We start from the raw sequence: 57472 nt of genomic DNA, 5'->3' as shown, positions 1-57472 counted from the left end.
TTGCTTGTCTCGCACGATAGCGTCGCGCATTTCGACTACAGGTTGGTCGACGAGGCGCTGGTGATCATCCCGGTCGACAATCCGGCATTTGCGGACGCGGCCGCGGATCTGTACCTCAAAACGGCGGGCTTCGAGGTCACCCCGGATTACGGAAACGTCCAGACACTGAACATTCCCGAGGTGGTTTCGGGCGGTGGCCTGAACACCGCGGTCAACTATGGCGTGAATGATCTGGTCGACAAGATCGAGAGCGAATACACCGCGGGTGATTTCAGCGAGACCAATCCGCTGTATGTCTTCGGATACTCGCAAAGCTCTGTCGTCATGGGCATGGCAGAACAGCAACTGGCGGACTACGGCATCAAACCCGAAGACCTGAACTTTGTCATGGTTGGCGACAGCGCGTCCGCCGAGGGCGGTTTTTTGAACACGTTCCTCGACGAATTCCCAACGTCGTGGCAGCCCTACATTGTCGACCTGTTCAAGGATTTCGGCGCAGACGAGGTGCTGGGGCAGGTCACACCCACCGGCCTCTTCCCCACCGAGGTCTACAGCCTGTCGGGCGATGGCTGGGCGATTTACCACGATGGCCTCAACAATGCGGGCCTGTTCTCCGACCACCTGGAATATCTCGGCCTGACACCCCAGGAAATCGCCACCGCAGGCCAACCCGTCATCGACGGCGCGGGTCCCTATGCGACCGAATACTTCACCATCCAGGACTCCATGGTCAACAGCCTCGAAGCGCTCCTGACCCAACTCCAGATCGCCGACAGCGTCCTGTTCTGACGACGTCGCCGAGGCTAAGCTGCCGATGACTCAGGAGGCAGCGATGGCAGCTCGGTTGGCGGGCAAGGTGGCGATCGTCAGCGGTGGGGCCCGAGGCATGGGCGCCTCGCATGTGAAGGTTCTCGTCGAGGAGGGCGCCAAGGTGGTGTTCTACCTGGCCAGCGACGAGTCCAGCTACTCGACCGGTTCGGAGTTCGTCGTCGACGGCGGCTGCACGGCTGGTCTTGGGCACAAGGACTTCTCCGCGGTCGACACCGATCAGCAGCCCGAGTGGGTCACGTAGATCGCGACTGCTGCAAATAGGTTGCCAGCGCATTGGTTAGCCCTTGGCGGGCTTCGTCGAGGTCGGCGTACGAGCCGAGCTGACGTTCGGACACCAGGCCGCGCATCGCGCCGGGGATCAGGGCCGCCACCGCACGGACGCGTTGCGGATTGACTCCTAGCCCCGCGAACGCGCGCTGGCACGTTTCCTGCCAGCTCTTGCCCCACGAGAACAGCTCGGCCGCGGTCCGCGGAAACAGCCGCTCCAACTCGTCGGGCTTGCGGGGAAGCGCTGCGCGCAAGTTCTCGATCGCCCGCGAATCCTGGGACGCGAGCTCGTGATACAGGGTGTCGATGATCGGCGAAGTTCTGCAGTGTCCGTTCCATGGATGGCGTGGAGCCATGGAGCCAGCAGGGTCGCAACGTCTGCATCCCCTATCAAGACCCCATCGGCATGACGGTCACGGGTATGCCCGCGCTGGCCGCGATCGCCGGCGTGGTCGCGGCTCCTCCGGGACTGATGACCAGCGCTGACCTGCCGCTGCGCGGATTCGCCGGCCGCTTCAAGCGATAGCTCCCGCTGGTGGCGCGAGCGGGCTCGGTCAGTGTGGAATGTTAACGCCACAACGGGAGAGCGTGACAGCGACGTAACATTCCCGGAACCGATCGCCCTTAACGTCAGCCGCACACCAAGCGGATCAATCTGGCGATAGGGACTCCATTGAGCGGCAATGCTGTGCGCCTCCAGGCAATCACCAACGTCGAGGCGTATGTGCCTCCCGCGATCAGTTTCGATCCGGGCGAGGAGCCGGGGGAGATCTTCGGGTCGAACGTTTTCACCAAGGCCGAAATGCAGTCCCGGCTGCCCAAGGCGATCTACAAATCCATCGTCGCGACCATCGACAAAGGCACCAAGCTCGACCCCGCGGTCGCCGACGCGGTCGCGGTGGCCATGAAGGACTGGGCCCTGGAGAAGGGCGCCACCCATTACGCGCACGTGTTTTACCCGATGACCGGTCTGACCGCCGAGAAACACGACAGCTTCCTGGATCCGGTCGGCGACGGGACCACGCTTGCTGAGTTTGCCGGCAAGACGCTCATCCAGGGCGAACCTGATGCCTCCAGCTTCCCGTCGGGCGGTCTGCGGAGCACCTTCGAGGCCCGCGGCTACACCGGCTGGGACGCCACCAGCCCGGCCTACATCCTGGAAAACCCGAACGGCAACACGCTGTGCATCCCGACGGTCTTCGTCTCGATGACCGGTGAGGCGCTGGACTACAAGACGCCGCTGCTGCGCAGCCAGCAGGCTATGGGCGTGCACGCCGAGCGCGTTCTGAAGCTGTTCGGTCACAAGGATCTCAACCACGTCGTCTCATTCTGCGGTCCCGAGCAGGAGTACTTCCTGGTCGATCGGCATTTTTTCCTGGCGCGACCCGACCTCATCAACGCCGGGCGCACCTTGTTCGGCGCCAAGCCGCCCAAGGGCCAGGAGTTCGACGACCACTACTTCGGTGCAGTGCCCGAGCGTGTCCTCGGCTTCATGATGGACACCGAACGCGAACTGTTCAAACTCGGTATTCCCGCCAAGACCCGGCATAACGAGGTCGCCCCCGGCCAGTTCGAGTTGGCGCCGATGTTCGAGCGGGCCAACATTGCTTCCGACCACCAGCAGCTGACGATGACGATCTTCAAGACGCTGGCCAAAAAGCACGGCATGGAATGCTTGTTCCACGAGAAGCCGTTCGCCGGCGTCAACGGCTCCGGCAAGCACGTCAACTTCTCCCTGGGCAACTCCGAGCTGGGCTCGCTGCTGGTCCCCGGTGACACCCCGCACGAGAACGCGCAGTTCCTGGTGTTCTGCGCCGCGGTGATCCGCGCCGTGCACAAGTTCGCCGGACTGCTTCGGGTCTCGGTCGCCTCGGCCACCAACGACCACCGCCTGGGCGCCAACGAGGCGCCACCGGCGATCATCTCGATCTTCCTCGGCGAACAGCTCGCCGACGTCTTCGAGCAGATCGCCAAGGGCGCAGCCACATCCTCAAAGGGCAAGGGCACCATGATCATTGGTGTCGACACGCTGCCCGCGCTGCCGACTGATCCGGGTGACCGCAACCGCACCAGCCCGTTCGCGTTCACCGGTAACCGGTTCGAGTTCCGGGCGCCTGGCTCCGGGCAGACGGTTGCGGTGCCGTTGATCATCATCAACACGATCATGGCGGACTCGCTGGACTACTTGGCCACGAAGCTGGAGAAGGCCGTCGGCGATGGCGAGGATTTTGATCATGCAGTGCAGACACTGCTCACCGAGGTCATCACCGAACACGGCGATGTGGTGTACAACGGCGACGGCTACTCGGAGAAGTGGCAGATCGAGGCGGCCGAACGAGGCCTGCCGAACCTGAAAACCACGCTGGACGCCGTCGGGGAGCTGATCACGCCAGAAGCGGTCGAACTCTTCGAGAAGTACTCGGTGTTCAATGAGCGTGAGCTACATAGCCGCTACGAGGTCCAGCTAGAGCAGTACGCGCTGACCGTTGCGGTGGAGGCGAAGCTATCGGTGGAGCTCGGGACGACGGTCATCCTGCCCGCCGCACTGCGCTACCAGACTGAGCTCGCGCAGAACGTTGCCGCGTTGAAGGCCGCCGGTATCGCGGCGAGCACCGCTGTGCTTGAGGCGGTTTCGGCGCCGATCGCCGACCTCGAGGCCGGGCTGGCGACGCTGAAGTCGGCGTTGGCGGGCCACTCGGCGGAATCGGCATTCGACGAGGCCAAATACGCGCAGGAAGAGTTGCTGCCCGCGATGACGGCGATCCGGACGGCCGCCGACGCGCTGGAAGCCGTTGTGGCCGACGATCTGTGGCCACTGCCCACTTATCAGGAGATGCTGTACATCCTCTGACGCGCCGATTGGACGCGACGCACCTGTAGGCTGGCCCAGAGGTTTGTGGCCCTGGTTGAGTCCGCAGCCGATGGCGTATTGCGCAGTGTTTCGCGGGACACCGGTCGACGGCGGCCCCTTGTCTCGGCGCGCAGTTGTTGCGACAACGAAAGGGCGGTGCCAATCATGCCCTCCTGGCAGGACGATGACGGTAGCGGAGCGACGGCGACGACTCTGGCCAATCGCGAGGTCGGCGCGCAGATCGACGTCGAGGTCGCCGCTCCGAGCAGGTTGGAGTTTCAGGTTGCCGTCGCTCGGCTACCCGGCCTCGATATTCGGGAAGAGTTGGCAATTACGGTCAACGGCAAGCTACTTCAGCCCCGCGAGATCATCGGACAGCACGACACCCGGATCCATTCGATCGAGGTCGGCGAGGGCGTGGTCAGCCTGTCCTATCAGGCAACAGTTTCCGGTCACGCCAAACCCGCACCGGTCCGCGATATCGACGTGATCACCTACCTACGGCCGAGCCGTTACGCCGAGGCCGACAAGTTTTTCGGTTTCGCGGCCACCGAGTTCGGGCATTGCTCAGACTCGGCGACACTCCTGGAGAATGTTGCCGCGTGGGTTGGGGCGCGACTGTACTACGTTCCAGGATCGAGTGATCCGATCGACGGCGCCGCCGACACGCTGCTGGCGGGTGCCGGAGTGTGCCGTGACTACGCCCACCTGGTGGTCGCGTTGCTGCGTGCGGTGAATGTACCTGCTCGACTGGTGGCGGTCTACGCGCCAGGCTGCGACCCGATGGACTTTCATGCGGTAGCCGAAGCGCTCGTCGAGGGTGAGTGGCGGGTGGTCGATGCGACGTGCCTGGCTCCGCGGCAATCGATGGTGCGCATCGCGACAGGACGCGATGCCGCCGACACTGCTTTCCTGGATAACCACGCCGGGTCAATCACGTTGACCGGCATGACCGTAACCGCTTACGTCGACGGTGAGTTGCCGTTCGACTCGATCGACCACCTGGTCAGCTTGGCCTAACCCAGGTGTAGCCGCTCGCGGAGCGAGTCGGCGAGGAATCGCTTGATGGACACCGGCCGGAAGTTGCGGGCCGCGTCGGTCAACGTCGCGTGGGATTCGGCGCTGAGCTCGATATCGGCTGCGGCGACGTTGAATTCGAGCTGCTCGACGCTGGATGCCCCAGGGATGGCGACCACTCCGGGCAGGTTGATCAGCCAGGCCAGCGCGACCTGCGCCGGCTTGGCGTCGACGTCCTTGGCGACGTCGCGCAGCGTCTGCAACAGTGGTTCGATGCGTCGCAGATTCTCGGTGCCGAATAGTGAGTTGATCGCGCGTACACCGCCGGGCCGGTTGTCCACCCCGTACTTGCCGCCGAGCAGTCCCTGGGCCAGCGGGCTGTAGGCGATCACCACGCGGTTCTGCTGCTCGGCGAACGGCACCAAACCCTCGAGCGCTTGCGGATGCGCGAGCGAGAAATGCACCTGGTTGCTGATCACCGGTCGGCCGAGCGCGGCGTCGGCCTGCTTCCACCGCGACAGCGAGTAATTCGAGACGCCGGCCGCCCCGATCGCGCCGCTGTCCAACAGGTCGCGCATGCCGGGCATGATCACCGAGTCGGGGACCACTGGATTGGGCTGGTGGATTTGATACAGCGGAATGCGCTCCAACCCTAGTCGGCGCGCACTGGCGCGCTCGCGATGTTTGACCACCGCGGGAAACGGCGCGACCGGAAAGATCTTGCTGGCGACCGCAACCTGATCGCGCTCGTCGCCGAGCGCATCGCCGAGGATCCGCTCGCTTTTCCCGAGCCCGTACACCTCGGCGGTGTCGAAGAAGGTGACGCCCAACGCGCGTGCGCGACGAACGATGTCGCGGGCGGGACCGGCGGCATAACTGTCGCCATAGCCCCATTCGCGGGATCCGAACTGCCAGGTGCCCAGCCCGATCCGGCTGACACTGCCGATACCGTCGACGTTCAGATACTTCATCTAGCTCACGGTACTGACCGCGGCGGCGGTGTGCTCGGGTGGCCGGGCCATAACTCTCGAGCACTTCGCTGACCTTGCGCTCCGGACCACGTCGTCGTGTTCTGGGGTGGGGATTCCTGGGGTGGGCACGAGTATGGCAGCGCGGAGCGGCTGCGATTACGCTGAGCCTGCACCGGGGGGCGTTACAAGAGAGGGCAAAAATGTCACGGACAGTGGTCGTCGGAGCCTCCAGCGGGCTCGGGCGTTGTATCGGTGTCGGTCTCGCGCAGCGGGGTGGGCAGACCGCGCTGCTGGCGCGGCGACGCGCGCGGATCGAGGCCGCGGCCGAGGAAGCCGGCCCGGGCGCAATCGCCGTCGAATGCGATGTCACCGACGAGCAGTCGTGCCGGTCGGCGTTCGACCAGGCGGCCGAGTCGATGGGCGGCATCGACAACCTGATCTACACGCCCGCGATCAGCCCGCTGGTGCGGATGGTCGATACCGGCGCCGACACGTGGCGACGCATCTTCGACACCAATGTCATCGGCGCGTCGCTGGCGACGGCGGCGGCGATCCCGCACCTGACAGCGTCCGCGGGTAAGGCGGTCTACCTTTCCTCCGACGCCGGCAGTTTCGGGCCGCCGTGGCCCGGCCTCGGCGCATACGGCGTCAGCAAGGCCGCGTTGGAGCGCCTCGTCGAAGCCTGGCGGGCCGAGCATCCCGACGTCGGCTTCACCTCTCTCATCGTCGGGGAGTGCGCCGGCGGCGAGGGAGACGCGGCAACCGGGATGAACGCCGGTTGGGACAGTGACTTGGCGATGCAGGCCTATCCGCTGTGGGTGTCCGGTGGCTGCATGCCCGGCAAGTTGATGCCGGTCGAAGATCTCATCGAAGTGGTGCAGACCATCCTGGCGACCAACTCCTCGACGTCGATGCCGGTGGTGGTGGCGCGGGGTGCGCCGGCGGCTCAGGTCGCCTTCCCGGACACCAATTAGCCGAAGCCGCAATGCCGATCGGCGATGCCGCTATTGCGCGTCCTCTACAGTTGCGCTGACACTCACGAGCGAAGGAGACGCGGATGGCGTGGTTCATGGCCCTCCAAGGCCCACACCACACACCCCAGCAGTCGATGGTCTACGAACTCCAGGACGGGGTGGACGTCGACAAGATCGCCCAGGAGCTGGTCAGTTCCGCCACCTTGGACCGGGTCGTTGCTGTTCCGGCAGTGCTGTCGGCGAACAAGCGCCGGCACCAGAAGGTGACGATCTACGTCCGGCCCGCCGCGTGGGGGCTGTGGTCTTTCTACGAGTTGTCCGAAGAAGACCGCCGCGAAATGGCCAAGAACAACCCGGTCATCAATGCGCTCGCCGCGGCGCAGCAGCGTGCGGCGGCGGCCCAGGGCAAGCACGGGCCCGGCGGCCCGATGACCGTCCAGGTCAACCCGCTGACCGGTCAGGTCGGTCCGGCCAACACCGGTTAGCGGCTAAGCGGTGTGCTGAGTGTAGCCGGGGCCGTCGTCCAGCGCGGCGGCCCCGAGCGTGCCCAGCATGCCGACCGCGGCCCGTTGCCAGCTGAACATCTCGGCGCGCTGCCGGGCGCAGGCGCGGCGCTGCTCTTCGGGGCGGCTGACGACGCCTGTGACCGCCTCGGCGATGGCCTGCGGGTGGTTGTCGGCCAGCGCACCGCTGTCGGCCGTGATGATCTCGCCCAGCGCCGATGTGCGCGACACCACCGCCGGTGTGCCGCAGGCCAATGACTCCAGCGCGGCCAACCCGAAGGTTTCGTGCGGTCCGGGCGCGAGCGCGACATCGGCGGTGGCCAGTAGTTCGGCGACGCGGTGTCGATCGGAGATGAACCCGGTGAAGTCGATGGGCAGTCGGGCGGCCTGGCGCTGCAATTTCGCGCGCAGCGGTCCGTCGCCCACGACGATCAGTCGGACCTCGACGCCGGCGTCGCACAGCGCGGCCACCGCGTCGATGCTGCGGTCGGCCCGTTTCTCCACCGACAGCCGGCCGCAGTGCACCAGCAGGATCTGGCCGGGTTTCGCCCACCGCTGACGCGCCTGCAGGCAGCGGCGCGACGGGTGGAAAGTCTCCAGGTCCACGCCGAGCGGAATGGTGACGGTGTTGGTCGCGCCGATGCGGTCGAATTCTTCGCGCGCAAAGCCGGTCGTGCAGACCACGGTGTCGTAGTCGGCGGCGGTACGCCGGTTGGCGAAGTCGGCGAACCGGCGTGCGGTGCCGCGCGGAAGTACCTGGCCGGCAAGGCGATCGAGACGCTCGTGGGAGATCATCACGGTGGTCGCGCCGTGGTCGCGACCCCAGCGGCCCAGCGAGCGCAGCGTGAGCCGGTCGGACACTTCGAGGGTGTCGGGTTGTAACGACGTCAGCAAGGTGCGCACCGGCCCGGGCAGGACGGCTCGATATCCGCCGGTGAACGGAATCAGCTTGGCGGGCAGGGTGATTCGGTCGACGCCGGTCGAAAGGTGCGCGTGCTCGCCGTGACGCCCCGGGACGATCAGGAACACCTCGTGGCCCGCTGCGCAGTACTCCGCGCCCAACCGATCGACGGCTGTGCGAAGGCCGCCGGAACGAGGCCCGTAGAAGTTGGCGACTTGAACGACGCGCATACTCTCCAGCACAACCGGCGCTCGTGTGCAGTCAACGATCTGGCACTGACTTTTCGCTGAACTTGGCGTGAACACCGCAGATCGCGCATCGATGCGGGCGGCGTCACAACCGTATCCCGCAAACATCGCTGCGGCAGTTCGTGCTCGCTCACGACTCAGATATCGGTACGCTACCCTGCGATGGTCGTCCGCGACACCCGTTAGAATTAACCGTCCGGCTTCTGACCGGCAACGCAGAAGGTGTCACACCGCGACCGGTCGGGACGACGACGGGATGGGAAAGAGGAGATGCGCCATTTCGCGGCCACATCTGTCGTGGCCGGTGTAGGGATTCTCGTCGCAGGGTGTGGCGACGGCAGTCAGACCAGCCATCCGTCGACGACGACCATCACCTCACTGATCCCGCGTCCGGTGGTCGAACGTGAGCTGGAGTCGTTGTTGTTGACCCCGGCCCAAATCAACCCGCTGATCGGCGCGACCGGAATGGCGGTGGTCCGCAAGCACGACGCGATGTCCGACGACAGTGCCACGATGAAGCCGGCGGAGTGCCTGGCCATCGACGGTTCGGCGCAGGCCCGGGTCTACGCCGACAGTGGCTTCACCGGCGTCCGCGATCAGGAACTCAACGACGGAGACAATTTCACCCATTACGCTGAGCAGGCGGTGGTGCTGTTCCCGACGGTCAAGCAGGCCCACGTTTTCCTCGTCGCCTCGGCGCTGCGCTGGCCGCAATGCCATCACTACATCCACACTCAGTCCCGGACGCAATGGGACGTCGGGCCGATATCGGACGACAATGACGACCTGAGCACGATTTCGACGCAGCAGGAAGCGCAAGCCGGAGGGTGGGCTTGCGGTCGCGCGCTGGCCGTCAAAAACAACGTCGTTGTCGACGTCAACACCTGCAGCGCCAACCCGGCGAGCTCCGCCGTCGATATCGCCAATCAGATCGTCGCGAAAGTTGCTTTGCGGTAAGAGATCCGGTTAGTCCGGACCCGAGGGCCCCAGCAGCGGCGGCAACCAGCGGCAGCGCGTCGAGCGCAGCTTGCGCCGGCGAAACGAGCCGGTATCAGCGCGGCGGCGTCCACGAGATCGGCAGCGTCTTGATGCCGTGGATGAACGGTGACAGCAACCGCGACGGCTCAGCGGTCGCGACGATGTCGGGTATTTCGCGGTGCAACTCCTGGAACATCACCCGGATTTCGCGGCGGGCCAGGTTCGCGCCCAGGCAGAAGTGCGCGCCGCCGCCGCCGAAGCCGACATGCGGATTCGGGTCGCGGGTCACGTCGAACTTCCACGGGTCGGCGAACTTCGACTCATCGCGGTTGGCCGAGCAATACCACAGTGTGGCCTTGTCGCCGGCGGCCATCTTCGTCCCGTGCATCTGGAAATCGCGGGTGAGCGTGCGTCGCATGTAGACCACCGGCGAGGCCCATCGCACGACCTCTTCGACGGCCGTGTGGGACAGCGCGTCGAAGTCAGACCACCACGTCTGGCGTTGCTCGGGGTAGCGGGTCAGCGCGAGCAGTCCGTGGCTGATCGCGTTGCGCGTCGTCTCGTTGCCGGCGACGGCGAGCAGGATGAAGAACGACGCCACCTCGGCCGACGTGAGTCGCTCGCCGTCGACCTCGGCGCCCACCAGGCTGGTGGTCAGGTCGTCGTGGTGGTTCACGCGGCGGTCCTCGGCCAGCGCGTTGGCGTAGCCGCCGATGTCCATCGACACCTTCAGGAACTCGTCGAAGTCGGTCGTCAGATCGGGGTCGCCGAAGCCGAGAATGACGTTGGTCCAATGGAATATCTGCTGATGGTCCTCCTCGGGGATGCCCATCATGTCGCAGATGACTTGCAGTGGCAGCGGGCCGGCCAGCTCGGCGACAGCCTCGCCGTTGCCGTCGGGATGGTTGGCGACCATGTCGGCGACCAGCCGGCGGGCCCGCTCGCGCACGGATGTCTCGATGCGGGCCACCACTTTCGGGGTGAACGCTCGGCTGACGATCGACCGCAGCCGTTGGTGCCGCGGGTCATCGAGCACGATCATCGAGCCGAAGTACTCCGACACTTCCGGCGTCTGGTCGTTGATCGTGATGTTGGGACTGGAGCTGAAGATGTCGGGGTGACGGCTGGCGAAGTGGACGTCGTCCAGTCCGGTCAGCGCCCAATGTCCGTCGCCCTGCTGGAAGCCTTCCTGGACCGGTTCGGCCCAGAACGAGATCGGTGCCTCGCGCCGAAGCGTGGCGAATGCGCCGTCACGCTGATCGTCGTCGAGGCCCCAGAACTTCCAATCCCCGAGATCGATGTCGTCGAGCGCGATGTCAGGCGGCGCGGTGCCGTTCACTCGGGTCGCAAGGCTCATGTCGGCCGTCCTCGTCGTTGAGCGGGCAGTAGGCGCGAGCCTAAACGCCCGCGGTCGATCCGACTGTATTAGCCATCCGTTGCCGTGAAAGTGCGACTACCGACGGCGCCACTCGAGAAATGCGTCGGCAATTGCACCCTCGCGCCGCTCCGGGCGATGTCGGGTAGAGCATCGCCTGCGCGGGCGCCGGTCCGGTTGTCCTCAGAGCCGCGACGAAGATCGACTTGCTGGTCATGGTCATACATCGTGTCCTGTCGGCCAGCCGCGTGGGACGGTTTTCGGCTTCCGGGCGGGCCCGCTATGGCGGACGCCGATGCTGCGCTGCCGACTGATCGAACGGATGACGGGTTTCCGATTTCGGACGAAGGGCGGCCGCAGCCGCGCCTAGGGTGATCTGGGGTTCCTCGATCGAAAGGTGGCGCATGGCTAAACGGATCGTGGTGTGGGGTACCGGCTTTGTCGGCAAGATGGTGATCGCCGAAATCGTCAAACATCCGGAGTTCGAGCTTGTCGGCGTCGGCGTCAGTAAGCCGGCGAAAGTCGGCCACGACGTCGGCGAAATCTGCGGGCTCTCGGGGCCCATCGGCGTGACCGCCACCGACGATGTCGAGGCGCTGATCGCGCTGCAGCCCGATGCGTTGGTGCATTACGGGCCGACCGCCGCGCACGCTGAGGCGAACATCGCGCTGATGACGCGCTTTCTGCGCGCCGGCATCGACGTCTGCTCGACGGCGATGACGCCGTGGGTATGGCCGACCATGCATCTGAACCCGCCGAACTGGATCCAGCCCATCACCGAGGCGTGCCAGCTCGGTGAGTCGTCCTGCTTCACCACCGGCATCGACCCCGGATTCGCCAACGACCTGTTCCCGATGACGCTGATGGGCCTGTGTTCGGAGGTGCGCACGGTTCGCGCCTCCGAGTTACTGGACTACACCAACTACGAGGGCGACTACGAAATCGAGATGGGCATCGGGCGCGAGCCCGAATTCCGGCCGATGCTGGAAAATCAGGAGGTGCTGATCTTCGCCTGGGGCGGCACCGTCCCGATGATCGCCCATGCCGCCGGCATCATCCTCGACGAGATCACCACCACATGGGACAAATGGATCACCCCCAACGAACGCAAGACCGCCAAGGGCGTCATCCCGGCCGGACACGTCGCCGCAGTTCGTTTCACCATCAACGGTGTTTACAAGGGCCAGAACAGGATTGCGCTCGAGCATGTCAACCGCATCGGGCTGGACGCCGCACCGGGCTGGCCGGCCGGCACCAGGGACGACGTCTATCGCGTCGATATCGAAGGCACGCCGAGTATCTCGCAAGAGACCGCATTCCGGTTCACCGACGGATCCGGACGTGATGCGGCCGCCGCGGGCTGCCTGGCCACCGGACTGCGCGCACTGAACGCGGTTCCGGCCGTCAACGACCTGCCACCGGGGTGGGTCACCGCCCTGGACTTGCCGCTGATCGCCGGCGTCGGCACGATCCGCTAGCTGGCGTGGCCGTCGGGCCGAACCGGGGCAGCCGATAAATTGTTGCCTGATGCGCGCGATGAGACGACATGGCTGACGGCGAACGGTCGGCGTTAGGCCTTTCAATCGGGGCGACCAACCTGGCCGCGGTCACCGCCGATCGAGCGGCGACCCGTAAGCCGGTGCTGACGTTGTATCGGCAGCGCCCGCCCGAGGTCGGCGTGCCGTCGGAGAATCCGGAGCTCAACGAGCCCGGACTGGTGATCACCGATTTCGTGGGCCGGGTCGGGGATCCGGGCGGCATCGCGGCCGCCGACAACACCACGCATCGCAGCGAGACGCTGGTAGCCGACGCCCTTCGGGCATTGGCGTACACCGTCACCGAGGGCGGTGCATTGCCCGAGGCGGTCGCCGTCACCCATCCCGCGCACTGGAACTCGGCGGCAGTGAACTCGGTACGGGCGGCACTGGGACGGGTGTCGGAATGGTCGCACGGTCGACTGGTCCTGCTGCCGGACTCGGCGGCGGCGCTGTCGGCGTTACGGGCCAACCCTGGTGTGCCGGGCAGCGGGATCGTCGCAGTGTGCGACTTCGGCGGGTCCGGCGCCACCCTCAGCCTGGTCGACGCTGCGAACGGTTATCCGTCCATCACGCAACCCGTACGGCACCCGGAGTTCTCCGGTAGCCGGATCGACCAGGCGCTGCTGAACCACGTCCTCGGGAATCTCTGCGCCGACGGGTCGTTCGACACGTCGGCGACGTCGGCGATCGGGTCGCTGAGTCAATTACGTGCCGCGTGCCGCTACGCCAAGGAAAAGCTTTCGTCAGCGAACGAGACCGAGCTGACCGCCGAGGTACCGGGCTATCGCGGCAAAATTCAGCTGACGCGAAGCGATCTCGACGACGCGATCCGACAGCCGCTGGACACTTTCATCGGCTTCTTCCACGACGTATTGCAGCGCAACGGAGTTCGCCTCGGCGACTTGGCGGCGGTCGCGTCGGTAGGCGGCGGCGCAAGCATCCCGTTCGTGACCAGGACTCTGTCGGAGCAGTCGGGCGCACTCGTCATTACCGCGCCGCGGCCGCATCTGACCGCTGCAGTGGGTGCGGCGTTGCGCGCCGCGCGTGGGCCGGGTGACGGCGACACCGCGGCTGCACTGACGGCACTCGGATCGGTGAGCGACGCGACGAACACGTCCGAGCTGCCGGCCGAACCCGCGGTCGCGCCGGCGCTGGCCTGGTCGGAGGTAGCCGACGAACCGGACGTAGTCGGCGAGACCGGCGACGCCTGGTATCGCCGTCCCCCGGTGGTGGCGGTCGGCACGGCGCTGGCCCTGCTTGCGATCGGTGTCGGAGTCCTGATCACGCTGCGTCACACATCCGGCAACGCACCGTCGGCCAGCGAGCGTACGACGTCCCCACCGTCGGTGTCCAGATCGGCCGAAACCACTGCAAGCCGGCAACCGACGACGAACCCGTCCTCGTCCAGCGAAACAGCAACAGCAACAACAAAAACCGCAGCTCCGACCACGACGACGATTACCGAGGTGCCCACCAGCACGGACCGGCCGGGGCGGCCACGATCCCCGCAGCCGTCCGGGGATCGGCTGTTCCCTGGGCAGAGCGGGAGCTAGCCCGCGTCTTTACCAGCCTGTCGTCATCCTGACCGGGGAGTCAAGATCGAGCGCCTGAAAAGCCTTGTGGCACTGTGGGATTGCGGAGCGCTGACCGACACGGAGTCCCAGGTCGAAAAGCGCAGAGCGCTCGATGGCGGTCAGTGGCCCGTTAATGCCCCCGGGCGGCCCATTCGTCGTAATGGACCATTTCCTCGCCGATACGGGTGGTGTCGCCGTGGCCGGTGTAGACCACGGTGTCGGCGGGCAGGCTGCCGAGCCGGCCCGAAATCGACTGCAGAATCGTCGGGAAGTCCGAGAACGACCGACCGGTGGCCCCCGGTCCGCCGCAGAACAGGGTGTCGCCGCTGAACACCGCGCCCAACTCGGGGGCATACCAGCACACCGATCCAGGGGAGTGCCCGGGAGTGTGCAGCGCGTGCAGTTCGAGTCCGGCGACGGTGATTTTCTCGTCGTCGGAGACGGCGCGGAAGTTCCTGTCGGGGTGGGTCATCCGCCACAGCATGTCGTCGCCCGCGTGCAGCAGCACCGGTGCGTCGAGCGTGTCGCCGAGTTCGGGGGCGACGGTCACATGGTCGTTGTGGCCGTGCGTGCAGACCACCGCGACCACGTTGCGCCCGTTGACGGCGTCGATGATCGGTGCCGCGGTGTGCGCGGCGTCGAACACCACGACGTCGGTGTCGTCGCCGACCAGCCAGATGTTGTTGTCGACGTCCCAACTGCCGCCGTCGAGTTCGAAGGTGCCGTGGGTGACGATGCGTTCGATGGTGGCCATCTACAGGATCACCACCGAGCGCAGCACCTGGCCGCCGTGCATCTTGTGGAACGCCTCCTCGACGCCGCCCAGGTCGATGCGTTCGGAGACGAATTTCTCCAACGGCAACCTGCCCTGCAGGTACAGGTCGATCAGGGTGGGGAAGTCGCGCTCGGGCAGGCAGTCGCCGTACCAGGACGACTTCAGCGCCCCGCCGTGCGAGAAGAAGTCGATCAGCGGCATGTCGAGTTGCATGTCCGGTGTCGGAACACCCACCAGCACAACGGTTCCCGCGAGGTCGCGGGCGTAGAAGGCCTGCTTCCAAGTTTCTGGCCGGCCCACGGCGTCGATGACCACGTCGGCGCCGAAGCCGTCGGTGAGGTCCTGGACGGTCTCGACCACATCGAACTCGCGGGCGTTGACGGTGTGGGTGGCGCCAAAGCCGCGGGCCCACTCCAGCTTGGTGGTGTCGGTGTCGATCGCGATGATCCGGCGAGCGCCGACCAGGGCCGCGCCGGCGATCGCCGCGTCACCGACCCCGCCGCAGCCGATCACCGCGACGGTGTCGTCCCGGGTGATCGCGCCGGTGTTGATCGCCGCACCCAGGCCGGCCATCACCCCGCAGCCCAGCAGACCCGCGACCGCCGGGTCGGCGTCGGGGTTGACCAAGGTGGCCTGGCCCTGGTGCACCAACGTCTTGTCGGCGAAGGCCCCGATGCCCAGCGCGGGGGTGAGTTCGGTGCCGTCGGACAGCGTCATCTTCTGCGCGGCGTTGAAGGTGTCGAAGCACAGCTGCGGGCGTCCGCGCTTGCAGGCCCGGCACTGACCGCAGACTGCGCGCCAGTTCAGCACCACGAAATCGCCTGGCGCGACCGCGGTTACGCCGTCGCCGATTGCTTCGACGGTGCCCGCGGCCTCATGGCCGAGTAAAAAGGGGAAGTCATCGTTGATGCCGCCCTCGCGGTAGGTCAGGTCGGTGTGGCACACCCCGCACGCGGTGATGTCGACGACGACCTCGCCCGGGCCGGGATCGGGGATGACGATGTCGACCACCTCGACGGGGTCGCCCTTTTTCCGTGAAATCACGCCGCGCACTGTCTGGCTCATGGGCTTCAACTTAGCTAGCGCTTGGGCGTAGCGCTCGGTGGGGCTGACTCGATTGGCCGACTCCTTCCCATCGCGCTACGCGCTCTGCATCGTTGTCGGTAGTCTTCTGCGCGATGACTGCACTGCACGGACTCGACGACTGGCCGGTGCCCAATGTGGCCGCCGCAGTGGTCGGGCGGGAGGGTGTGCTGGCCACCCACGGCGACACCGGGCGGCAGTTTGTGCTGGCGTCGGTGACCAAGCCTCTGGTGGCGCGGGCCGCACAGGTCGCCGTCGAAGAGGGTGCCGTGGAACTCGACACCCCGGCCGGTCCGCCCGGATCGACCGTGCGCCATCTGCTCTCCCACGCCTCGGGTTTGGCGATGCTCGACGGCAAGACGTTCGCCAGGCCCGGCACTCGCCGGGTGTATTCGAACTACGGCTTCGCGGTCTTGGCCGAGACGGTGCAAGAGGCATCCGGCATCGAGTTCAGCCGGTACCTCACCGAAGCCGTGCTGGAACCGCTGGGCATGACCGCCACTCGCCTCGACGGCGGGGCGCAGGTCGCCGGTTACGGGGCGACCTCAACCGTCGCAGACCTGGCCGCGTTCGCCGCGGATCTGCTGTCGCCCGCAACGGTGTCACCCGACATGCACGCCGACGCGACCAGCGTGCAATTTCCCGGTCTCGATGGCGTCCTGCCTGGCTATGGGGTGCAGCGACCCAACGATTGGGGGCTGGGCTTCGAGATCCGGGACTCCAAGACGCCGCACTGGACGGGGACGCACAACTCGCCGGGCAGCTTCGGCCATTTCGGCCAGTCAGGCACGATGATCTGGGCAGATCCGGTCGCGAAACTCGCCTTCGTAGTGCTCACCGACCGGGATTTCGGCGACTGGGCGCTGCCGCTGTGGCCGGCCCTTTCTGACAGTGTCCTGAGGGAATTCAACTCGGACTAGCGCAACATTGGCCTCACAAGGCACAATAGACACGCAAGGCACACAAATCGTTACATCATCTGCTGCTTGTCGGATCTACCAGGTCGTTGGGGAAGACGTCTCTCGTGGAGCCGAAGGAGCATCAGATGCGCGCGTCGAACCAGTTCGCCGATGTGACGACAGGTGTGGTCTACGTCCATGCCTCGCCCGCCGCGGTATGCCCGCATGTCGAGTGGGCGTTGTCGTCGACTCTGGCATCCAAGGCCAACCTCAAGTGGACCCCGCAACCGGCGATGCCCGGACAATTGCGTGCTGTCACCAATTGGGTCGGTCCGGTGGGCACCGGCGCCCGGCTGGCCGACGCCCTGCGCTCCTGGTCGGTGCTGCGGTTCGAGGTCACCGAGGACCCCAGCGCCGGCGTCGACGGGCACCGGTTCTGCCACACCCCGCAGTTGGGCCTGTGGAACGGACCGATGAGCGCCAACGGCGACGTGATGATCGGCGAGATGCGGTTACGCTCGATGATGGCCGCCGGCGCCGACGCGCTGGCCGCCGAGCTGGATTCGGCACTGGGTACGGCGTGGGACGAGGCGCTGGAGGCTTACCGTGACGGTGGCGAGGGCGCCGAGGTGTCCTGGCTCAACCGCGGGGTTGGTTAATCGGCCGCCGCAGGACGTGCAGTGCGCCTGGCACCGCGGAGATCTGAGCGGGTAACGCACAGGCGAAATCGCCGTCGGCGTAGGCGTTGATACCCGGTGACTCCACGTCGACCGAGTTGACTCGTGCGGTGGTCACCTCGTCGAGGTCGACGTGGGTGCCTTTGTAGACGGTGGGGAAGAGGCGGATCAGCCGGGTCCGCGATGCGGAGTGCACCATGGTGATGTCGAGGAGTCCGTCGGTTGGATCGGCGTTGGGGCACACCAGCATTCCGCCGCCGTAGCTGCGGGTGTTGCCGAAGGCCGCGAGCGTGAGGTCGGTGACGACCTCGTCGCGGCCATCGAGCACCAACCGGAAGGGCAACAGCCGCAACTGGGAGAGTTCGGCGAGCATGGCCAGGTTGTAGCGCATCCGGCCGCGCGGCCATCGCATCCGGTTGGCCCGGTCGGTGACCAGCGAGTCGAATCCCGCGGCGGCGACGGTGCCGAACCATTTGGTGGCGCCGCCGCGGTCGCGAATCCGGCCCAGGTCGATGGTCTGCGTCCAGCCGTCGGCGATGATGTCGGCGGCAGCGACGGGATCTTTTGTCGGCAAACCAAATTCGCGGGCATGGTCGTTGCCGGTGCCGGCCGGGACGATGCCCAGCGGGATGTCCGTTTCGGCGAGGGCTTGCAGCGCGTCGGCGATCACCCCGTCGCCGCCGACGACAACCAGGGCGTCGGTGCCGCTGCCGACCGCGGTGTGCAGCAGGCGGCGGGCGTGTTCGGCGTCGCTGCCGACGATCGCGACCACGTCGATGCCGCGCTGTTGAAGTCGCGTGACCGCCTTCTCGGCGGCACGTGGCGCGTTGCCATGTCCCGACGCCGGATTGGTCAGTACGGTCACTCGGCCAATCTGGCGGGGCTGATGGCGCCGCTCCTCCTGCCCGCCGGGGATCGCACTGTTCTGGCTATCGTCGCGGCCCGCGGTCATGGGATCAGCTTGCCGGGGTTGAGAATTCCCGCGGGGTCCAGCGTCGACTTGACCGCCCGCAACACCTGCACACCCAGGTCGCCGACCTCGTCGGCCATCCAGGGCCGATGGTCGGCGCCGACGGCGTGGTGGTGGGTGATGGTCGCTCCGGCGGCGACGATCGCCTCGCCGGCGGCGGTTTTGGCGGCGCGCCACTGCTCGATCGGGTTACCGCGTTGCCCGGCGACGACGGTGAAGTAGAGCGAGGCCCCGGTGGCATACACGTGCGAAATGTGGCACAGAACGAGCGCCGGCGTGCCGGATTCGGCCAGCGAGCTGGTCAGCGCCTCGGTGACAGCAGCTTTCAGCGCGGGGATGTTCAACCAGTCGGTGGCTGTTTCGAGGGTCTCGCACAATGCGCCGTTGGCCAGCAGAGCGTCGCGCAGGTAGGGCGCGCCGAAGCGCCCGCGCTCCCAGGCTCGTGCCGGCGCCTCGCCCAGCGACGTGCCGCCCGCGGCGGTCATCAGCGCCCGGGTTTCGGCATGTCTGCTCTCGGCGTGCGCCTCGGTACCTTCGAACACCGTGATGGCCAGGCAGCCGCCGGTGCTGTGGGTTTCGCCGATGGGGTTGTCGCCGATCGACTCGGTGGTGGCCAGGTTGACCCCGGTCTCGGCCTCATCGGACAGCCGGATCACGGTCGGGCCGGCGCCTGTCTGGGTGACGGTACGCAATGCTGCTGTGCCGGTGGCGAAGTCAGGGAACGACCATGCCTCGTAGCGGCTGGCCTGCGGCGCGGCGTGGACCGCTACCCGCACTCGGGTGATGACGCCGAACACACCCTCCGAGCCGATGACCAGTTGCCGCAGATCTGGGCCGGCCGCCGACTGCGGAGCCCGGCCGAGATCCAGCACCCCGGCCGGTGTGATCACCCGCAGGCCGCGAACCATGTCGTCGAACCGGCCATAGCCCGCCGAATTCTGCCCTGACGAGCGGGTTGCGGCATAGCCGCCGAGGCTGGCGAATTCGAAGCTCTGCGGAAAATGTCCGAGTGAAAACCCTCGCGCGCCAAGCATGCCCTCGGCCTGCGGCCCGGTGACGCCGGCGCCGAATTCGGCCTCGCCGGACACCTCGTCGAAGTCCAGCAGTTGGTCGAAGCGGCGCAGGTCCAGCGACACGGCGGCGTCGAAGTCGCCGCGGACGGGATCGAGTCCGCCGACCACGCTGGTACCGCCGCCGAACGGGACGACGGCGATGCCGTGCTGCGAGCAGTACCGCAGGATCGCGGCGACGTCGTCGTCACAGCCGGGCAGCAGGACCGCATCGGGCGCGTCCTGAACACCGGAATCCTTGCGCCGTAACAGGTCCAGCGTGGACTTGCCGCCCGCGCGCAACAGCCGGTCGCGGTCGTCGACGCGGCAGTGGTCCGGGCCGACGATCGCGGTCAGCGCCTCGCGGTCGGCGGTCGACAACGCCGACGGGCGCAACTGCACCTGGTCGGCGTCGAGTTCGGCATCGGGTGACCCGGTCACGCCCAGGGCCTGGCTCAGCAGCGAGCGGATTCCTTCCGAGAGTGGTTTGGCTTCGTCCGGATCGCCCCAGGCGTTCCACTTCATCGGGGGGAGCAAGTCGGCAGCCATGCGTTACAGTATTACATATGCTGTCAATCAGTAACCTGCCTGTGCAGGACCGCATCCTCGCGGCCGCCGCGAGCTGCGTGGTCGATTTCGGCGTCGAGCGCGTGACGCTGGCCGAGATTGCGCGCCGCGCCGGCGTGAGCCGACCCACCGTGTATCGCCGCTGGCCGGACACCCGTTCGGTGCTGGCCGCGCTGTTGACCAGCCACATCACCGAGGCGGTGGCCGAGGCGCCGGTGCGCGGCAGCGGGCGTGCGGCGTTGGTCGATCGCGTGGTCGCGGTGGCCGAACGCCTGCGCGGCGACGAGCTGGTGATGGCGGTGCTGCGCTCGGAGTTGGCGCTGGTCTACATCGCCCAGCGGCTGGGCCGCAGCCAGCAGATGTTGATCGAGGCGTTGGCCAAGGACCTGCGGGCGGCCCAATACGACGGCAGCGTGCGGGCCGGCGATCCCCGTCAAATGGCCGCGATGGTGCTGCTGATCACCCAGTCGACCATCCAGTCGGCCCAGATCGTCCGCCCGATCCTGGACGCCGATGCCCTGGCAGCAGAACTCGCCCATTCGCTGAACGGATACCTCGCGTGATGTCAACCGCACTCAACGGCGCCCGCCGAACCGCTGACCTGACGGCACTGGCCGACGGCGCGCCCTCCGATGTCGTGGTGATCGGCGGCGGTATCACCGGTGTCGGCATAGCACTGGACGCGGCATCGCGGGGGCTGCGAGTGACGCTGGTCGAGAAGCACGACCTTGCCTTCGGGACCAGTCGATGGAGCTCCAAGCTGGTGCACGGCGGGCTGCGCTACCTGGCGACCGGCAACATCGGGATCGCCCGGCGCAGTGCCGTCGAACGGGGAATCTTGATGACCCGCAACGCCCCTCATCTGGTTCGGGCTATGCCACAGCTGGTCCCGCTGCTGCCGTCGATGGGCCGCATCGAGCGGGCCTTGGTGCGGACCGGGTTCCTGGCGGGCGACGTGCTGCGCATGACGGCGGGCACACCTGGATCCGTTTTGCCCGTTTCGCAACGTATTTCGGCGCAGCGCACCCTGGACATGACGCCGGCCGTTCGGCGCGACGGCCTCGACGGTGGTCTGTTGGCCTATGACGGGCAACTGATCGACGACGCCCGACTCGTCGCCGCCGTCGCGCGAACCGCGGCCCAGCGGGGTGCCCGGATCTTGACCTATACCGCGGCATCGCAGGCCACCGGGAACTCGCTGCGGTTGACCGACCAGCGCAGCGGCGAATCGTTCGACATCGCGACCCGCGCCGTCATCAACGCCACCGGGGTGTGGGCGGGGGAGATCGACCCGTCGGTGAAACTGCGCCCCAGTCGCGGTACCCACCTCGTCTTCGACGCCACGACATTCGGTAATCCCACCGCGGCGCTGACGATTCCGATCCCCGGTGCGCTCAACCGCTTCGTCTTCGCCATGCCCCAGCAACTGGGACGGATCTACCTGGGGCTGACCGACGAGGAGGCGCCCGGGCCGATTCCCGATGTGCCGCAACCGACGTCGGGGGAGATCACGTTCCTGCTGGACGTGGTCAACACCGCGTTGGGTATTTCGCTGGACCACGCCGACATCATCGGCTGCTATGCCGGGCTGCGGCCGCTGATCGACACCGGTGCCGGCCACACCGCCGACGTGTCCCGCGACCATGCCGTCGTCGAGTCGTCTTTGGGAGTGATCAGCGTGATCGGCGGCAAGCTCACCGAATACCGGCACATGGCCGAAGATGTGCTTGATCGCGCCATCGCGTTGCGGAAGCTCGACGCGGCTGCGTGCCAGACCCGAAACCTGCCGTTGGTCGGTGCACCGACCAACCCCGGGTCGACGGTGGCGCCGATGGCCGGCCTGCCCGAATCGCTGGTGCAGCGTTACGGAGCCGAGGCGGCCAACGTCATGGCCGCGGCCACCTGCGAGCGACCCGCCGATCCGGTTGCCGACGGGATCGACGTGACGCGTGCAGAGTTCGAGTACGCCATCACCCACGAGGGCGCGCTGACCGTTGACGACATCGTCGACCGACGCACCCGGATCGGTCTGGTGGCTGCCGATCGTGAACGAGTCATCGGCGTCGCCGAAGAGCTGCTGGATCTCAGCAGCTAGCGTTGGCTCACCACGCGCGAAAAACCGGTCACCACGCGCTGGGTTTTACAGCGGGATGTTCTTGTGCCGTCCGCGTCGCGTCGGCGCCTCGGCCAGCGCCTGGGTGATCTTGCCGCGGGTGTGGGCGGGATCGATCTTCTCGTCGACGACGCCGATCTCGATGGCGTTGTCCACACCGCCGGCGATCCGCTCGTGCTCGGCGGCCAGCTCCTCGTGCAGCGCGTCGCGCTCGTGGTCGGGAACTGCGGCCAGCTTCTTCTTGTGCAGAATGCCGACGGCCGCCTTGGCGCCCATCACCGCGACCTCGGCGTCCGGCCAGGCGAACACCTTGGTCGCGCCCAGCGAACGTGAGTTCATCGCAATGTAGGCCCCGCCGTAAATCTTTCGGGTGACCAAGGTGACGCGCGGAACGGTGGCCTCACCGAACGCGTGCAGCAGCTTGGCCCCGCGGCGCACCACGCCACCCCATTCCTGGTCCACGCCGGGCAGGTAGCCGGGCACGTCGACGATCACGATCAGCGGGATGCCGAACGCGTCGCACAGCCGCACGAAACGTGCTGCCTTCTCCGCGCTTTCGGAGTTCAGGCAGCCGCCCAGTCGCAGCGGGTTGTTGGCCAGCACTCCCACCGAGCGTCCGGACAACCGGCCCAGACCGACCACCATCGACGGCGCCCACTTGGCCTGAAACTCCTCGAACGGTGCGTCATCATCGAGTAGCGCGGTGACCAGCGGGTGCACGTCGTAGGCCCGTCGCGGCGATTCCGGCAGCAGCGCGTGCAGGTCGGTTTCGTGCGCCTCGGCCTTGCTGCGGTCGAAATGCCCTTGCTGGCAGAACAATCCGACCAACCGACGACCGCGCTCGTAGGCGTCGTCCTCGTCGTCGGCGACGATGTGGCACACACCGGACTTTTTGTGGTGGGTGTCCGGGCCGCCCAGCGACGCCATGTCGACGTCCTCGCCGGTGACGCTGCGGACGACGTCGGGTCCGGTGACGAACACCCGGCCCTCCGGCGCCATGATGACCACGTCGGTCAGCGCCGGCCCGTAGGCGGCGCCGCCGGCGGCGAAACCCACCACGACCGAGATCTGCGGGACGTAGCCCGACGCCCGGATCATCGCCTCGAACACCAAACCGACGGCGTGCAGGGCCTTGACGCCCTCGGCCAGCCGCGCGCCGCCGGAGTGCCAGATACCCACGATCGGGCTTTGCTCCTCGATGGCGGTGTCGTAGGCGTTGACAATGTGCGTGCAGCCCTCGAGCCCCATGGCGCCACCCATCACGGTGCCGTCGGTGGCAAAGGCGATGGTGCGCACGCCGTTTACGGTTCCGCCCGCGGCGAGCACTCCGGAGCGGTCACGCTCGTGCAGCAACTCGATGCTGCCGTTGTCGAAGAACCTGCTCAGGCGCAGCAACGGGTCACGCGGGTCGAGCGACTCGTCGATTGCCTCAGGGGCCAGGGTCGTCATCGCAAGTCTCCTCGTCTGAAATGCTGTTCGGTCAGTACCGGCCGAAGGTGAGTGCCACGTTGTGCCCGCCGAAGCCGAACGAATTGTTGACGGCGTACTTGAAGTCGCCGGTGCGCGGCGCGCCGGCCACCACGTCGAGGTCGATGTCCGGGTCGAGGTTCTTCAGGTTCAGGGTGGGCGGGATGACCTGGTCGCGCAGTGCTAGCACGGTCAGGATCGACTCCACCGCGCCGACCGCGCCGACGGAGTGGCCGAGCGCACCCTTGGGGGCGTACACCGCCGCGTTGCCGCCGCCTGCACCGAGGGCCCGGTTGATGGCCTTGCCTTCGGCCACGTCACCGACCGAGGTCCCGGTGGCGTGCGCATTGATGTGGTCGATGTCGGACGGCTGGAGCCCGGCCAGCTGGACTGAGCGGGTGATCGCATGACCGGCGCGCTCGCCGTTGGGATCCGGCGCCACCATGTGGAAGCCGTCGGAGGTGACGCTGGCGCCCATCAGCCGGGCCAAAATGTTTGCGCCGCGGGCCTTGGCGTGCTCTTCGGTCTCGATCACAATCAGCGCGCCGGCCTCACCGAACACGAAGCCGTTACGGTCCTTGTCGAACGGGCGGCAGGCGCCGGCCGGGTCGTCGTTGCTGGTGGACAACACGATGCGCATCTGGGCGAAGCCCGCGATCGGCACCGCCTCGATCCTGGTCTCGACACCACCGCAGATCGCGATGTCGGCTTCGCCGAGCGCGAGCTGCTGCCAAGCGCGGGCGATTCCCTCCGATCCGGACGCACATGCCGAGATCGAGGTCATCACACCGGCCTTGGCGTGCCGTTCGAGCCCCACCGCCGCGGCCGCGCCATTGGGCATGTACATCTGCACGACCAGCGGGGAGACCGCCTTCAAGCCTCTTTCGCGCATGGCGTCGTAGGCGAAGATCAACTCTTCGCTGGACCCGATGCCGGTGCCGATGGACACCGCCAACCGATTGGTGTCGACCTCGGGCGAACCGGCGTTCTCCCACACCCGCCGGTTCAGCACCGTGGCCATCTTTTGCAGGTAACCCATTCGGCGGGCCTCGACGCGGTTCAACTGGCTGTCGAACTCCTCGAGCAGATGCCCCCCGATACGAACCGGCAGGTTGAACTCCTCAACAAAGGGATCGTCGAGGGTGCGGATCCCGCTTTGCCCGTCCAGCAGCATCTTCCACGTGGTCTCGGCATCGGTTGCGACAGCGGTCGTCATCGCGACGCCGGTGACAACGATGTCGGGGAAACCGTTCCCCGTAGTCAACTTTGACGATCTGGTCATGGGCCCTACGACTGTGCCTTTCGTGCCGGTCCGGCTCCTGCGCGGGCCGTTCACGGCCCGCATCGTCGCCGGACGTCGAGTTTTTCAGTACCGCCCGAAGGCCAACGCGACGTTGTGGCCGCCGAAGCCGAACGAGTTGTTGATGGCGTATTGGTAATCGCCGTTACGCGGTTCGCCCGCTACAACATCGAGATTGATCTCGGGATCAGGCGTCTCATAGTTAAGTGTCGGTGGAATAACGCCATCACGCAGCGCGAGCACCGTCAGGATCGACTCCAACGCGCCCACCGAGCCGATGGAGTGACCCAGCGCGCCCTTGGGCGCGTAGACCGCGGCTTCCTGACATCCGGCGGCCCGGATCGCGTTGGCCTCGGCGGTGTCGCCGATCGGCGTCGCTGTCGCGTGCGCGTTGATGTGGTCGACGTCCTTGGGGGACAAGCCCGCCAACTCCAGCGAGCGGGTCATCGCGCGTCCGGCGCGCACCCCGTCGGCGGCCGGGGCCACCATGTGGAACGCGTCCGACGTGATGCCGGCACCCATCAACCGGGCCAGCGGCTTGGCGCCACGAGCCTTGGCGTGTTCTTCGGTTTCGATGATCATCAGCGCGCCGGCTTCGCCGAACACGAAGCCGTCGCGGTTCTTGTCGAACGGCCGAGACGCACCTTCGGGATCCTCGTTGCGGGTCGACATCGCGCGCATCATCGAGAACGCTGCGATCGGCAGGGCTTCGATGTTGCCCTCGACGCCGCCGCAGACCGCGAAGTCCGCGTCGCCCATGACGATTTGGCGCCACGCGTGCGCGATGGCTTCCGAGCCCGACGAACAGGCCGACACCGGCGTCATCACTCCGGCGCGAGCGCCGAGTTGCAGACCGACCACGGCGGCGGCCCCGTTCGGCATGATCATCTGAACGGCGAGCGGGGACACCTTGCGTGGCCCGCCCTCGTTCATCAGGTCGTAGCTCTCGACGATCTTCTCGGCGCCACCCAGCCCGGTGCCGACCACGACCGAGAACCGGTCCGGGTCGACCTCGGGACTGCCGGCGTTCTCCCATAACCGGCCGCTGAGGTGCTTGGCCAACCGCTGGACATAGGACATCCGGCGCAGGTCCAGCCGGCCCATGTGGTCGTCGACGGATTCCTTGAGGTGCCCGCCGATTTTCACCGGCAGGTCCCACTTCGTGACGAATTCATCCTCGAGCACGCGGATGCCGGACTCTCCGGCGAGCAAACCCTTCCACGTGCCTTCGATGTCTGGCGCGATTGAAGTCGTCGCCTCGACGGCGGTTACCACGACACTGGGGTAACCGCCGTTAGCAGTGGAAGGTTTTTTCACTTGCTGTCGGCTTCCTGCTTCGAACCTTCGGTCTCGAACTTGGCGCGCAGCGCCTGGGCGGCCTCAGGGTTCTCTTCTTCGAGCTTCTGGATGTAGTTGACGACGTCACCGACGGTGCGCAGACCGGCGAGGTCCTCGTCGGGGATCTTGACGCCGTACTTGTCTTCGGTCTGCACGGCGATCTCCACCATCGACAGCGAGTCGATGTCCAGGTCGTCGACGAACGACTTCTCCGGGGTGATCTCCGAGGGCTCGATGCCGGTGACCTCTTCGATGATCTCGGCGATACCGGCGATGATTTCTTCCTGGCTGACGGACACTTGTGTTTCCCTTCGTAATGTGTTGTGTACTGCTGATTTACCTGCGGTATGCGGTTGTGATAGCGAACGGTTCAGCTAATTGGCTTGACGGCCAGAGGTTTACCGATCGGCCAAACCGTCCAGGTCTGCGGGGGTCTTGACGGCGTGCGTCGGTGTCCCACGAAGTTCACGTTTGGCGATGCCGGACAGCGCCCCCGCCGGTGGGAACTCGACAATCGCGGTCACACTGCGCTGACGCAGCGTCTGTGAGCACAGGTCCCAGCGCACCGGCCGGGTCAGCTGTGCGACGAGCTTTTCCATCGCATCGGCGGCCGAGGTCACCGGCTGGCCGTCGCGGTTGGACAGCAGAACGGCGACGGGCTCGGCGGTCGCGACGTGCTGAGCTGCCGTGGCGTAGCCGTCGAGGGCCGAAGCCATGAACTCGGTGTGGAAGGCGCCGGCCACACCCAACGCGCGAACGCGGGCCTTCTCCGGCGGGTCTTCGGCGAGCTTGTCCAGCGCGCTCAGCCGACCGGCGGCCACGATCTGGCCGGCGGCGTTGCGGTTGGCGGCGACCAGGTCGAGTTGTTCGAGACGGGCGAGCACCACGGTCTCGTCGCCGCCGAGCACCGCTGACATGCCGGTCGGCTCGTTGGCGCAGGCTTTGGCCATCTCGGCGCCGCGGGTGGCGGCCAGTGCGACGGCGTCGTCGGCGGAGAGCACCCCGGCGATGGCGTAGGCGGCGATCTCACCGACCGAGTGGCCCGCCACGATGATCTCGCTGGCGTCTGAGCCGGCGAGCAGACCGCGCGACGTCAGCTCCTGATGCGCGAGCAGGGTGGCCGCGACAATCAGCGGCTGGGCGATCGCGGTGTCGGTGATCTCCTCGGTGGAAGCAGTGCTGCCGAGCCGCGCGAGATCCAGCCCGCTGGCGGCCGACCACGACGACAGCCGATCCGCGGCGCCGGGCAGTTCCAGCCACGGCGACAGCATCCCCTCGGTCTGCGACCCTTGTCCGGGCGCGAGCAATGCAATCACGTTATTAAGGAAACACTGTGAAGACGTCTTTGCGCCGTGTAAAGGATTATGAACCTTGTCTTATGTTTTTGTGGAAACTCCACAAAAACGGCACGCGATGCGACGTGTTCGATATCTTGCCGCAATCTGTCATCGGGTGTCGGCGGTCCCGGACGGCGCGATCAGGCCCTTTTCGATCGGCGGCGTGACGGGTGTCACGATGTTGCCGGCAGCACTGGACTGCTGGGCCTGGTATGTGAGGTGGCCGACCGTCGCGGCGACCCGAAGGACGTAAGCGTCGCGTGGCACGGTCGGATCGCGACCGGTGAAGTCGGCGATGCGCCGCAGCCGATAGCGCACCGTATTTGGATGAACGAACAACTTGCGGGCACAGGCTTCGATGGCTCCGCCGCAGTCCAGATAGGCGTCCAGAGTTTCGGTGAGGGTCGGGCCCGCGTCGGCGAGCGGCCGCATCACGTCGGTGTGCAACGCCGCGATGGCCGCCGCGTCGGCCATCAGCGCCCGCTCGGGCAGCAGTTCGCGCGCCAGCACGGGCCGGGGTGCGCCCCGCCAGCCGGCGACCGCGTTCATTCCGGAAATGGCCTCGCTGGCGCTGTGGTAGGCCGCCGTCAGCATCGGTGCTGTCGGACCGATCACCACCGGGCCATCGGAGAAGGCGTCCAGCAGCGCGCTGTAGACCTTCTCGGTCTGCGTCAGCTGCCCGGACACGATCGCCACCAGATAGGTGCCGTGCACATCGGTGAGTGCGGCACGCCCATGGCGCGCGGCGATATCCCGCACATCCTGGCTGGCCTGGTATTCCCGACCCGGCGGCGGCGTGCCCACCACCACGGTCGCCGGAGCGTTGGTGTCCCAGTTCAGCGCTGCGGCGCGGGACAACAGCGCAGGGCCGGTATCCCCGCGCACCACCGCATCCACGACGGTGGCTTCCATCCGGCTGTCCCAGGTTCCGCGCGCCTCAGCCGCGTCCGCGTAGGCCGTTGCGGCACTGAAGGCCAAGTCGCGGCTGTACTTGAGGATCCCGACCGTCAGTGCGGTCAATTGCTCATCGGACCGGGCCAGCAGCGGCGCGACTTCCTCGAAGAACTCCAGCGTGACCCGGATCATGTCGACCGAGTGACGCAACGGCATCCGTTGGGTCAGGTCCTGGGGCATCAGTTCGAACGCCCGAGCGGTGTAGTCGATGTTGCTGCTCGGGTCGGTCATCCACTCGACGAAGTTAGCGACGGCGGTCTGCACCACCAGCGCCAAGCTGGCTCGCTGGGACGCTTCCAGTTCGGCGAAGAATGGCAGGCGGTCCTGCATGACACTCACCGCTTCGGTGGAAAACCGCCCGGAGTACTGCTTCAACCGGCGCAAGAGCGACTCCGGGACGCTGCCCAGCAGATCCAGCGTCGGCCGAGGCGTCGGGAACTGCTTGTCAACCATCCCTAAAAACTACGCCGAGTTTCTGGATGTTTCCGCCAATTGCGCGGACAGCGCTTCGCCGAACGTGAGACTACTTTCGCGTTCGGCGCCCAACGTGAAGCTTGCTTCACGTTGGCGAGAGGTTGGCGAGACGAAAAGTGTCAGGCCCCCGGGCCGGGATCGGAGGTCTGCGCGGGCGCGGCCTGCACGTCGTCGATGCGGTACTGGCGGGCCGCCGCCACCGGCACTGACGGGTCGATCTCCCCGTCGCGGGCCAGCGCCTCGAGCACCGCCACGACTTGAGATTCGGCGTCGGTGTTGAAGAAGCGACGGGCCGCCGGGCGGGTGTCGGAGAAGCCGAACCCGTCGGTGCCCAGCGTGACGTAGCTGCCCGGCACCCACGGCCGGATCTGCTCGGGCACCGCGCGCATCCAGTCCGAGACGGCGACGAACGGGCCCGTCGCCGTGGACAGCGCCTGCGTCACGTACGGCTCGTCAGCGGGCTGGTCGGGGTGCCGCAGCCGCTGTTTCTGGATGGCGACGCCGTCGCGGTTGAGCTCGCTCCAGCTGGTCACCGACCACACGTCGGCGGCGACGTCCCATTCGGTGGCCAGCATGTCGGCGGCCCGCAGCGCCGCGGGCAGCGAAACTCCGGAGGCCAGAATGTTGGCGGCGTTGGTGCGGCTTTCGGTGGCCCGCCGGTAGCGGTAGATGCCCCGCAATACCCCTTCGGGGTCGAAGTTCTCCGGCTCGGCCGGCTGTAGGTACGGCTCGTTGTAGATGGTGAGGTAATAGCAGACGTTTTCGGCGTTCTCGCCGTACATGCGGGCCAGCCCGGCTTCGACGATGTGGGCGATCTCGTAGGCGAACGCGGGGTCATAGGACACCACCGCGGGATTGGTGGCCGCCAGCAGCTGCGACTGACCGTCGGCGTGCTGCAGGCCTTCGCCGGTCAGCGTGGTGCGCCCCGCTGTGGCGCCGAGCAGGAAGCCCCGCGCCATCTGATCCGCGGCGGCCCACAGTCCATCGCCGGTGCGCTGGAACCCGAACATCGAATAGAAGATGTAGATCGGGATCATCGGCTCGTTGTGCGTCGAATACGACGTGCCGGCCGCGGTGAACGAGGCCACCGATCCGGCTTCGTTGATGCCCTCGTGCAGGATCTGCCCGATTTCACTTTCCTTGTAGGCCAGCATCAGATCGGCGTCGACGGCGGTGTAGAGCTGGCCGTTGCGGTTGTAGATCTTCAGCGACGGGAACCACGAGTCCATCCCGAACGTGCGGGCCTCGTCGGGGATGATCGGGACGATGCGCGGCCCGATCTCCTTGTCGCGCAGGAGTTCTTTGAAGGTCCTGACCGTCGCCATGGTGGTGGCGACTTCCTGATGCCCGGACCCCTTCTTCAGGGGAGCGTAGATGTCACGCCCCGGCAGCCGTAGCGTCGTGAATGTGGTGCGCCGCTCGGGCAGGAAGCCGCCCAGTGCGTGGCGCCGCTCGAGCAGATAGCGAATCTCCGGGGCCTCGGCGCCGGGGTGGTAGTACGGCGGCAGGTAGGGATCCTGCTCGAGTTGGGCGTCGCTGATCGGGATCCGGATGGCGTCGCGGAAGTCTTTGAGGTCTTGGGCCGCAAGCTTTTTCATCTGATGCGTCGCGTTGCGGCCCTGGAAGTGCGCGCCCAGCGAGTAGCCCTTGATGGTCTTGGCCAGGATTACCGTCGGCTGGCCCCCGTGGTCGACGGCGGCGCGGTAGGCGGCGTAGACCTTGCGGTAGTCGTGACCGCCGCGTTTGAGGTTCCAGATCTCCGAATCGGTCATCTGCTCGACGAGTGCCTTGGTTCGCGGATCGCGACCGAAGAAGTGGTCGCGTACGTAGGCCCCGTCGTTGGCCTTGTACGTCTGGTAATCACCATCAGGCGTCGTATTCATCAAATTCACCAGTGCGCCGTCGCGGTCGGCGTGCAGCAGCGCGTCCCACTCGCGGCCCCACACCACCTTGATCACGTTCCAGCCGGCGCCGCGGAAGAAGGATTCCAGTTCCTGGATGATCTTGCCGTTGCCGCGCACCGGGCCATCCAGGCGTTGCAGGTTGCAGTTGACGACGAAGGTCAGGTTGTCCAGGCCCTCGTTGGCGGCCACCTGGATGAGGCCCCGGCTCTCCGGCTCGTCCATCTCGCCGTCGCCCAGGAAAGCCCACACGTGCTGGTCGGAGGTGTCTTTGAGGCCGCGATCATGCAGGTAGTGGTTGAACCGGGCCTGATAGATCGCGTTCATCGGGCCCAGGCCCATCGACACCGTCGGGAACTCCCAGAAGTCGGGCATCAGCCGCGGGTGCGGATAGGACGGCAGCCCACCGCCGGGATGGCTGTGCTCCTGCCGGAAACCGTCGAGTTGCTCGGAGCTGAGCCGGCCTTCCAGGAATGCCCGGGCGTAGATGCCGGGGGAGGCGTGGCCCTGAATGAACACCTGATCGCCGCCGCCGGGATGCGACTTGCCGCGGAAGAAGTGGTTGAAGCCGACTTCGTAGAGCGCCGCCGACGATGCGTAGGTCGAAATATGTCCGCCCACGCCGACTCCCGGACGCTGCGCCCGGTGCACCATGATCGCGGCGTTCCAGCGGATCCAGGCCCGGTAGCGACGTTCCACATCCTCGTCGCCCGGGAACCAGGGCTCCATCTCGGTCGGAATCGTGTTCACATAGTCGGTGGACGTCAGCGCCGGCAACGCCACCCGCTGCTCGCCGGCCCGTTCCAGCAGCCGCAACATCAGGTAGCGCGCCCGTGCCGGGCCCGAACGCTCCAGCAGCTGGTCGAAAGATTCCAGCCACTCGCCGGTTTCCTCCGGGTCGATGTCGGGCAGGTAGGACGCCACGCCCTCACGGATCACCCGCACACGCTCGGGTTCGTGTGCGCCGGTTGGGTTTTTCGCCACATCGTGGCGGACGAACTCGGTGGTCAACGCACTACTCCTTGGTGGGCGGCTGACCGGCTTGTGGCTGATCGAGCCGTCGCGGATTGACGTCTTCGGTGCTGTCCTGGTGCTGCGGCCCCGGTGGGGGCTGCTCCTATCGTGCCGCACGGGATCTCGTCGCGGGTAACGTCCGGGCTACCCGGCCCGCAACGCCGCGATCGCGGCGCGCGACGATGCCCGTCTACGGCAACCGGTAACGTCATACGCTGTGCGGATCGGATCACTCGGCTGGCCCGGATGGCCCAGCGCTGCGCGAGCTGCGGGCTGTATCGCCACCGTCCTGATCGCCGTCGTCGGCTGCACCACCGTCGTCGATGGCTCACCGGGCGCCGACGTCGCGATTGCCCCGGCTTACCGCGCGTCGGTCTCCGTATCGGTCTCGGCCTCGGCGGCTACCTCCAGCATCCGGGAGTCGCAACGCCAGCGGTCGATCACCGTCGCGGCCGTGGTGAAGGCCTGCGAAGCGTTCGCCATCAGCAGTAAAGAGGCGGTCGACCGGGTGAACGACTTCGTCGCCGCCTACAACCGGGGCGGCGACACCTCGGGTGCCGAGCAGCCCGCGATCGATGCGCTCACCCGCAGCGCCGACGCGGTCGCGGGCGACAGCAACGGCCCACTCTCGCAGCAGCTTCGCGAGGCGCTGAACGCCTACAACGACGCCGCCCGCGACGTCGCGAACGCGATCCGCTCACACTTTGCGACCGACCAGTTCAATCGGCGGGTCAATCAACTCAACGACGCCAAGACCGAAGCCGTGAAGCGTTGCCGGGCATTCGGCTGAGCCGACCGATGTGCAACGCTGCGAGCTATGCGACGATAAATTGCATCGCACGGCGTCGTTGACGCTTGAGCTGTGAGGAACTGACAAGGAGGTCGCACGGTGGTGGCCGCGGATGACGCCCCGAGCTTTGCCCGCAAACTAGGCATTCAACCAGGGCAGGTTGTCCAGGAGTGGGGTTGGGACGAGGACACCGACGATGACATCCGCGCCGACGTGGAGGATGCGTGCGGTGGCGAGTTGCTCGACGAAGAGACCGATGATGTCGTCGACGTCGTCTTGCTGTGGTGGCGCGACGACGACGGGGACCTGGTGGACACCCTGATGGATGCGATCGCCTCGCTCGCCGACGACGGCGTGATCTGGGTGCTGACACCCAAGACCGGCAAGCCCGGTCATGTGCAGCCCGCTGAGATCGCCGAGGCGGCGCCCACCGCCGGACTGATGCCGACGTCGTCGGTCAACCTCAGCGACTGGAGTGCCAGCCGATTGATGCAACCCAAGTCGCGAGCGGCGCGCCGCTGATGCTTCCGGTCAATAGCGCCGCACCGGACTTCACGCTGCGCGACCAGAACCGACAGCCGGTCACCCTGAGCGATCTTCGCGGCGCCAAAGACGTGCTGCTGGTGTTCTTTCCGCTGGCCTTCACCGGCATCTGCCAAGGCGAACTCGATCATATTCGCGATCATCTGCCCGACTACGAGAACAACGATCGCGCGGTGCTGGCCATCTCGGTCGGGCCGGCGCCCACCCACAAGGTGTGGGCCACCCAAAGCGGGTTCCTGTTCCCGGTGCTTGCGGATTTTTGGCCGCACGGAGCCGTCAGCCAGGCCTACGGCGTGTTCAACGACGACGCCGGCGTCGCCAACCGCGGCACGTTCGTCATCGACCGGTCCGGAATCATCCGGTTCGCCGAGATGAAGCAACCCGGTGAGACCCGTGACCAGCGGCTGTGGGTCGACGCGCTGGCGGCGCTGAACGCCTGACCGTTTTGGGGCCGGTGCCCTCGGACGGTATCTTTGCCCGGCACGGGCGCGTAGCTCAGTGGTAGAGCTCTGGTTTTACACACCAGCGGTCGGCGGTTCGATACCGTCCGCGCCCACCAATGTCGAATGTCGTTGCAGGTCACAACACACGCCTCGATCGTTCCGGCCACCTCGTAGCCGACTACGTTGGGGACTTTAGGTGCGTCGGGGTAGAGGCCGACGCGGGCGAGGGTGGTCGGCGAAGTTCACGCCGGCGGCGCGCACCGCGATACCCACCTGCCCGGCCGCCGGCGGCCCCGGGTCGGGGCGATCCCGCACCTGCAGCACCGACGGCGGACCGTGCTTGGTGATCACGACGGCCCGCATGACTACGCGTGGCTTGCAGGGAAAGCTGCGGCTTGGCCCGCCATCCCGGAGTGCCGGTCGGACGTGGGTACCGACAGGCCCGCATCGGTGCCGCAGGTCGCGATGTCGCGGACGGTGAGCGCGACGTGGTTGAGTGCCGACAAAGCCAACGCTGGTTTTCCCTTCTGACCGGTACCGACCGGGTGGGCGTACCGGCGAGCCTTCCCAGTGTGACCCATGTCTCATAGTTTGCCTCAGGGTGGCGAGCGCCACATTTACTTCGGTTGCCTAATTAGGCAAGCTTGATACATGACTCCGCAGCTGACTTCCCAGCGCACCGACTCCGACGTCCTGCCCAAGGACTTCGACACCGCCACTGGCCCCATCTTCCTGCAGCCGTGGTTCTGGCTGGCCATCGTGGGCGTCATCGGCATGGTGGCGCTCACCATCTTCGGCTAGGCGTACCACCCGCCAGTCGCGGCGGGCGCGAAAGCGGTTAGCCCGTCGGCAGGGCCGATAGCCGAGAATCCACGCTTGGTGCCATTACGAACCGGGTAGCCCGCGTGTGAGAGGCTGCCGGAGTGTTCGGCACCATCCGGCGTACCCGAGTCGTGGGCGTGCTGCTGGGTTACCTGGCCGACCTGGTGCTGGGCGACCCGCGGATCGGCCATCCGGTAGCGGGTTTCGGTGCTGTGGCGGGCTGGTTCGAGCGTGTCATCTACCGCGACGACCGGGCCGTCGGCGCGGTTTACCTAGCCACCCTGGTCGGTGTGGTGGGCCTGGTCGGTGCCGCGTTCGAACGGCAGGCCCGCCGCTGCGGTCCACTCGGGTCGGTCGTGGCGACCGCGGTGGCAACCTGGGTGGCACTCGGCGGAACATCGCTGGCGCGGATCGGATCGGCGATGGGCGAGTTTCTCGGCCGCGACGACTTGGACGGCGCCCGCCGGTTGTTGCCGTCGCTGTGTGGACGTGACCCGGCGACGCTGGACGCCGCGGGGTTGACCCGCGCGACGGTGGAATCGTTGGCCGAGAACACCTCCGACGCGCAGGTGGCTCCGCTGCTGTGGGCCGCCGTCGGCGGCGTGCCCGGTGTTCTGGGATACCGTGCCGTCAATACGCTGGACGCGATGGTCGGACACCGATCGCCACACTATATCCGATTCGGTTGGGCTGCAGCACGATTGGACGATGGGGTCAACTATGTCGCGGCGCGCTTGACGGCGGCGCTGGCAGTTGTGTGCGCACCGATCGTCGGTGGCTCACCGTTACATGCGATGCAAGCGTGGCGTCGCGACGCGGGGCGTCACCCCAGCCCGAATGCCGGCGTCGTCGAAGCGGCATTCGCGGGCGCGTTGGGCGTCCGGCTCGGCGGGCCGACCCAGTATCACTACGAGCTGCAGATCCGCCCGGCCCTCGGCGACGGGCATCCGCCAGCGGTGGCCGATACGCAACGTGCCGTAAGGCTTTCGCGGGCCGTGCAGGCGGCTGCGGTGTTGGTGTGCGTCAGCGTCGCCGTCCGTAGCGGTCGGTGAGCTTGTCTTCGACGGTCGTCGGGGATGGCTTCTGCGCGGCCCGGGTGCCCTGCGCCTTCTCGGCCCGGCGGGCCTGCACCTCGGCATACACGAAGTAGCCCAACAGAATCGGCGCGATGACCCCGAAGGTGATCCACTGGATGCCGTACGACAAGAACGGGCCCGCGTCCAGGTGGGGCAGACCGATCACGCCCAGCCCCCCGGGTTGGTTGTCGTCCAGTTGCAGGTATGAGCCGGTCAGCGGGGTGCCGATCAACGTCGCGATCTGACTTGTGCTGATCGAATACACTTGTCGTACACCATCGTGGGCGAACGATTTCTTGTCCAGCACTGCGGCCTCGGAGTCGCGCAGACGCGCCGTGATGGTCACTGTGTCGTGGGGCAACGGCGGAATCGGTGGCACCCGCGAACCGGGTAGCGGCCTTACCCAGCCGCGGTCGACCAACACCGTCGGGCCGCCGTCGACCACGAACGGCAACAGTACTTCCATCGACGCGTCGCCGTCGGCGACGCGCAGCCGGGCCACCACCTGCTTGTCCGGCAGATAATGCCCGGTCGCCGTCACCCGGCGCCACTGCCCGTCAGGGTCCGACGAATCCTGCTGCGGCAACAATGTGTTCACTGGAACCGGGTCGGATGTCAGCGAACGTTGAATCTGCTGGTTCTCCCGCGACGTCTTGGTGTTCTTCCCGAGTTGCCACGGCGCGAGCACGCTGAAGCACAGGTAGGTGAACGCGATCACCACGATGGCCAGCGCAATCCAGCCCGGCCGCAGCAGCAAGACCAGCCGGCGCATCAGCCCGGCCCGTCCTTCGCCAGCCGCTGGTCGACCCAGCTGTGCAGCCCGGGCAGCGACGCCTCGATCGCGGCGAAGGCGATTTCGAAGTCGTGGTCGTCGCCGTAGTAGGGATCGTCGACGTCGAGAACGAATGCGCCCGAACGGGGGTCGAAGGATCTCAGCATCCGGATCCGGTCGGCGTCGACGCCCAGTCGCTCAAGGAGCGGCATGTGGTTGCGGGCCAGCGCTATCACCAGGTCGGCGTTGATGTGGTCGGCGTCGACCCGCGCGGCGCTGTGGTCGGTGGGGTAGCCGTGGGCGCGCAGCACCCGGTTGGCCCGCTCGTCGGCCGACTTGCCGATGTGCCAGCCCGCGGTTCCCGCACTGGTGACTCGCACGACGTCGCCCAGTCCGCGCTCGGTGATCTGGTGGGCAAATATCTGCTCCGCCATCGGGGATCGACAGATGTTGCCGGTGCACACGAACGTGATGTGCAATGTCGAATCAGACACCCAACGCCTTCCGCAGTTCGGCGACCGTCGCGACGTGCAAGGCGCCGCGAGGCGCATGGCCGTCCGGGTCGTCGTCGAAATCGGACTGTCCGTAACCCCAGCCGACCACCACGGCGTCAATGCCGTGCGCGGCGGCACCTTCGACGTCGTGGCGACGGTCGCCGACCATGAGTACCCGCTCGGGCAGCGGTTGCAGCTGCGCCAGCGCGTGTGCGAGAACGTCGGCCTTGGCCGCGCGGCTGCCGTCGACGCTGGCGCCGGCGATGACGTCGAAGTGCCCGTCGAGGCCGAAGTGGGCCAGGATGCGCTGGGCGGTGGGCTCGGCCTTCGAGGTGGCCACCGCCAGGCGGACCCCGGCGACCCGCAGGTCGGCGAGCAGCGGCCCGATGCCGTCGAAGAGGCTGTTGATGGCCCAGCCGCGGGTGGTGTAGTCGGCGCGGTAGGCGGCGATCGCGGCGTCGGTGTGCTGGCCCAGCCCCATCGCCTCGAAGGTGTGGCGCATCGGCGGTCCGACGATCTGGCCGGCCAGGTCGCCCTCGGGCACCGCTGCGCCGATTTCGCCGAGCGCGTGGCGGAAGCTGGACACGATGCCGGCCGCGGAGTCGGTCAGGGTGCCGTCGAGGTCGAAGATCACCAAGTCTGCCGAGACGGTGCCGGTCACATGCCTATTGTCGCCGATGCCGCCGCCGGCCGGTGACCGTGTCCCGATACCCGGCCGCGAGGCGAGGTCGTTACTGTTTCAGCTGTGGCGAGTCTGGAGTCGAGCAAGTCGTTTCCGCTCGCTGCGGCGCGCTACCACGGCGATCGGGCCGCCGAACCCGGCATGCTCGATTTCGCCGTCAACGTCCGCCACACCCAGCCGCCCACCTGGCTGACGGATCGGCTGGCGTCCCGGCTGTCCGACCTCGGGCGATACCCCGGGGCGGCCGACGAGCGCCGCGCGCTGCAGGCCGTCGCCGCCCGGCACGGCCGCGCCGTCGACGAGATCGCGTTGCTGGCCGGCGCAGCCGAGGGATTCGCCTTGCTGGCCAACCTGCGCCCGACGCTCGCGACGCTGATCGCGCCGTCGTTCACCGAACCGGATGCCGCGCTGCGGTCCGCCGGCGTCGCGGTGCAGCACCTGGTGCTCGACCCGCCGTTCGGACTGGTCGGCGCACGGGTGCCCGACGAGGCCGACCTGGTCGTGGTCGGCAACCCGACCAACCCGACCGCGGTCCTGCACACCCGCGAACAGATCTTGTCGCTGCGGCGCCCCGGCCGCATCGTCGTGGTGGACGAGGCGTTCGCCGATGCGGTGCCGGGCGAACCGGCGACGCTGGCCGGAGAGTCCCTGCCGGATGTGCTGGTATTGCGCAGCCTGACCAAGACGTGGGCGCTGGCCGGACTGCGAGTGGGCTACCTGCTGGGTGCACCGGACGTGCTGGCGCGCTTGACCGCGAGCCGTGCGCATTGGCCGATCGGCACCCTGCAGATGGCCGCCATCGCGGCATGCTGTGCGCCCGCGGCGGTAGCCGAAGCCGAGGCGGGGGCGCGGCAGCTGACGGCGATGCGCGCCGAGATGGTCGCGGGTTTGCGCTCGGTCGGCGTCGAGACCGTCGACGGCGACGCGCCGTTCGTGTTGTTCACCGTCGGCGACGCAGCCTTGCTGCGAAAGCATCTGCACACCCGGGGAATTGCGGTGCGACGCTGCGACACGTTCGTCGGACTGGACGGCCCCTATCTGCGTGCCGCGGTGCGGCCGGAGTGGCCGCTGCTCGTCGAAGCGATCGCGGCCAGCGGGGTGGCGCGATGACGGTTCGGTTGGGCGCGGTCATCGAGGCGCTGGATGCGGCGTACCCGCCGGGGCTAGCCCAGCCCTGGGATTCGGTCGGCCTGGTCTGCGGTGACCCCGACGAGACGCTGAGTTCGGTGACTGTCGCGGTAGACGCCACCGCGGAGGTGGTCGACGCGGTGCCCGACGGCGGCCTACTGCTGGCGCACCATCCCTTGCTGTTGCGCGGAGTGCACACGGTGGCCGCCAGCACCGCGAAGGGCGCGTTGATACACCGCCTGATCCGTTCTGGCCGTTCGTTGTTCACCGCGCACACCAATGCCGACTCGGCGTCACCGGGTGTCTCGGATGCGTTGGCGGACGCGCTCGGGTTGACCGTCGAGGCGGTCCTGGAGCCCGGGCCGGCCCCCCACGAACTCGACAAGTGGGTGATCTTCGTGCCGGTGGCTAACGCGGATGCCGTGCGGGAGGCGATCTTTGCCGCCGGCGCCGGTCAGATCGGTGACTACTCACACTGCGGCTGGAGTGTCACCGGCACCGGACAGTTTCTGCCCCATGACGGCGCGAACCCGGCGATCGGCAGCGTCGGCGCGCTGCAGCGGGTGGTCGAGGACCGGGTCGAGGCCGTCGCGCCCACCCGACTGCGAGGTCAGGTGCTGGCCGCGATGCGCGCAGCGCATCCGTACGAGGAGCCGGCCTTCGACGTCGTCGCGCTGGCGCCGCTGCCCAGTGCTGTCGGGCTGGGCCGGATCGGATCGCTGCCGCAGCCAGAGTCGTTGAGCACGTTCGTGTCTCGGGTCAGAGCGGGTCTAGCGCAAACGTCGTGGGGAGTGCGGGCCGCGGGCGACCCGGACACGAGCGTGTCGCGCGTCGCGGTGTGCGGAGGCGCGGGCGACTCGCTGCTCGGCGCGGCCGCATCCGCCGGGGTGCAGGCCTACGTGACGGCGGACCTGCGACACCATCCGGCCGACGAGCATCGCCGCGCCTCCGACGTGGCCCTGATCGACGTCGCCCACTGGGCCAGCGAATTCCCCTGGTGTGAACAGGCGGCCGACGTGCTGCGGTCGGCATTCGGGTCCGCCTTGTCGGTGGACGTCTGCCCGATTCGCACGGATCCCTGGAACATCGACAATTTCGCCGGGGGAGAGGACACATGAAAGCCGAAGTCGCACAACAGCGGTCGCTGCTCGAAGTTGCCGAGCTGGACGCGGAACTGGCCAAGATGGACCACCGGGCCGGCCACCTGCCCGAGCACGCCGACCGCGAGCGGATCCAAACTGCGCAGGTCGCCGCCAACGACCGGTTGGGCGCGCTGCAGATCGCGTTGGCGGACTTGGATACTCAGGTTTCGCGCTTCGAGTCGGAGATCGACGGCGTACGCCAGCGCGAAGACCGGGACCGCTCGCTGCTGCAGTCGGTGGCAGATTCCAAACAACTCATGGAGCTACAACACGAGTTGGAGACGCTGCAACGACGCCAGTCCAGCCTGGAGGATTCGCTGCTGGAGGTGATGGAGCGGCGCGAGCAGTTGCAGACGCAGCAGGCGGCTCAGGTGGCAGTCGCCGAGGGTTTGCACGCCGATCTGGCCGCCGCGCAGCGGGCGATCGACACCACCCTGGCCGACATCGACCACCATCGCCGGGTGCACTTGTCGCGCCGCGACGAACTCACCGCCGGGCTGGCTCCCGATCTGCTGGCGCTCTACGAGCGGCAGCGTGCCGCCGGCGGCCCCGGGGCGGCTTTGCTGCAAGGCGGCCGCTGCGGGGCGTGCCGTATCGAGATCGACCGTGGTGAGTTGGCCCGGATCTCGGCGGCCCCCGAGGACGAGGTGCTGCGCTGCCCCGAATGTAGTGCAATCATGTTGCGGCTGACGGGTGTAAACCGGTGAAGGTGATCGTCGAGGCCGACGGGGGATCGCGCGGCAACCCGGGACCGGCGGGCTACGGGTCGGTGGTGTGGAGTGCGGACCGCTCGGTCGTGCTGGCCGAAGCCAAGCAGGCCATCGGACAGGCCACCAACAACGTCGCCGAATACCGCGGCCTGATAGCCGGTTTGAAAGAAGCGGCGAAACTGCACGCCACCGCCGTCGCGGTGTCGATGGATTCCAAACTGGTCGTCGAGCAGATGTCCGGCCGCTGGAAGGTCAAGCATCCCGACCTTGTCGAGCTGAACGCTGAAGCCCGCGCGCTGGCGTCGCAATTCGACCGAATCAGCTATGCGTGGATCCCGCGGGCGGAGAACTCGCACGCCGACCGGTTGGCCAACGAGGCCATGGACGCCGCCGCCGACATGTCGACGCAACCCCGCCCAACACCCACTATCAGCGAGACGCAATCGCCGCCGGGGTGGAGCGGCGCACGCGGTGCCGCCACCCGGCTGCTGTTACTGCGGCACGGACAGACCGAATTGTCGGTGCAGCGGCGCTATTCGGGCCGCGGCAATCCACCGCTGACCGCACTGGGCCGCCAGCAGGCCGACGCGGCTGCGAGTTTCCTGGCGGCTCGCGGCGGCGTCGCCGCGGTGATCAGTTCGCCGTTGCAGCGCTGCCACGACACGGCGACGGCGGCCGCCAAGCGACTGGGTCTCGACGTCGCGGTCGACGACGACCTGGTCGAAACCGACTTCGGCGGGTGGGAAGGCCTGACGTTCTCCGAGGCTGCCGAACGCGACCCCGACCTACATCGACGATGGTTGCGCGACACCAGCACCGAGCCGCCCGGCGGGGAAAGCTTCGATCACGTCGACGAGCGGGTCTGCCGGGTGCGGGATCGCATCATCGCCGAGCATGGCGGGAGCACGGTGCTGGTGGTGTCGCACGTGACGCCGATCAAGATGCTGCTGCGCGAGGCGCTCGACGCCGGGCCGGGCATCCTCTACCGGCTGCATCTGGACCTGGCGTCGCTGAGCATCGCGGAGTTCTACCCCGACGGCGAGTCCTCGGTCCGGCTGGTCAATCAGACCGGCTATCTGGGTTAGAGATCGACGACGTTGGGGTAGTGGGCCAACCGTGGAATGGTTAGCATCGCACGCACTTGCCATCGGGGCGGCGCTGCTCGCGGCGTTTTTCGCGGCGGTCGGTATCGTGGTGCGGCAGCGGGCCATCGTGTCCGAAGCCGAGAATCTGGCGGACTCGGGCGCAATCGTGCCGTCGTGGGTGCGCGAGCCGGCGTGGTGGTTCGGAACACTGAGCGCAGTCGGTGGATACGTATTCCAGGCGCTGGCGTTGGCGCACGGGTCTTTGTTGCTCGTGCAGCCGCTGCTGGTGTCGTCGCTGTTGTTTGTCCTGCCACTCGGCGCGCGATTCTCCAATCAGCATGTGCGAGGTCGTGATTGGGTTTGGGCGCTGTTGCTGACGGCGGCGCTGACGATGTTTGTGCTGGTGGGTCAGCCGCGGGAAGGTCACTATCGGGCGCCGGTGCAGGCCTGGAGTGTGGCGTTGAGCACCTCGTTGCCGGTGGTGGTCATCTGCGTGCTGGCCGCGCGTCGATCCGACGGGCGGCGGCGCGCGATGTTGTTGGCCGGCGGCGTCGCGGTGCTTCTCGGCATGGTCGCGGTGTTGACGAAGGTCAGCACGCACCGACTCGTCGCCCACGGCTGGCATGGTTTGCTGACCGTGCCGGCGCCTTACTTGCTGGTGGCGCTCGCGCTCACGGTAACTGTCCTGCAGCAGTATGCATTTCACGCCGGCGCGTTGCAGGCGTCGGTGCCCATCATGCTGGTCGGTGAGCCGGTGGTGGCGGTGCTGCTGGGTGTCGTCATTCTCGGCGAGTACCTGGTGGTGCGGGGCACCGGGGCGGTGATCCTGGTGCTGGCTGTCGCCGCGATGACCGCGGCGACGATCGCATTGGGCCGCGACTCGGCCGTGTCCGGTCTGTTGGCTAAAAAGTCCGCGCAGCCAGAGATGTCGCTATAGCCGAGCATTCGGTGGGCATGCTCTGGCGTCGATGTGCTTCTATGTCCAAACAACGGCGAAGGATGCTGTTGACAAGTACGACCTACGCGCGTGGGCGCCACCGTCCTTCGGCTGTCCGGGGTGCTCAGAATGTGTGGAGCGTTCACGCCGGGATAGCCGCTGGCCGGCCGATTCCATAACGAGTACGGTGTTAGCGCGGACGAGTTGGCTGGGCGGCCGCGGCTCGGGCTCACGGGGCGCCGAGTCGAGGAAAGTCCGGACTTCACAGAGCAGGGTGATTGCTAACGGCAATCCGAGGCGACTCGCGGGAAAGTGCCACAGAAAACAAACCGCCACCTTCGCGGTGGTAAGGGTGAAACGGTGCGGTAAGAGCGCACCAGCATTCCGGGTGACCGGAGTGGCTAGGCAAACCCCACCCGAAGCAAGGTCAAGAAGACCGCACTCCGGTGCGGTCGCGCAGGTGTCTGAGGGTTGCTCGCCCGAGCCTGCGGGTAGACCGCTCGAGGCACCCGGCGACGGTGTGTCCAGATGGATGGTCGCCGCCGCGTCACCTGGTGATGCGGAACAGAATCCGGCTTACAGGCCAACTCGCCCGCCCCGTCAGCTCGACAGCTTGCGCACCGCTGCGACCAGCTTGGTCAGCGTCGGCTCGAGCTGTTGTCGACGTTCGGCCGCCAACTCGGCTTCGCGCTGATAGAGCAGCCCGTAGGTGAAGGTGTCTTCGCCCGCGGCGTGCGCCGCGTCGGCTTGCTGGACCAGATGGGCACGGCTGACCACGCTGTCCTGATGGTCGCCGAGCACCGACTGCAGCTTTTTGGCACGCTTGGACACCTTCTTTGCGCCGGTGGCATCTGCAGTGTAGCGAAGACGCTTGGTGCGCTTGTGGATTCGATGTATTGCCCTGTCACGATCGGCGTCTCCGCCAGCCCGTCGGGCAGCCTTGGCCGCCTGGTGGACCTTCTTTCCGGCGGCGGCGACGACGGTGGTCGGGGCGGGCCGGTCGTCGATCGACGGGGATTCGGCGACCACGGCGTCCAGCCCGTCGAGCAGACGAAAGTATCGGGGTAACCGCATGGCGGCCAACGCATGTCGAAGGCCGACGCGGTAGCGCTGGTCGGCGCCGTCGACCAGCCGCGCCCGGATCGGCCCGCGGACCAGGTGCGGCGGCACGTTGTCCAGCGCGCTGCGGTAGCGGTCGGCCAGCACCTCGGCGTCGCGGGCGACGCCGAGCACGTTGCCCAGCTCCCGAAGTTCGTCGATGATCGGCGCATCGCCGGTGAGCCCGAAGGAATCCGGCGAGGCCTGCAGCAGGCTGCGGATCTTGCGGGCCGTCACCCGCATCTGGTGGACGGCGTCGTCGGCCTCGGCGCGCACCGCGCGATCCCACACCAGTAGCTCGCCGATCTGCTCGGCCATTGCCCGCCGAAACGCCTCGGCCGGCAGGCCCTTCGGCGACGTGCCGAGCACCCGCGCCAGTTTCGAACCGACGCCGGACGGCTTCGCGCCGGCGTCGAACAGCCGATCGGACACCCGATTCATCAGCTCGGCGTCGGCCCCGTCGCCGACGAGTTCGAGTTCCCACTCCCGCCAGCGCTGCTGGGCGGTAGCGCCATCGGCGCCCTGGCCCGCGGCGACCTGGTCGTCGCAGAACTCGGCGACCACGGCGTCACCGGCGCCGTGCAGCAGCTGAACTTTTCGGGTGGTGCTGATCCGTGCCACCGGGCCCACCGGGCGGTCGCGGACGATCGCGAGCACCACGTCCAGTAGTTCGCTCGGCACCTCGTGCCGCTCACCGTCGTCCAGTGCCGCCCGCACCTCGGTGCGCGCGTCCGGGCCCGCCGGCAACTTGAGGTGCCAGCCTGCGTCGGGGCCACCGGTGCGGCGGCGCAACGTGATTCGGTTGGATGCCAGATCGTGATCCGGGGTGTCGAAGTAGACGGCATCCAGCGTCTGGGTCTCGGCGTGCTCCACCCGGGTGACGCCCGCAACGCCATCGAATGCCGGCGGTGGGGTGGCGGCGTCGACGTCGAACTTGCGCTCGACCTCGAGATGGCGCGACGGGCCGGTGGGGGACATGGCAGCTAGCGTGCCACATCCAGGGGACAGCTAAACGGCGATGCTCAGAAGCTGTGCTCGTCGCCAGGAAACGTCCCGGACGCGACTTCGACCGCGTACTGTGTTGCCGCACGGTGCAATTCGCCGCCGACGTCACCGAAGCGCTTGACGAATTTGGCCGTTTTGCCGTCGGTGAGGCCGGCCATGTCCTGCCACACCAGCACCTGGGCGTCGCAGTTGCGGCCGGCGCCGATCCCGACTGTCGGGACCGTCAGCTTGCCGGTGATCTGGGTGGCCAGTTCGGCCGGCACCATCTCCATCACCACGGCGAACGCACCGGCTTCGGCGACCGCGATCGCGTCGTGGATGGTCTGCTCGGCGGCGTCCCCGCGACCCTGCACCCGGAAACCGCCCAAGGTGTTGACGCTCTGCGGGGTGAAGCCGATGTGCGCCATCACCGGGATGCCGGCGGCGGTCAGCGCCGCGATCTGCGGGGCGACCCGCTCGCCGCCTTCCAGCTTGACCGCATGCGCGCCACCTTCCTTCATGAAGCGGATCGCGGCGTCGAGTGCGGCGGCGGGGCCGGCCTCATAGCTGCCGAACGGCAGATCGGCGACCACCAGGGCGTGCGGTGCGCCGCGCACGACGCCGCGTACCAGTGGGATCAGTTCGTCGACGGAGACCGGCACCGTGGTGTCGTAGCCGTAGACGACGTTGGCGGCCGAGTCGCCGACCAGCAGCACGGGGATGCCGGCGTCATCGAAGATCCGGGCGGTGGAGTAGTCGTAGGCGGTGAGCATCGCCCACTTGTCGCCTTCGGCCTTCATTTTCTGCAGGTGGTGGATGCGGGTCTTGGCCCGCGGGCTCGAGGAATGGGCGCCGTAAACAGTCTGATCAGACATCATTGTCCCTAGTTGTGGTCTGGTCGATCCTCGAGGCCTTTTCGGGTCCCCGGGTTCGTCTGACCCGATCAGTGTGCCACTTCAGGCCGACTCTGTGGACTGCTGGCCCCGGTGGACTTCCTCACAGCGAGGCTCATCGTGGGAATTCCGATACCACCCCTTGGCGGCGGACATACCATCGGCGCATGCAGCGCCTCAGCGGACTCGACGCCAGCTTCCTGTATCTGGAAACCCCTGCACAGCCGTTGCATGTCTGCTCGATTCTCGAACTCGACACCTCCACGATGCCGGACGGCTACACCTTTGACCGGCTGCGTGACGAACTGGCGGTGCGGATCAAGGCAATGCCGGAGTTCCGCGAGAAACTGGCCGACAGCGCCTTCAATCTGGACCATCCAGTGTGGGTAGAGGACATCGACTTTGACGTCAATCGGCACCTGCATCGGATTGGTCTGCCGCCCCCGGGCGGGCGTGTCGAGCTCGCCGAGATCGCCGGCCATATCGCCTCGCTGCCGTTGGACCGCACCCGCCCGCTGTGGGAGATGTGGGTGATCGAGGGTGTCGCGGGCACCGACGCCCAGCAGGGCGGTCGGCTGGCCGTGATGACGAAGGTGCACCACGCCGCTGTGGACGGCGTGACGGGCGCCAACCTGATGTCTCAGCTGTGCAGCACCGAGGCCGACGCCCCCGCCCCTGACCCGGTCGACGGCGTCGGCGGCGCCAATGAGCTCGAGATCGCGCTGACCGGTGCGGTGAAATTCGCGGCCAGGCCGCTGCGCTTTGCCAATGCGCTGACCGACACTGCATCGACCGTGGTCAAGACGGTATTGCGGGCACGCAGCGGCCAGACGATGGCACCGCCGTTCGCGGCGCCGCGGACAGCGTTCAACGACACCATCACCTCACATCGCAACATCGCCTACGCGCAGTTGGACCTCAAGGACGTCAAGAGGGTCAAGGACTACTTCGGGGTCAAGGTCAACGACGTGGTGATGGCTCTGGTGTCGGGCGTCCTGCGGCAATTTTTGCTCGACCGCGGCGAGTTGCCGGATTCGTCGCTGGTGGCGATGGTGCCGGTATCGGTGCACGGCAAGTCGGACCGGCCTGGGCGCAACCAGGTTTCGGGCATGTTCGCCAGCCTGCAGACCCACATCGCCGACCCGGTCGAGCGGATCAAGGCCATCGCTGACGGGAACTCGGTTGCCAAACAGCACAGTTCGGCGATCAAGGCAACGCTTTTGCAGGACTGGTCACAGTTCGCCGCGCCCGCGGTGTTCGGGATGGCGATGCGGGCCTACGCTCGGACCAGCCTCACCAAGCGCATGCCGGTGCACAACCTGGTGATCTCCAATGTGCCCGGACCCCAGGTGCCGCTGTATTTCCTGGGTAACGAGGTCAAGGCGATGTATCCGCTCGGGCCGATCTTCCAGGGCTCGGGCCTCAACATCACCGTGATGTCGCTGACCGGCAAACTCGACGTCGGGATCATCGCCTGCCCCGAGCTGCTGCCCGACCTGTGGGAATTGGCCGACGACTTTGCGGTCGGGATGGAAGAACTGCTGCTCGCGACACGGCAGACGTCTAGCGACCCGTAGCCCGCGCTGACGCATGGCACCATGTCTGGCATGGGGATTCCTCGCCGCGGCAAGATTGCGCGCACGATGCTGATCTGGACCGTGATGACGGTCGTCGCGGTGACAGTGGCCGGCTGCACGCAGGTCGTGAAGGGGCACCCGGTGATGTACGGGCCCAAAATCGGCCAGCCGGTGGAGTGGGGCCCGTGCCGCGTCGCCGGTGGTGGTGTCCCGGCGAAGCTGCCGGGTGGCGCCCAATGCGGCAAACTCGCCGTGCCTGTCGACTACCGCCACCGCAATGGCGATGCGATGACCCTGGGACTCGTCCGCTTCCCCGCAACCCGGGACAAGATCGGCTCGCTGGTGATCAACCCCGGTGGCCCGGGGGAGTCCGGCATCGAGGCCGCCGTGGGGCTCGTGCAGTCGTTGCCGCCGCAGATCCGGGAGAGATTCGACCTAGTCGGCTTCGACCCTCGCGGGGTGGCGACTTCGCGGCCCGCGATCTGGTGCAACTCCGATGCCGACAACGACCGGCTGCGCACCGAAACACAGGCGGACTACAGCCCGGCGGGTGTGGCGCACATCGAGGAGGAGACCAAGGAGTACGTCGCCCGCTGCGTCGCCAAGATGGGCAAGAAGTTCTTGGCGAACGTCGGAACCGACAACGTCGCACGCGATCTCGACACCATCCGGGAAGCGTTGGGCGACAACAAGCTGACGTTCCTGGGTTACTCCTACGGTACCCGGATCGGCGCCGCGTACGCGGAAGCCTTCCCGAAGAACATCCGGGCGATGATCCTCGATGGCGCCATCGACCCCAATGCCGACCCGGTCGAGTCAGACTTGCGGCAGGCCAAGGGTTTTCAGGATGCCTTCGACGACTACGCGAAAGACTGCGCCAAATCGCCGACCTGCCCGTTGGGCACCGACCCGGCCAAAGCCGTTGACGTCTACCACGATTTGGTCTACCCGATGGTCGACAAGAACGACCCGATGGTTGGTATACCCATGCCCACCAAAGATCTGCGCGGATTGAGCTACAGCGACGCGATCATCGGCACCATCATGGCGTTGTACTCACCGACGTTCTGGCACCACCTGACGAGCGCGTTGACCGAGATGTCCCATCACCGTGGCGACGTCATGCTCGAATTGGCCGACCTGTATATGCGTCGAGACAAGCGCGGCCATTACAACAACTCCACCGACGCGCGGGTGGCCGTCAACTGTGTGGACCAGCCGCCAGTCAAGGATCGCGCCAAGGTCATCGACGAGGACCGCCGCTCCCGCGAGGTCGCGCCCTTCATGAACTACGGAAAGTTCACCGGCGACGCGCCTCTTGGCACCTGCGCGTTCTGGCCGGTACCACCGACGAGCAAGCCGCACAGCATTTCGGTGCGGGGTCTGACGCCGACGCTGGTGGTGTCCACCACCCACGATCCGGCCACGCCATATCAGGCCGGCGTCGACCTGGCCACCCAGTTGAAGGGTGGGCTGCTCACCTACGACGGCACCCAGCACACGGTGGTGTTCCAGGGCAACAGCTGCATCGATGACTATGCGACGGCCTACCTCGTCAGCGGTACTGTGCCGTCGAAGGGAGCCAAGTGCTAGTTCGCCGACGATGCGGGGCGGAACGCTCTGAGGAGGAGTCGGACCGTTGGACCTAGCACCGCCCGCGATCGGCTTCGGCACGAAACATCACGGCCGCGTGGTCGATAACGAGACAAACGTGTGACCGATACCGATCCGGTCTGTGGCCGACGCATGCCACGATTGATCACCATGTGGCGCATGAGACGGATGAGCTCAGCGCTGCTTTCTTTCATGCTGACGACGTCGGTGGCGGTTTCCGCGGCGCCGCTGTCCGGAGCGACGCCCGGATATGACGCGGGCCCGACACCCAGCCCGGCGGCGCCGCAGCCGGCCTCGGCGCCGCGGCTGAATTGGGGGAATTGCAGCCAGCTGGTCAAAAGCCCCGATGACGTGCCCGGGGCACAGTGCGGGACGGTCGACGTCCCAGTCGACTACGCGAATCCCGCCGGCGCGCAAACGCAACTTGCGGTGATCCGGATTCCGGCGACCGGGCCGCGGATCGGCGCGTTACTGGTCAACCCGGGCGGGCCCGGGGCGTCGGCGGTCGACATGGTGGCCGCCATGGGACCGAACCTGGTGGGTTCCGAAGTCAGCCGCCGTTTCGATCTGGTCGGCTTCGACCCGCGCGGCGTCGGCCATTCCACGCCCAGCGTGCGCTGCCAGACCGACGCCGAGGTCGACGCCTACCGCCGCGATCCGATGGTCGATTACAGCCCGGCGGGTGTGGCGCACATCGAGCAGGTCTACCGGCAGATCGCTGCGCGCTGCGTCGCCCGCAACGGCTCAGTATTCCTGGAGAACGTCGGAACCGCTTCTGCCGCCCGCGACATGGATGCGGTACGCGAGGCGCTCGGTGATGACCAGATCAACTACCTGGGCTACAGCTACGGCACCGAACTGGGCACCGCCTACCTCGAACGCTTTGGTGACCACGTCCGGGCGATGGTGCTCGACGGCGCCATCGACCCGAGCATCGGCCCGATCGACGAGCTGATCAACCAGCAGGCCGGGTTCCAGACCGCGTTCAACGACTACGCCGCCGACTGCGCCCACTCGACCGACTGCCCACTGGGCACCGACCCCAACCAGTGGGTCGTCCGCTACCACCAGTTGATCGACCCGCTGGTGGCTCACCCGGCGCCGACATCCGAAGGCCGTCCCCTGGGCTACTCCGACGCGATCACGGGCACCATCAATGCGCTCTACACCCCGCAGTTCTGGAAATACCTGACCAGTGGGCTGCTCGGTCTGCGACGCGGTACCGATCCCGGGGATCTGCTGGTGTTGGCCGACGAGTATTACGGTCGCGACGCGCACGGGCATTACAACAGCTCGCAGGACGCGTTCAACGCGATCCGCTGTGTCGACGCGCCTGAGCCGACTGACCCGGCGACATGGGCCGACACCGATCAGCGGATTCGTCAGGTCGCGCCGTTCTCGTCGTACGGCCAGTTCACCGGTCACGCACCGCGCGACCTGTGCGCGCTGTGGCCGGTGCCGGCGACATCGGCGCCGCATCCGGTCGCACCGGTGGCCCCCGGCAAAGTCATCGTCGTGTCCACCACGCACGACCCGGCGACCCCCTACCAAGCCGGTGTCAATCTGGCCCACCAACTGGGCGCCGATCTGATCAGTTTCGAGGGCACCCAGCACACCGTGACGTTCAACGGAAACGAGTGTGTGGACAACGCGGTGGTGCGTTACTTGGTCGACGGCATCGAGCCAGGAAACTTACGGTGTTAAGCCGCGCCGGTAACACAAATTTAACGCTGTGTGCATACTGTTCGGAGTATGGATCGTCAAAAGGAATTCGTGCTCCGCACGTTGGAGGAACGGGACATTCGATTCGTCCGGCTGTGGTTCACCGATGTGCTCGGTTTCCTCAAGTCTGTCGCGATCGCACCCGCCGAACTTGAGGGCGCGTTCGAAGAAGGCATCGGCTTCGACGGGTCGTCCATCGAGGGCTTCGCCCGGGTTTCGGAATCCGACACCGTCGCCCATCCCGACCCGTCGACGTTCCAGGTGTTGCCGTGGACCACGCGCTCCGGTCATCACCACTCGGCCCGGATGTTCTGCGATATCAAGATGCCCGACGGCTCGCCGTCGTGGGCGGACCCGCGCCACGTTCTGCGTCGTCAGCTAGGCAAAGCCAACGACCTGGGTTTCTCCTGCTACGTGCATCCCGAGATCGAATTCTTCCTGTTGGAAGCCGGTCCCGAAGACGGAACCGAACCGGTGCCAGCCGACAACGCGGGCTACTTCGATCAGGCCGTCCACTCCGCTTCCAACTTCCGTCGCCACGCGATCGACGCACTGGAATCCATGGGCATCTCGGTCGAGTTCAGCCATCACGAAGGTGCGCCCGGCCAGCAGGAGATCGACCTGCGCTTCGCCGACGCGCTGTCGATGGCCGACAACGTGATGACGTTCCGTTACCTGATCAAAGAGGTCGCGTTGAACGAGGGAGCGCGGGCGACGTTCATGCCCAAGCCTTTCGGCCAATATCCGGGCTCGGCCATGCACACTCACATGAGCTTGTTCGAGGGCGAGGTCAACGCATTCCACAGCCCGGACGACCCGCTACAGCTCTCCGACGTCGCCAAATCGTTCATCGCCGGGATCCTCGAGCACGCCAGCGAGATCAGCGCCGTGACCAACCAGTGGGTCAACTCCTACAAGCGGCTGGTGCTCGGCGGCGAGGCGCCCACCGCGGCGTCGTGGGGCGCGGCGAACCGCTCAGCGTTGGTTCGAATCCCGATGTACAGCCCGCACAAGACCTCATCGCGCCGCATCGAGGTGCGCAGCCCCGACTCCGCCTGCAATCCCTACCTGGCGTTCGCCGTGCTGCTGGCGGCTGGGCTGCGCGGCGTGGAGAAGGGTTACGTCCTGGGCCCGCAGGCCGAGGACAACGTCTGGGACCTCACCCCGACCGAGCGCCGCGCGATGGGTTACCGCGAACTGCCGTCCAGCCTCGACGAGGGGCTGCGGGCCATGGAAGGCTCCGAACTCGTCGCAGAAGCGCTGGGGGAGCACGTGTTCGACTTCTTTCTGCGCAACAAGCGCGCCGAGTGGGCGAACTACCGCCGCCACGTCACGCCTTATGAGCTGAAGACCTACCTCTCGCTGTAGACAAGTGCCGGTGATCAGGACGCATCCAGATCTACACGGCTGCGCTACCGTCAAAGACATGAACCAACCAGTGACAGAACGGCCGAAGGTCCCCAGCCTCGGCCGCCTCGGTTTGGTCGACGAACGCGCGAGCGCCAATGTGGCGCAGCTGGGTTGGAACACCGAAGCGCGCATTGATCTGCTGTGGTCGCTGTCGCGGGCACCCGACGCCGACGCCGCCCTGTGCGCGATGGTCCGGCTCTGCGAGGCGCTCGGCGACATGTGGGCTGAGCTGGACAAAGCATTGTCCACCGACCGCGGCCTGCGTGGCCGGCTGTTCGGTGTCCTCGGGTCGTCGTTGGCGTTGGGGGATCACCTGGTCGCCAATCCACAGGCCTGGCATCTGTTGCGGGGCAACGTGAAGCTGCCGTCACCCGAGAAATTGCGGGCCGATTTTGCCGCATGCGTTGCCGAACCCTCTACCGCTGCGGGGTCGCCTGCGTGGCGGCTGCGCAAGCTGTACCGCAACCGGTTGCTGGTGCTGGCTGCGCTGGATCTGGCGCCGACCGTCGAGAACGAGCCGGTGCTGCCCTTCCAATCGGTGGGCGCCCATCTGGCCGACCTCGCCGACGCCGCGCTCGGGGCGGCGCTGTCTGTCGCCGAGGCTACCGTCTGCGGCGATGCCACTCCGCCGCGGCTGGCGATCATCGCGATGGGCAAATGCGGTGCGCGCGAACTCAATTACGTCAGCGACGTCGACGTCATCTTCGTTGCCGAGCCAGCCGACCAGGTCTCCGCGCGGATCGCCGGCGCGATGATGCGGCTGGCCTCGGAAGCCTTCTTCCAGGTCGATGCCGGGCTGCGCCCGGAGGGCCGGCACGGTGAATTGGTCCGCACCCTCGACTCGCATGTCGCCTACTACCAGCAGTGGGCCAAGACCTGGGAGTTTCAGGCGCTGCTCAAAGCGCGTCCGGCCGCCGGGGACTCCGAGTTGGGCAAGCGGTACATCGATACGCTGCTGCCGATGGTCTGGAACGCCTGCGAGCGTGCGGATTTCGTGCCCGAGGTCCAGGCGATGCGCCGGCGCGTCGAGCAGCTGGTACCCGCCGACGTCCGAACTCGTGAGCTCAAACTCGGCACCGGCGGGCTGCGCGACGTCGAGTTCGCGGTGCAGCTTCTGCAACTCGTGCACGGCCGCAACGACGAGTCGCTGCACGTGTCCTCGACGGTCGACGCGCTGGCCGCACTGGGCGCCGGCGGCTATGTCGGTCGTGACGACACGGCGAACCTGACCGCGTCGTATGAGTTCCTTCGCCTGCTGGAACACCGGCTGCAGTTGCAGCGACTCAAGCGCACCCACATGCTGCCGGCGTCCGACGACGACGAGGCGATGCGCTGGCTGGCCCGGGCGGCGCACGTCCGCCCCGACGGCAGCCATGACAGGCTCGAGGTGCTCCGCGAGGAGCTGAAACGTCACCACCTGCGGGTGTCGCGGCTGCACACGAAGCTGTTCTACCAACCACTGTTGGAATCGCTTGCGCCAGAAGGCCTGGAGTTCTCCGAGGGGATGACACCAGCGGCCGCGGAGCGCCAGCTGGCGGCCCTCGGCTACGACGCTCCGCAGAGCGCGCTGGCCCACCTGTCGGCGCTGATCAACCAGAGCGGCCGCCGGGGCCGGGTGCAGTCGGTGCTGTTGCCCCGACTGTTGGACTGGCTGTCCGGCACCCCTGATCCCGATGCGGGGCTGCTGGCCTACCGCCGGCTGAGCGACGTGATGATCTCGCAGCGCTGGTATCTGTCCACGCTGCGCGACAAGCCTTCGGTGGCCAAGCGATTGATGCACGTGCTGGGCACCTCGACCTACGTGCCGGAGCTGCTGATGCGTGCGCCGGAGGTCGTGCAGAACTACAGCGACGGGCCGGCAGGGCCGAAGTTGCTCGACGTTGACCCCGAGGCGGTGGCCGGTGCGCTGGTGGTCTCGGCCGGCCGGCAGAGCGACCCGGTTCGCGCCATCGCCATTGCCCGTTCGCTGCGCCGCCGCGAATTGGCCCGCGTCGCATCGGCTGATCTGCTCGGCATGCTCGACGTCACCGACGTGTGCGCGGCGCTCACCGCCGTCTGGGTCGCGGTGCTGGAGGCCGCGCTGGGCGCGGTGATCCGGGTGAACCTGCCCGACAGCGGCAACGCCCCGGCGGCGATCGCGGTGATCGGGATGGGCCGCCTCGGCGGCCGCGAACTCGGCTACGGGTCCGACGCCGACGTGCTGTTCGTCTGCGATCCGGCCGATGGTGTTCAGGATTCCGACGCCGTGAAGTGGGCGGTGACGGTGGCTGAGCAGATCCGCGCGCTGCTGGGCACCCCCAGTGCGGACCCACCGCTGGAGGTCGACGCCAATCTGCGGCCCGAGGGTCGTAGCGGTCCGCTGGTCCGCACGTTCGCGTCGTATGCCGCCTACTACGAGCAGTGGGCGCAGCCCTGGGAGATCCAGGCGCTGCTGCGGGCCGATGCGGTCGCCGGTGATGCGGAGCTGGGCCAGCGGTTCCTGCACATGGTCGACAAGACGCGCTACCCCTCCGGTGGGATGTCCGCCGAGGCGGTCCGCGAGATTCGTCGGATCAAGGCACGGGTCGACTCCGAGCGGTTGCCACGCGGCGCCGACCCGAACACCCACACCAAGTTGGGCCGCGGGGGACTGGCCGACATCGAGTGGACGGTGCAGCTACTGCAACTGCGCTATGCCAGCGAGATCGGGGCGCTGCACAACACCTCGACGCTGGAGAGCCTGGACGCCGCCGCCGAGGCCGGCCTGATCGCAGGCGAGGACGCCGACTTGCTGCGGGAGGCGTGGCTGACCGCGACCAGGGCCCGCAACGCGCTGGTGCTGGTTCGAGGTAAGCCCAGCGACCAGCTACCCGGGCCCGGGCGGCTGCTCAACACCGTCGCGGTGGCGGCCGGCTGGGCGAGAAACGGTGACGGTGGCGAATTCCTGGACAACTACCTTAGGGTGACGCGGCGCGCAAAGGCGGTCGTGCACAAGATCTTCGACGAATGAGCCAGCCCCGGGCGCGGTGTAGGGCAGGCCTCGGTGTTAGTAAAGAAGCGTGGAATTCCCTTACCAGGCGATGAGCGCCGACGAACACGATCGGCTCGCGGCGATCTACCGCCCGCTCACCGAGGACGTGCGCGAACTGATCGAGGCGGCGCTGCGGACCGAAGTCGAGTCCGACTCCATCGAGGCCGCCCGCACCGCGATCCGGTCGGCCACGGAAGCGCTGCGAAGCAGGCAGCGTGACGAGGTCGGGGTCGTGCACCACGCGGTCGGGGGACGGCCGGTGGTGTGGGGCAACGCGGTGATCGGCTTGCGCAACGCGATCGCCCCGCCGCTGACCATCCAGCACGGCGACGACGCCACCTCCTGCTGGAGCGAGTTCACCCTCAACTCTGCCTACGAGGGCCCGCCCGGCTGGGCGCACGGCGGGGTCTGTGCCTTGGTCCTCGACCACGTGCTCGGCGAGGCAGCCAGCGCGGGCCTGACCAAGCCACTGTTCACCGGCACCCTCACGCTCCGTTTCGTCCGCGGCACGCCGCTGGGCCGTCTGCGCGCCGAGGCCGCTGTCGAGCGCACCGAAGGTGTCAAATCCTTTGTCTCCGGCCACCTTGCCGACGCCGACGGAATTACCGTCGAGGCCGAGGGGATCTTCTTGACGGTCAAACCGTCCTGGGCGCGGGCCGCCGAATGAAGTTCTCGGCGGGCTCAGCGAGATCGCGCTGCGCCGCGCGGCCCGCCACGACGGCTGGATCGGTGACCTGATCAACACCGACCAGGCGCTCACGGCTGCCAACCGGCTACGCGAGCTGTGGGCCGAAAAGGGTTTGCAGATCCACGATTTCACCATCCTCACCCCGCTGACCGACGCGTTCACCACCGCGCACTACCAGCGGGCGGAGCAGGCCGGGATCTCCGGGATCCTGACCATGCCGTGGATGTTCTACTCCGGGCCGGACGCCACGCTGGCGCAGAAGGTCGACGGCATGAAACGGTTCCGCAAGGACCTCGCCCTCGACGGCTGAGTGCGGGCCTGCATGATGAAGGCCATGTCGGAAATCAAGCCGTACCGCATCGACGTCCCCGCCGCCGTTCTCGACGATCTGGCCGAGCGCCTGGCGCGCACCCGGTGGCCGGAGTCCGAGACCGTCGACGACTGGAGCCAGGGCATCCCGCTGGGCTACACCCGCGAGCTGGCCGACTACTGGGCCAACGGCTACGACTGGCGCACGCGGGAAGCCGCGCTGAACCGCTTCGAGCAGTACGTCACCGAAATCGACGGCCTTGACCTTCATTTCATCCACCAGCGGTCGCCGCACGAGGACGCGCTGCCGCTGCTGATCACGCACGGCTGGCCGGGTTCGGTGGTGGAGTTCCACAAGGTGATCGAGCCGCTGGTCAACCCGCCGTCGGGCCGCGCCGAGGATGCCTTCCACGTGATCTGCCCGTCGCTGCCCGGCTATGGGTTTTCCGGTAAGCCCACCGGCACCGGCTGGGGTGTCGAGAAGATCGCCGAGGCGTGGGAGACGCTGGCCGGCCGGCTCGGCTACGGCCGCTACGGCGCCCAGGGCGGTGACTGGGGCGCGGCGGTGACGACCCAGATCGGCCGCAACGGCGGTCACTGCGTGGGCATCCACCTGAACATGCCGATCGCCAAGCCCGCCAAAGCCGAGGCGGGGTCCGGCGATTTCAGCGAGGACGATCAGCAGGCCCTGGCCGCGTTCACCGAACACCGCAAATGGGGGACCGGCTACTCCAAGCAGCAGTCCACCCGGCCGCAGACGCTGGGTTATGGACTGGTCGATTCACCGGTGGGGCAGCTGGCGTGGGTGGTCGAGAAGTTCTGGGCGTGGGCGGACTGCGACGGGCATCCCGAAAAAGTGTTCAGCCGTGACGAATTGCTCGACAACGTGATGCTGTACTGGGTCACCGCAAGCGGTGCGTCGTCGGCCCGGCTGTACTGGGAAAGCTTCAACCGGTTCGTCAGCGACGGCCGGGTGGAGCTGCCGACCGGAGTCGCGGCCTTCCCGAAGGAAATCCTGCGCATACCGCGCAGCTGGTGCGACGCGGCCTACAACATCACGCACTGGACGACGATGCCACGCGGCGGCCACTTCGCGGCGTTCGAGCAACCGGACTTATTCGTCGACGACGTCCGCGCGTTCTTCGCGACGGTGCGGTAAAGATCAGCGCCGCAACCGGCCTCGCCGTCGGCCCTCGAGCGCGTAGCGCCCGCCGCCGGTGAAGACCAGCAGCAGAAAGGCGACGCAGAACATCACCGAGTCCTCGCCGTGGTTGTTGATCGGCCAGAACCCGTGCGGGACGTGGACGGTGAAATAGGCGAACGCCATCTCAGCGGAGGCCAGCAACGCCGCGGGCCGGGTAAACAACCCGAACGTGATCAGTGCACCGGTGATCAGCTCGATCCAGCCGGCGTAGAATTCCGGCCACTGTGCCACGGGCGCAACATGACTCGCGGCCGGCCAGCCGATCACCGAGGATAGCCCGTGGCTGAGAAACAACAGCCCGAAGATCACTCTGAATACCGACAAGGCGCTCGGCAGATACGGATTGGGTCGGGTCTCGAGATTTTGCGCCATGCGCACACAATATGTGTCTAG

50 protein-coding genes, 1 tRNA gene, 1 other RNA gene and 5 pseudogenes are annotated in these 57472 nt (G+C 67.1%); 34 read left to right on the top strand and 23 right to left on the bottom strand.

Annotation, left to right across the window (positions count from 1 at the left end):
• Both ABDV69_RS08160 and ABDV69_RS08155 read left to right on the top strand, forming a co-directional pair.
• Positions 1-789: PE-PPE domain-containing protein (locus ABDV69_RS08160; RefSeq protein ID WP_343573138.1), on the top strand; the 789-nt coding region annotated here is incomplete at its 5' end.
• 130 nt (positions 790-919) lie between these two features.
• A pseudogene (locus ABDV69_RS08155) lies at positions 920-1072 on the top strand (3-alpha-hydroxysteroid dehydrogenase); the annotation flags it as partial.
• On the opposite strand, the pseudogene ABDV69_RS08150 reads toward ABDV69_RS08155, so the two are convergent.
• A pseudogene (locus tag ABDV69_RS08150) lies at positions 1065-1409 on the bottom strand (TetR/AcrR family transcriptional regulator); the annotation flags it as partial. The pseudogenes ABDV69_RS08155 and ABDV69_RS08150 sit on opposite strands and share 8 nt — an antisense overlap.
• 89 nt (positions 1410-1498) lie before the next feature.
• Here ABDV69_RS08150 and ABDV69_RS08145 point away from each other — a divergent pair.
• From ABDV69_RS08145 to ABDV69_RS08135, 3 genes and pseudogenes are all read left to right on the top strand, one after another.
• Positions 1499-1624 (top strand): annotated as a pseudogene (locus ABDV69_RS08145) (dihydrodipicolinate reductase); the annotation flags it as partial.
• Positions 1625-1771: 147 nt separating this feature from the next.
• Positions 1772-3949, top strand: coding sequence for a glutamine synthetase III (locus tag ABDV69_RS08140; protein ID WP_343573136.1), 2178 nt, complete (start codon positions 1772-1774; stop codon positions 3947-3949).
• A gap of 165 nt (positions 3950-4114) precedes the next feature.
• Positions 4115-4969: a transglutaminase family protein gene (locus tag ABDV69_RS08135; protein ID WP_343573135.1), complete on the top strand. Its 855-nt coding sequence runs from the start codon at positions 4115-4117 to the stop codon at positions 4967-4969.
• Here the strand turns inward: ABDV69_RS08135 and ABDV69_RS08130 are convergent.
• On the bottom strand, positions 4966-5937 hold the full coding sequence (locus ABDV69_RS08130) for an aldo/keto reductase (protein ID WP_343573133.1): 972 nt from the start codon (positions 5935-5937) through the stop codon (positions 4966-4968). The two genes, ABDV69_RS08135 and ABDV69_RS08130, sit on opposite strands and share 4 nt — an antisense overlap.
• Before the next feature lie 212 nt (positions 5938-6149).
• On the opposite strand from ABDV69_RS08130, the gene ABDV69_RS08125 reads away from it, so the two are divergent.
• Entirely contained in the window at positions 6150-6911 is a 762-nt protein-coding gene (locus ABDV69_RS08125; RefSeq protein WP_343573143.1) for an SDR family oxidoreductase, read from the top strand.
• Between the two features lie 83 nt (positions 6912-6994).
• The gene (locus ABDV69_RS08120) at positions 6995-7396 is read left to right on the top strand and encodes a hypothetical protein (RefSeq protein ID WP_343573132.1); all 402 of its coding nucleotides are present in this window, start codon (positions 6995-6997) and stop codon (positions 7394-7396) included.
• Between the two features lie 3 nt (positions 7397-7399).
• On the opposite strand, the gene ABDV69_RS08115 is transcribed toward ABDV69_RS08120, so the two are convergent.
• Complete coding sequence (locus tag ABDV69_RS08115; protein WP_343573131.1) at positions 7400-8545, bottom strand: glycosyltransferase; 1146 nt, start codon at positions 8543-8545, stop codon at positions 7400-7402.
• Between the two features lie 288 nt (positions 8546-8833).
• Here ABDV69_RS08115 and ABDV69_RS08110 point away from each other — a divergent pair, with 288 nt between their 5' ends.
• Positions 8834-9520 (top strand): sensor domain-containing protein, encoded by a 687-nt coding sequence (locus ABDV69_RS08110; protein ID WP_343573129.1) that lies wholly within the window; start codon positions 8834-8836, stop codon positions 9518-9520.
• A 94-nt stretch (positions 9521-9614) separates the two neighbouring features.
• Here ABDV69_RS08110 and ABDV69_RS08105 read toward each other — a convergent pair whose 3' ends face one another.
• Positions 9615-10898 carry a cytochrome P450 gene (locus ABDV69_RS08105; RefSeq protein WP_343573128.1) on the bottom strand — a complete coding sequence of 428 codons (1284 nt, stop codon included), beginning with the start codon at positions 10896-10898 and terminating at the stop codon, positions 9615-9617.
• A 422-nt stretch (positions 10899-11320) separates the two neighbouring features.
• Between ABDV69_RS08105 and ABDV69_RS08100 the strand changes: the two genes are divergently transcribed.
• Complete coding sequence (locus ABDV69_RS08100) at positions 11321-12394, top strand: dihydrodipicolinate reductase (RefSeq protein WP_343573126.1); 1074 nt, start codon at positions 11321-11323, stop codon at positions 12392-12394.
• 68 nt (positions 12395-12462) lie between these two features.
• Positions 12463-14007 carry an Hsp70 family protein gene (locus ABDV69_RS08095; protein WP_343573124.1) on the top strand — a complete coding sequence of 515 codons (1545 nt, stop codon included), beginning with the start codon at positions 12463-12465 and terminating at the stop codon, positions 14005-14007.
• Positions 14008-14158: 151 nt separating this feature from the next.
• Here the strand turns inward: ABDV69_RS08095 and ABDV69_RS08090 are convergent, their stop codons facing one another.
• Together ABDV69_RS08090 and ABDV69_RS08085 are read right to left on the bottom strand one after the other, a co-directional pair.
• Positions 14159-14782, bottom strand: a complete 624-nt coding sequence (locus ABDV69_RS08090; protein ID WP_343573122.1) for an MBL fold metallo-hydrolase — start codon at positions 14780-14782, stop codon at positions 14159-14161.
• Positions 14783-15868, bottom strand: coding sequence for an S-(hydroxymethyl)mycothiol dehydrogenase (locus ABDV69_RS08085; RefSeq protein ID WP_343573120.1), 1086 nt, complete (start codon positions 15866-15868; stop codon positions 14783-14785).
• Positions 15869-15981: 113 nt separating this feature from the next.
• Here ABDV69_RS08085 and ABDV69_RS08080 point away from each other — a divergent pair, with 113 nt between their 5' ends.
• Positions 15982-16806: a serine hydrolase domain-containing protein gene (locus ABDV69_RS08080; RefSeq protein ID WP_343573119.1), complete on the top strand. Its 825-nt coding sequence runs from the start codon at positions 15982-15984 to the stop codon at positions 16804-16806.
• A gap of 125 nt (positions 16807-16931) precedes the next feature.
• Positions 16932-17444, top strand: a complete 513-nt coding sequence (locus ABDV69_RS08075) for a DUF3145 domain-containing protein (RefSeq protein WP_343573117.1) — start codon at positions 16932-16934, stop codon at positions 17442-17444.
• On the opposite strand, the gene ABDV69_RS08070 is transcribed toward ABDV69_RS08075, so the two are convergent.
• Together ABDV69_RS08070 and ABDV69_RS08065 are read right to left on the bottom strand one after the other, a co-directional pair.
• Positions 17425-18378 (bottom strand): diacylglycerol kinase, encoded by a 954-nt coding sequence (locus ABDV69_RS08070; protein ID WP_343573141.1) that lies wholly within the window; start codon positions 18376-18378, stop codon positions 17425-17427. The genes ABDV69_RS08075 and ABDV69_RS08070 overlap by 20 nt on opposite strands.
• A gap of 32 nt (positions 18379-18410) precedes the next feature.
• The gene (locus ABDV69_RS08065; protein WP_343573140.1) at positions 18411-20006 is read right to left on the bottom strand and encodes an FAD-binding oxidoreductase; all 1596 of its coding nucleotides are present in this window, start codon (positions 20004-20006) and stop codon (positions 18411-18413) included.
• A 41-nt stretch (positions 20007-20047) separates the two neighbouring features.
• Here ABDV69_RS08065 and ABDV69_RS08060 point away from each other — a divergent pair, with 41 nt between their 5' ends.
• Together ABDV69_RS08060 and ABDV69_RS08055 are read left to right on the top strand one after the other, a co-directional pair.
• The gene (locus ABDV69_RS08060; RefSeq protein ID WP_343573116.1) at positions 20048-20611 is read left to right on the top strand and encodes a helix-turn-helix domain-containing protein; all 564 of its coding nucleotides are present in this window, start codon (positions 20048-20050) and stop codon (positions 20609-20611) included.
• Positions 20611-22143 carry a glycerol-3-phosphate dehydrogenase/oxidase gene (locus ABDV69_RS08055; RefSeq protein WP_343573139.1) on the top strand — a complete coding sequence of 511 codons (1533 nt, stop codon included), beginning with the start codon at positions 20611-20613 and terminating at the stop codon, positions 22141-22143. The genes ABDV69_RS08060 and ABDV69_RS08055 overlap by 1 nt, the downstream gene beginning before the upstream one ends.
• A gap of 45 nt (positions 22144-22188) precedes the next feature.
• Here ABDV69_RS08055 and ABDV69_RS08050 read toward each other — a convergent pair whose 3' ends face one another.
• The 7 genes from ABDV69_RS08050 to aceE form a co-directional block, all read right to left on the bottom strand.
• Positions 22189-23610: an acyl-CoA carboxylase subunit beta gene (locus ABDV69_RS08050; RefSeq protein WP_343573114.1), complete on the bottom strand. Its 1422-nt coding sequence runs from the start codon at positions 23608-23610 to the stop codon at positions 22189-22191.
• A 31-nt stretch (positions 23611-23641) separates the two neighbouring features.
• The gene (kasB, locus tag ABDV69_RS08045) at positions 23642-24910 is read right to left on the bottom strand and encodes a 3-oxoacyl-ACP synthase KasB (protein WP_343573112.1); all 1269 of its coding nucleotides are present in this window, start codon (positions 24908-24910) and stop codon (positions 23642-23644) included.
• A gap of 84 nt (positions 24911-24994) precedes the next feature.
• Entirely contained in the window at positions 24995-26245 is a 1251-nt protein-coding gene (gene kasA, locus ABDV69_RS08040; protein ID WP_343573110.1) for a 3-oxoacyl-ACP synthase KasA, read from the bottom strand.
• Entirely contained in the window at positions 26242-26565 is a 324-nt protein-coding gene (acpM, locus tag ABDV69_RS08035; protein ID WP_343573108.1) for a meromycolate extension acyl carrier protein AcpM, read from the bottom strand. The genes kasA and acpM overlap by 4 nt, the downstream gene beginning before the upstream one ends.
• A 99-nt stretch (positions 26566-26664) precedes the next feature.
• Positions 26665-27582 carry an ACP S-malonyltransferase gene (locus ABDV69_RS08030; protein WP_343573107.1) on the bottom strand — a complete coding sequence of 306 codons (918 nt, stop codon included), beginning with the start codon at positions 27580-27582 and terminating at the stop codon, positions 26665-26667.
• Positions 27583-27711: 129 nt separating this feature from the next.
• Positions 27712-29010: a PucR family transcriptional regulator gene (locus ABDV69_RS08025; RefSeq protein ID WP_343573105.1), complete on the bottom strand. Its 1299-nt coding sequence runs from the start codon at positions 29008-29010 to the stop codon at positions 27712-27714.
• 140 nt (positions 29011-29150) lie between these two features.
• Positions 29151-31943, bottom strand: coding sequence for a pyruvate dehydrogenase (acetyl-transferring), homodimeric type (aceE, locus tag ABDV69_RS08020; protein ID WP_343573104.1), 2793 nt, complete (start codon positions 31941-31943; stop codon positions 29151-29153).
• Positions 31944-32163: 220 nt separating this feature from the next.
• On the opposite strand from aceE, the gene ABDV69_RS08015 reads away from it, so the two are divergent.
• The 4 genes from ABDV69_RS08015 to ABDV69_RS08000 all read left to right on the top strand — a co-directional run bounded on the left by ABDV69_RS08015 (position 32164) and on the right by ABDV69_RS08000 (position 33838).
• Complete coding sequence (locus tag ABDV69_RS08015; RefSeq protein WP_343573103.1) at positions 32164-32736, top strand: hypothetical protein; 573 nt, start codon at positions 32164-32166, stop codon at positions 32734-32736.
• Positions 32737-32835: 99 nt separating this feature from the next.
• On the top strand, positions 32836-33258 hold the full coding sequence (locus ABDV69_RS08010; RefSeq protein ID WP_343573102.1) for a DUF3052 domain-containing protein: 423 nt from the start codon (positions 32836-32838) through the stop codon (positions 33256-33258).
• Entirely contained in the window at positions 33258-33719 is a 462-nt protein-coding gene (locus tag ABDV69_RS08005) for a peroxiredoxin (protein ID WP_343573100.1), read from the top strand. Before ABDV69_RS08010 ends, ABDV69_RS08005 begins: the two co-directional genes overlap by 1 nt.
• Before the next feature lie 44 nt (positions 33720-33763).
• Positions 33764-33838 (top strand) — tRNA-Val (locus tag ABDV69_RS08000).
• Positions 33839-33868: 30 nt separating this feature from the next.
• Here ABDV69_RS08000 and ABDV69_RS07995 read toward each other — a convergent pair.
• Together ABDV69_RS07995 and ABDV69_RS07990 are read right to left on the bottom strand one after the other, a co-directional pair.
• Positions 33869-34085, bottom strand: a pseudogene (locus ABDV69_RS07995) (oxidoreductase); the annotation flags it as partial.
• A gap of 2 nt (positions 34086-34087) precedes the next feature.
• A complete protein-coding gene (locus tag ABDV69_RS07990) occupies positions 34088-34303 on the bottom strand; it encodes a hypothetical protein (RefSeq protein WP_343573099.1) in 216 nt (71 codons plus the stop codon).
• Between the two features lie 70 nt (positions 34304-34373).
• Between ABDV69_RS07990 and ABDV69_RS07985 the strand changes: the two genes are divergently transcribed.
• The gene (locus ABDV69_RS07985; protein ID WP_343573097.1) at positions 34374-34523 is read left to right on the top strand and encodes a hypothetical protein; all 150 of its coding nucleotides are present in this window, start codon (positions 34374-34376) and stop codon (positions 34521-34523) included.
• A gap of 122 nt (positions 34524-34645) precedes the next feature.
• Positions 34646-35596 carry a cobalamin biosynthesis protein gene (locus tag ABDV69_RS07980; protein WP_343573096.1) on the top strand — a complete coding sequence of 317 codons (951 nt, stop codon included), beginning with the start codon at positions 34646-34648 and terminating at the stop codon, positions 35594-35596.
• Here ABDV69_RS07980 and ABDV69_RS07975 read toward each other — a convergent pair.
• Genes ABDV69_RS07975 through ABDV69_RS07965 form a run of 3 tightly spaced genes read right to left on the bottom strand, consistent with a single transcriptional unit; the run spans position 35568 to position 37547 of the window.
• Entirely contained in the window at positions 35568-36392 is an 825-nt protein-coding gene (locus tag ABDV69_RS07975; protein ID WP_343573095.1) for an SURF1 family protein, read from the bottom strand. The genes ABDV69_RS07980 and ABDV69_RS07975 overlap by 29 nt on opposite strands.
• The gene (locus ABDV69_RS07970; RefSeq protein WP_343573093.1) at positions 36392-36886 is read right to left on the bottom strand and encodes a low molecular weight protein-tyrosine-phosphatase; all 495 of its coding nucleotides are present in this window, start codon (positions 36884-36886) and stop codon (positions 36392-36394) included. The genes ABDV69_RS07975 and ABDV69_RS07970 overlap by 1 nt, the downstream gene beginning before the upstream one ends.
• Positions 36879-37547 carry an HAD-IA family hydrolase gene (locus ABDV69_RS07965; RefSeq protein WP_343573091.1) on the bottom strand — a complete coding sequence of 223 codons (669 nt, stop codon included), beginning with the start codon at positions 37545-37547 and terminating at the stop codon, positions 36879-36881. The genes ABDV69_RS07970 and ABDV69_RS07965 overlap by 8 nt, the downstream gene beginning before the upstream one ends.
• Before the next feature lie 84 nt (positions 37548-37631).
• Here ABDV69_RS07965 and cobC point away from each other — a divergent pair, with 84 nt between their 5' ends.
• From cobC to rnpB, 6 genes are all read left to right on the top strand, one after another.
• Positions 37632-38678 (top strand): Rv2231c family pyridoxal phosphate-dependent protein CobC, encoded by a 1047-nt coding sequence (gene cobC, locus ABDV69_RS07960; protein ID WP_343573089.1) that lies wholly within the window; start codon positions 37632-37634, stop codon positions 38676-38678.
• Complete coding sequence (locus tag ABDV69_RS07955) at positions 38675-39814, top strand: Nif3-like dinuclear metal center hexameric protein (RefSeq protein WP_343573087.1); 1140 nt, start codon at positions 38675-38677, stop codon at positions 39812-39814. The genes cobC and ABDV69_RS07955 overlap by 4 nt, the downstream gene beginning before the upstream one ends.
• A complete protein-coding gene (locus tag ABDV69_RS07950; RefSeq protein ID WP_343573085.1) occupies positions 39811-40545 on the top strand; it encodes a zinc ribbon domain-containing protein in 735 nt (244 codons plus the stop codon). Before ABDV69_RS07955 ends, ABDV69_RS07950 begins: the two co-directional genes overlap by 4 nt.
• Positions 40542-41633 carry a bifunctional RNase H/acid phosphatase gene (locus tag ABDV69_RS07945; RefSeq protein WP_343573083.1) on the top strand — a complete coding sequence of 364 codons (1092 nt, stop codon included), beginning with the start codon at positions 40542-40544 and terminating at the stop codon, positions 41631-41633. The genes ABDV69_RS07950 and ABDV69_RS07945 overlap by 4 nt, the downstream gene beginning before the upstream one ends.
• Positions 41634-41664: 31 nt before the next feature.
• Entirely contained in the window at positions 41665-42570 is a 906-nt protein-coding gene (locus ABDV69_RS07940) for a DMT family transporter (protein ID WP_343573081.1), read from the top strand.
• Positions 42571-42770: 200 nt separating this feature from the next.
• Positions 42771-43165, top strand: an RNA gene (gene rnpB / locus ABDV69_RS07935) — RNase P RNA component class A.
• A 5-nt stretch (positions 43166-43170) separates the two neighbouring features.
• Here the strand turns inward: rnpB and ABDV69_RS07930 are convergent.
• Both ABDV69_RS07930 and panB read right to left on the bottom strand, forming a co-directional pair.
• Positions 43171-44646, bottom strand: coding sequence for a CYTH and CHAD domain-containing protein (locus tag ABDV69_RS07930; protein ID WP_343573079.1), 1476 nt, complete (start codon positions 44644-44646; stop codon positions 43171-43173).
• A 44-nt stretch (positions 44647-44690) separates the two neighbouring features.
• Complete coding sequence (panB, locus tag ABDV69_RS07925) at positions 44691-45527, bottom strand: 3-methyl-2-oxobutanoate hydroxymethyltransferase (protein WP_343573078.1); 837 nt, start codon at positions 45525-45527, stop codon at positions 44691-44693.
• Between the two features lie 185 nt (positions 45528-45712).
• Here panB and ABDV69_RS07920 point away from each other — a divergent pair, with 185 nt between their 5' ends.
• The 8 genes and pseudogenes from ABDV69_RS07920 to ABDV69_RS07885 all read left to right on the top strand — a co-directional run bounded on the left by ABDV69_RS07920 (position 45713) and on the right by ABDV69_RS07885 (position 57034).
• A complete protein-coding gene (locus ABDV69_RS07920; protein WP_343573077.1) occupies positions 45713-47122 on the top strand; it encodes a wax ester/triacylglycerol synthase family O-acyltransferase in 1410 nt (469 codons plus the stop codon).
• A 30-nt stretch (positions 47123-47152) separates the two neighbouring features.
• The gene (locus ABDV69_RS07915) at positions 47153-48715 is read left to right on the top strand and encodes an alpha/beta hydrolase (RefSeq protein ID WP_343573076.1); all 1563 of its coding nucleotides are present in this window, start codon (positions 47153-47155) and stop codon (positions 48713-48715) included.
• A gap of 171 nt (positions 48716-48886) precedes the next feature.
• Positions 48887-50440, top strand: coding sequence for an alpha/beta hydrolase (locus ABDV69_RS07910; RefSeq protein ID WP_343573074.1), 1554 nt, complete (start codon positions 48887-48889; stop codon positions 50438-50440).
• 48 nt (positions 50441-50488) lie between these two features.
• Positions 50489-51826 (top strand): type I glutamate--ammonia ligase, encoded by a 1338-nt coding sequence (gene glnA / locus ABDV69_RS07905; RefSeq protein WP_343573072.1) that lies wholly within the window; start codon positions 50489-50491, stop codon positions 51824-51826.
• Between the two features lie 58 nt (positions 51827-51884).
• The gene (locus tag ABDV69_RS07900; RefSeq protein WP_343573070.1) at positions 51885-54857 is read left to right on the top strand and encodes a bifunctional [glutamine synthetase] adenylyltransferase/[glutamine synthetase]-adenylyl-L-tyrosine phosphorylase; all 2973 of its coding nucleotides are present in this window, start codon (positions 51885-51887) and stop codon (positions 54855-54857) included.
• 49 nt (positions 54858-54906) lie between these two features.
• Entirely contained in the window at positions 54907-55545 is a 639-nt protein-coding gene (locus ABDV69_RS07895; RefSeq protein WP_343573069.1) for a PaaI family thioesterase, read from the top strand.
• A gap of 4 nt (positions 55546-55549) precedes the next feature.
• Positions 55550-55876, top strand: a pseudogene (locus tag ABDV69_RS07890) (LLM class F420-dependent oxidoreductase); the annotation flags it as partial.
• 24 nt (positions 55877-55900) lie between these two features.
• Entirely contained in the window at positions 55901-57034 is a 1134-nt protein-coding gene (locus ABDV69_RS07885; RefSeq protein WP_343573068.1) for an epoxide hydrolase family protein, read from the top strand.
• Between the two features lie 3 nt (positions 57035-57037).
• Here the strand turns inward: ABDV69_RS07885 and ABDV69_RS07880 are convergent, their stop codons facing one another.
• A complete protein-coding gene (locus ABDV69_RS07880) occupies positions 57038-57451 on the bottom strand; it encodes a DoxX family protein (RefSeq protein WP_343573067.1) in 414 nt (137 codons plus the stop codon).
• Between the last annotated feature and the right edge of the window lie 21 nt (positions 57452-57472).

Source organism: Mycobacterium sp. (genome assembly GCF_039583785.1).
Taxonomy (GTDB): domain Bacteria; phylum Actinomycetota; class Actinomycetes; order Mycobacteriales; family Mycobacteriaceae; genus Mycobacterium.
The sequence above is the reverse complement of the archived record's forward strand: the minus strand, read 5'-3'. Positions and strand labels throughout refer to the sequence as shown.

Coding starts and splice junctions, on each gene's coding strand:
- ABDV69_RS07975 (WP_343573095.1), bottom strand. CDS start 36,392: ATGCGCCGGCTGGTCTTGCTGCTGCGGCCGGGCTGGATTGCGCTGGCC.
- ABDV69_RS07950 (WP_343573085.1), top strand. CDS start 39,811: ATGAAAGCCGAAGTCGCACAACAGCGGTCGCTGCTCGAAGTTGCCGAG.
- ABDV69_RS08065 (WP_343573140.1), bottom strand. CDS start 20,006: ATGAAGTGGAACGCCTGGGGCGATCCGGACGAAGCCAAACCACTCTCG.
- ABDV69_RS07900 (WP_343573070.1), top strand. CDS start 51,885: ATGAACCAACCAGTGACAGAACGGCCGAAGGTCCCCAGCCTCGGCCGC.
- ABDV69_RS08080 (WP_343573119.1), top strand. CDS start 15,982: ATGACTGCACTGCACGGACTCGACGACTGGCCGGTGCCCAATGTGGCC.
- panB (WP_343573078.1), bottom strand. CDS start 45,527: ATGTCTGATCAGACTGTTTACGGCGCCCATTCCTCGAGCCCGCGGGCC.
- ABDV69_RS07955 (WP_343573087.1), top strand. CDS start 38,675: ATGACGGTTCGGTTGGGCGCGGTCATCGAGGCGCTGGATGCGGCGTAC.
- ABDV69_RS08050 (WP_343573114.1), bottom strand. CDS start 23,610: ATGACGACCCTGGCCCCTGAGGCAATCGACGAGTCGCTCGACCCGCGT.
- ABDV69_RS08085 (WP_343573120.1), bottom strand. CDS start 15,868: ATGAGCCAGACAGTGCGCGGCGTGATTTCACGGAAAAAGGGCGACCCC.
- ABDV69_RS08130 (WP_343573133.1), bottom strand. CDS start 5,937: ATGAAGTATCTGAACGTCGACGGTATCGGCAGTGTCAGCCGGATCGGG.
- ABDV69_RS08090 (WP_343573122.1), bottom strand. CDS start 14,782: ATGGCCACCATCGAACGCATCGTCACCCACGGCACCTTCGAACTCGAC.
- ABDV69_RS07885 (WP_343573068.1), top strand. CDS start 55,901: ATGTCGGAAATCAAGCCGTACCGCATCGACGTCCCCGCCGCCGTTCTC.
- kasB (WP_343573112.1), bottom strand. CDS start 24,910: ATGACCAGATCGTCAAAGTTGACTACGGGGAACGGTTTCCCCGACATC.
- ABDV69_RS08100 (WP_343573126.1), top strand. CDS start 11,321: ATGGCTAAACGGATCGTGGTGTGGGGTACCGGCTTTGTCGGCAAGATG.
- ABDV69_RS07880 (WP_343573067.1), bottom strand. CDS start 57,451: ATGGCGCAAAATCTCGAGACCCGACCCAATCCGTATCTGCCGAGCGCC.
- ABDV69_RS08025 (WP_343573105.1), bottom strand. CDS start 29,010: ATGGTTGACAAGCAGTTCCCGACGCCTCGGCCGACGCTGGATCTGCTG.
- ABDV69_RS07990 (WP_343573099.1), bottom strand. CDS start 34,303: ATGGGTCACACTGGGAAGGCTCGCCGGTACGCCCACCCGGTCGGTACC.
- ABDV69_RS08135 (WP_343573135.1), top strand. CDS start 4,115: ATGCCCTCCTGGCAGGACGATGACGGTAGCGGAGCGACGGCGACGACT.
- ABDV69_RS07910 (WP_343573074.1), top strand. CDS start 48,887: ATGTGGCGCATGAGACGGATGAGCTCAGCGCTGCTTTCTTTCATGCTG.
- ABDV69_RS08115 (WP_343573131.1), bottom strand. CDS start 8,545: ATGCGCGTCGTTCAAGTCGCCAACTTCTACGGGCCTCGTTCCGGCGGC.
- ABDV69_RS07985 (WP_343573097.1), top strand. CDS start 34,374: ATGACTCCGCAGCTGACTTCCCAGCGCACCGACTCCGACGTCCTGCCC.
- ABDV69_RS08120 (WP_343573132.1), top strand. CDS start 6,995: ATGGCGTGGTTCATGGCCCTCCAAGGCCCACACCACACACCCCAGCAG.
- glnA (WP_343573072.1), top strand. CDS start 50,489: ATGGATCGTCAAAAGGAATTCGTGCTCCGCACGTTGGAGGAACGGGAC.
- ABDV69_RS07915 (WP_343573076.1), top strand. CDS start 47,153: ATGGGGATTCCTCGCCGCGGCAAGATTGCGCGCACGATGCTGATCTGG.
- ABDV69_RS07920 (WP_343573077.1), top strand. CDS start 45,713: ATGCAGCGCCTCAGCGGACTCGACGCCAGCTTCCTGTATCTGGAAACC.
- ABDV69_RS08060 (WP_343573116.1), top strand. CDS start 20,048: ATGCTGTCAATCAGTAACCTGCCTGTGCAGGACCGCATCCTCGCGGCC.
- ABDV69_RS08095 (WP_343573124.1), top strand. CDS start 12,463: ATGGCTGACGGCGAACGGTCGGCGTTAGGCCTTTCAATCGGGGCGACC.
- ABDV69_RS08075 (WP_343573117.1), top strand. CDS start 16,932: ATGCGCGCGTCGAACCAGTTCGCCGATGTGACGACAGGTGTGGTCTAC.
- ABDV69_RS08105 (WP_343573128.1), bottom strand. CDS start 10,898: ATGAGCCTTGCGACCCGAGTGAACGGCACCGCGCCGCCTGACATCGCG.
- ABDV69_RS08055 (WP_343573139.1), top strand. CDS start 20,611: ATGTCAACCGCACTCAACGGCGCCCGCCGAACCGCTGACCTGACGGCA.
- ABDV69_RS08110 (WP_343573129.1), top strand. CDS start 8,834: ATGCGCCATTTCGCGGCCACATCTGTCGTGGCCGGTGTAGGGATTCTC.
- ABDV69_RS08005 (WP_343573100.1), top strand. CDS start 33,258: ATGCTTCCGGTCAATAGCGCCGCACCGGACTTCACGCTGCGCGACCAG.
- ABDV69_RS07930 (WP_343573079.1), bottom strand. CDS start 44,646: ATGTCCCCCACCGGCCCGTCGCGCCATCTCGAGGTCGAGCGCAAGTTC.